The organism is Rhodococcus sp. BH5 (assembly GCF_027583855.1).
Taxonomy (GTDB): Bacteria; Actinomycetota; Actinomycetes; order Mycobacteriales; family Mycobacteriaceae; genus Rhodococcus_F; species Rhodococcus_F qingshengii.
The window spans coordinates 168,761-226,431 of the sequence record NZ_JAJHVW010000010.1 but is presented as its reverse complement, the minus strand read 5'-3'; the positions used below and the strand labels follow the sequence as shown (position 1 = coordinate 226,431).

Sequence of the window (57,671 nt, the reverse complement as noted above, 5' to 3'; positions counted from 1 at the left end):
TGACCGAAGCTCTGCGACTGACGACGGAATACCTGAAGCAGCGCAAGCAGTTCGGTGTTCCGCTCGCGAAGTTCCAGACGCTGACTCATCGTGCGGCCGACATGTACGTGGCGCTCGAACTGGCGAGCAGCATGAGTCTGTACGCCACCATGGCCATCGCCGACGGAGTGATCGATCCGACCATCGCGTCGCGAGCGAAGCTGTCTGTCGGTCGCGCCGCGCATCAGATCGGTCAGGAAGCAATTCAGATGCACGGTGGTATCGGTATGACAGCCGAGTATCCGGTCGGGCACTACGTCTCGCGGCTGGTGGCCATCGAACACACTTTGGGCGCATCTGACGATCACCTCAGGGTGCTGGCCGCCGGCGTCTCGAACTATTCGATGGTGAACGTCACCGAGTAGATCGGTGGTGAAGATAACGGGAGGTCACGCGCAGGTCGCGTGGCCTCCCTTGTCTGTGCGGGGGCCGACCCGCGGTATTCGCGGTCAAGTAAAATTCCTGTGATCAGTCCGAGAAGAGAAAGGGATCGAAGTGACCGCGCATACCGAGCAGCTCGAGTTCCAAGCAGAAACACGTCAGCTGCTGGATCTGATGGTTCATTCAATCTATACGAACAAGGACAGCTTCCTTCGTGAGTTGATCTCCAACGCTTCGGACGCGCTGGACAAGCTCCGCCTCGAGTCGTACCAGGACAAAGATCTCAACGTCGACGTCTCCGATCTGCACATCGAGATCGACATCGACAAAGCGGCGCGCACCCTCACGATCCGCGACAACGGCATCGGCATGTCGCGTGACGAGGTCGTCGACCTGATCGGCACGCTCGCCAAGTCCGGCACCGCCGAGGTACGTCGTAAGCTCAAGGAAGCCAAGGATGCAGCGGCATCGGAAGAACTGATCGGTCAGTTCGGCATCGGTTTCTACTCCACGTTCATGGTCGCGGACAAGGTCACGCTGCTGACCCGCCGTGCCGGTGAAGATCACGCGACGCGCTGGGAATCGACCGGCGAAGGCACGTACACGCTCGAGCATGTGAACGAGGCACCGCAGGGTAGCTCCGTGACCCTGCACCTGATGCCCGAGGATTCCGAGAACGGCCTGCACGACTACACGTCGGAATGGAAGATCAAGGAACTGGTCAAGAAGTACTCCGACTTCATCGCGTGGCCCATCCGTATGGATGTCGCTCGTACGTCGACGCCGGCCGAGGGCGAGGAGCCCGAGGTCACCATCGAGACCGAGACGATCAACTCGATGAAGGCGCTGTGGACTCGCGCCAAGGACGAGGTGTCCGAGGACGAGTACAAGGAGTTCTACAAGCACGTCAGCCACGCCTGGGACGAGCCTCTCGAGGTCATCCCGATGAAGGCCGAAGGTACTTTCGAATACCAAGCGCTGCTGTTCATTCCGTCGACGGCGCCGTTCGATCTGTTCATGCGTGAGCGCAAGGCCGGGATCCACCTCTATGTCAAGCGCGTCTTCATCATGGACGACTGCGAAGAGTTGGTGCCCGATTACCTGCGCTTCGTCAAGGGCGTGGTCGACGCACAAGACCTCTCGCTCAACGTCTCTCGTGAAATTCTGCAGCAGGACCGGCAGATCGCTGCCATCCGTCGTCGTCTGACCAAGAAGGTCCTCTCGACCATCAAGGACATGAAGGCGAACGAGCCGGAGAAGTACTCGACCTTCTGGACCGAGTTCGGACGCGCGCTCAAGGAAGGCCTGATGGCCGATGCCGACAACCGCAAGACGCTGCTCGACATCTCGTCCTTCGCCTCGACCAACAGCGAAGAGGGCGTGACCACTCTCGCCGAGTACGTGGAGCGCATGAAGGACGGTCAGGAACAGATCTACTTCATGACCGGCGAATCTCGTCACCTCATCGAAAGCTCGCCGCACATGGAGGCTTTCAAGGCCAAGGGCCTCGAGGTTCTGGTACTTACCGATCCCGTGGACGAGATGTGGGTCGACGCAGTCTCGGACTTCGACGGCAAGACCTTCCAGTCGATCGCCAAGGGCGAGGTCGACCTCGACACCGAGGACGAGAAGAAGGCGGCCGAGGCCGAGCGCGAAGAGAAGGAAAAGGAATTCGGCGCGCTACTGACGTGGCTGACCGAAACCCTGTCCGACGACATCAAGGAAACGCGTCTCTCGACGCGCCTGACCACGTCGGCTGCCTGCATCGTCGGCGACGCGTTCAGCATGTCTCCGACGCTCGAGAAGATGTACAAGGCTTCGGGTCAGCCTGTTCCACACAGCAAGCGCATTCTCGAGCTCAACCCGGAGCATCCGCTTGTCTCGGGTCTGCGGGAGGCGCAGGCCGCCAATGACAATGCAGAGAACCTGACGGAGACGGCTCAGTTGCTCTACGGCATGGCGTTGCTTGCCGAGGGCGGCGAGCTGAGCGATCCGGCGCACTTCACGCGCCTGCTGGCCGATCGTTTGGCCCGCACAGTCTGATCTCGTCTAGCTCGCTCGAACTCCCGGCACTCACCTTCATCGGTGGGTGCCGGGAGTTTTTTCTTGATCGTTTTCTAATGAGGACCGTTTCTGTCCGCAATAACTTCTAACGTAGTTCTCACAGGGCACGAACCCACGAGCGAAGGAAAACATCATGAACGCACCGATCACCACCGTCACCGGCGAGCGCGCGGATCTCCTCCAGAGCCTGCGTCGGCATCGTGAATTCCTTCTCTTCACCGTCAAGGACCTCACCGACGAGCAGGCCGCTTCGAGGCCGACCGTGAGTGAACTGTGCCTCGGCGGATTGATCAAGCATGTGGGTCAGGCGGAAAAGGGATGGGTCGACTTCATTCTGGAAGGGCCGGCCGGACTTGGTGGGGACTTCGACCCGACCCAGTGGTCGGAAGAGATGCAACAGGAACGGGCGAACGAATTCGCGATGGTCGAGGATGAAACCTTGGCAGGCATCGTTTCCGAGTACGAGGGGATCGCGGCCAGGACCGACGAGTTGGTGGCCTCGCTGGACAGCCTCGACATCTCGCATCCACTGCCGTCGGCGCCGTGGTTCGAAGCGGGAGCTCGCTGGTCAGCGCGGCGCGCATTGCTGCACATCATCGCCGAGACGGCCCAGCATGCGGGCCACGCGGACATGCTTCGCGAAGCCATCGACGGTTCCAAGACGATGGGTTGATGGATGGATTGATCCACCGGGATGTTTACACATCACACAAATATGTAACACTAGTGTCTATGAGCACCGAAAAGTCTGCCTTGCAACCGCCGATGCAGTGGGACGCCTGGGGCGATCCGGCCAAGAAGCGTGAACTGTCGGACGCAGTCACATCATTGTTGACCGGATTTCTCGGTGTCTCCGCACCGACTCGATCGCGTCTCGCCATCGAAGACGTCCAGGTGGCTCCGTCCGCTATGGCCCAGTCGCATGTCGAAGCGCTGTCCGGGCTGGTCGGGGCCGAGTACGTCAGTACCAAGGATTCCGATCGAATCCTTCGGGCCGGTGGCAAGAGCACCCCGGATCTGCTTCGCCGTCGTAGCGTCGAGCCGCAGGACGCACCGGACGCAGTCGTCACTCCAGGGACAGACGCAGAGGTCGAGCAGGTTCTCCGATACTGCTCTGCCAACCGGATCGCAGTGGTCCCGTTCGGTGGTGGCACCAGCGTCGTCGGCGGGCTCGATCCCATTCGTGACGGGTTCGACGCAGTTCTTTCTCTCGATCTGCGCAGGTTCGATCAGCTTGTCGGGTTGGACGAGGAATCGGGCATTGCGACGTTCGGCGGCGGAACTACCGGCCCACGGGCCGAGGAGCTTCTGCGTGAGCACGGTTTCTCGGTCGGGCACTTCCCGCAGAGCTTCCTGTTCGCCACTCTGGGCGGGTTTGCCGCAACCCGGTCTTCGGGGCAGGCGTCGGCTGGATACGGGCGCTTCGAGGACATGGTCCAGGGCCTCACTGTTGTCACTCCGAGTGGTGTGATCGAGACCGGGCGTGCGCCGGCATCTGCCGCAGGCCCCGATCTGGGTGAGCTCTTTGTCGGCTCCGAGGGCACCTTCGGCGTCATCACGCACGTGCGTGTGCGGGTTCACCGTCTGCCCGAGACCACCGTGCGCGAAGGGTGGAGCTTCCCCGACTTCGCCACCGGCGCAGCCGCATTGCGTGAGCTGGTCCAGGAAGGATCGGCTCCGACAGTATTGCGGTTGTCCGACGAGGCCGAGAGTGGCGTGAATCTGGCGACCACCGACAAGATCGGCGAGAACGCCTTCACCGGTGGTTGCCTCGGCATCACTACCTACGAGGGCACCGCTTCGCACACCGCTGAACGGATGGCGGAGGCCCGCGCAATTCTCACCGCTCACGGCGGCACGTCGCTCGGTGAGGAGCCCGGAAACAGCTGGGAACACGGGCGATTCGATGCGCCGTATCTGCGTGACGCTCTGCTCGACGTCGGCGCACTGTGCGAAACCCTCGAGACGGCAACCACCTGGGGTAACCTCGCGAACCTGCGCTCCTCGGTCACCGAGGCGCTGACCAAGGCTCTCGTCGAGCAGGGGACTCAGCCGCTCGTGATGTGCCACATTTCGCACACCTACAAGACCGGTGCTTCGCTGTACTTCACCGTGGTCAGCGCGCAGACCGAGGATCCGATCGCTCAGTGGCACAAGGCGAAAACTGCCGCTGGCGATGCGATCATCGCCGCCGGTGGCACGATCACCCATCACCACGCTGTCGGCGCCGATCACCGCCCATGGATGAAGGACGAGATCGGTGAACTGGGCGCGAACATCCTTCGCGCAGTGAAGAATGCAGTGGACCCTGCCGGCATCCTCAATCCTGGAAAGCTGATTCCGTGACCGAAACCCGCAGTCAGATCGAGAAGGTTACCGTCCTGATCAATCCGATGGCGGGACATGGTCACGCGCCTGCGGCAGGACGCAAAGGTGTTGCGCGACTGCGCGCTCGGGGAGTTGCCGTCACCGAGATCATCGGAACCGACGCCGACGACGCCAAGAAATTGGCCCGTCGTGCGATCGAAGACGGTACCGACGCGCTGGTGGTGGTCGGCGGTGACGGTGCCATCAGCATCGGACTGCAGGCTGCCGCGTTGACCGAGACGCCCATCGGGCTCATTCCGGCAGGCACCGGCAACGATCACGCCCGTGAGTTCGGCATTCCCACAGGCGATCCCGAAGCAGCCGCCGATGTGATCGCCGACGGCGTCGTGCAGCAGTCCGACCTGGCGAAGATCACGCTGGCCGACGGTTCCGTCGTCTGGTCGGGAACGATCATCGCGAGCGGATTCGATTCGCTGGTCAGTGAACGGGCCAATCGGATGTCGTGGCCCAAGGGACCGATGCGCTACAACTTGGCGATGCTCGCCGAGTTGGCGAAGATGAAGCCGCTGCCGTACCGGATCGAACTCGACGACGAGGTCATCACGGTGGACGCGACGCTCGTGGCTGTCGGCAACGGCCGCTCGTACGGTGGCGGCATGCTCATCACTCCGGGCGCGTCGAAGTCTGATGGGTTGCTGGATCTGACCGTCGTCGGGCACGGTTCGAGGTTGCGTCTGGTGCGCCTGTTTCCGCGGGTGTACAAGGGAACTCACGTCTCCTTGGATGCGGTGCAGACGTATCGGTCGAAGAAGGTGCGGTTGGTCTCCGAGGGCATCATCGCCTACGCGGACGGCGATCGGGTGGGGCCGTTGCCCATCACGATCGAGGCAGTTCCCACGGCGCTCAACATCTTGACGCACACTCGGATCTGAGTCGGTTCTGCCGGGCACTAGGTAGCGGTGGTGTCAGACTTCTCGGATGAACGAATCGACGAAGTCGGCGCACCGCCGCGCTGCGTGGACGTTGGAGAAATGGCAGCTAGCCATCGACATCCCGTTGACCGCTGCGGCCTGCCTGTTCTTGGTGGCGTACGCGTACCAAGTGCTGGCGCAACCGACGGGCCTTCCACATCGTCTGACCGAATGGACGATGTGGGCTGCGTGGGTCGTTTTTGCCGTCGACTACGCAGTTCGCCTGTGGTTGGCACCTGCCCGCGGTCGCTGGTTCGTCAGGCATCTCTTGGACTTGGCGATGGTGGTGTTGCCCATGCTGCGTCCGCTGCGCCTACTTCGGTTGGTCACACTGCTTGCGATAGTTCACCGCTCGAGCGGGCAAAGCTTGCGTGGACGGGTGGTTATTTACGCCACTGGTGCCACGGCCTTGCTGATCGGTGTCGCGGCGCTGGCCATGCTCGATGCCGAGCGTCACGCGCAGGGCGCTGCCATCACGTCGTACGGAACGGCATTGTGGTGGGCGATGGAGACGGTCACGACCGTCGGTTACGGAGACATGGCGCCCGTTACCACGACCGGGCGCATGATCGCCGGAGCATTGATGATCGGCGGAATTGCGTTGCTGGGCATCGTGACTGCCACACTCGCTTCCTGGTTGGTCGATCGCGTGGCGGAACAGGACGAGGCATCCCAGGCCGCGACGCGTAAGCAGGTGGCGGACCTGTCCGAGGAAGTCCGAGCCTTGGCCACCCGCACGCACCGAGTCGATCTCGCGTCCGTCGATATCGATTCGCTGCGTCGCGAACTGGCGTCGAGGGGAGTCGTGGCGCAGCATGCACCTTCGGACAATTGACCCGCAGTACAGCAAACAATAGAACGATGGTCTGATAATCTTGCGTGATGGTGGCGACCCACGGATTTCAGCGCGCGCGCAGGCCTGAGCAGATCGAAGCGCGTCGGTGCGCGATTCTCGATGCGGCCCGCGCGATGCTCGGGTCCAGGCCCGTCGCCGACATCAGCCTGCGTGAGCTCAGTGAGAGCGTCGGACTGGCGAAGTCGAACGTGCTTCGCTACTTCGACAGTCGCGAAGCCATCTTTCTCGAAGTGCTCGACGAGAACTGGGTTGCGTGGTTGGACGGGTTGTCCGAGTCGTTGACCCCGACCGGTGACGACTCGCCGTTCGCCACTGAAATCCATGTGGCATCGACGGTTGCGGAATCGCTTGTCGCACAGCGTTTACTGTGTGAGTTGATGAGCGTCATGGCAGGTGTCCTCGAAAGAAACATCTCCGTCGACTTCGCCCGTGACTTCAAGAAGCGGGCAACGGTCAACTCGGGAAGGTTTGCGTCGCTGATTCATTCGCAATTGCCTCACCTCTCGGAGGGCGACGCGGCTCAATTCGCCAAGGTAACCCTGGTGATTGTTGCAGGCTTGTGGCCGACTGCCGAGCCTGCCGAATCCATGGTCGTCGTACTGAACGAGATGCAGGCGCCCCCTGCTGCCGACATGTTCGCAACCGGCCTACGTGAAGGTCTGATCAATCAGCTCGTCGGGCTGTCGGCGCGAGCGGCAACCCGAACGAGCTGAGCCCGTTCAGGCGCTGTGCAGCGTCAGGACGGTGATCTCGCTCGGTGCGAACACGCGGAATGGGGGACCCCAGAACCCGGTTCCGCGGCTTGTGTACAACTGCGTGCGGTCGCCGTGACGGGTGAGCCCGTGCACCGACGGTTGATCGAGTTTGACCAGAAGGTTGAACGGCCAGATCTGTCCGCCGTGGGTATGACCGGCGAGCTGCAGATCCACTCCCGCGGAAGCGGACTGAGTTACCTGCTTCGGTTGATGGGCGAGCATCAGGATCGGCAAATCGGGGTCGGTGCCGGCAAGGGCCATATCGAAGTTCGCGCCGTGACCGTCGAGCTTCGATCCCAGAGCGGTGGCGTCGTCGACTCCGGCGATGACCAGGTTGTCGCCGCCCTTGGTGACGACGAGGTGCCGGTTGTGCAGGGCATCCCAGCCGATCGAGGTCATGTAGTCGAGCCACTCCTGAGCCTCGTGGAAGTACTCGTGATTCCCGGTGACGTAGACACGAGCGAGTCTGGCTTCCACCGACGCGAGTGGGGTGGCTTGGCCGAGGCGCTGCTCCACTGTTCCGTCGGCAATGTCGCCGACGTGGGCCACGATGTCGGCGTCGAGTTCGTTGACTGCCGCGATCACGCGCTCGGACCACTTCTCGCGATTGATCGGGCCGAAATGGGTGTCGGTAATTGCGACTACCCGAAGCTTGTCCATTCCCGCTCCGAGGCGAGGGATGGTGACGTCGACGTGCTTGATCCGTGGCAGTCTCATGGCTTCCCGATAGCCCCAGATCAGCAGAACGGCCGAGGTGATCAGTGCCGCAACGGCGACGATTCTCGATCGAAGCGGGTCATCCACGCCGCCGACGAGCAATCCGAGCCTCAGGACTTCACCGAGCAGGGTCCACACGAACACGACCCAGATGATTCCGAGGAGGGCGTCGCCGACCAGGCGAACTGGATCGCGGTCAGTGTGTCCGTGGCTGAGCATCATGGTGGCAGGCAGGGTGATCAGGAGGGCGGCAAATAGAACGGTGCCGAAAACTGCCACCGCTGTCGGCCAGTCCGGCCGGACGAACAAGCTCCACCACGGGTACACGAACAACAGAGCCAAGATCGACGCGACAATCGCGGATATGGCAACGATCCGCAACGGTCTGCGGCGCGGAACTCGAGCGACGTCGGTCGCCTGGGGTGTAGTCACCCCGTCCAGAGTAAAGGTCCACTGGTCTATTAACAAGGGGACGGTGGTCCGCTATCGGAATGTCGGTGTTCTCGGATAGGTTTCCGAACGTTGAAACTCGGCCAGTGATCAGGTGGGTGGCGCATGGAGAAGTACGACGTCAAGAAGGCATACAAGGATCTCTATTCCCCCGGGCGCCGCGATTTTGCCCTCGTGACCGTCCCGCGCTTCGGCTACTTCGCCGTCGACGGTCACGGTGATCCCAACACTGCCACCGAGTACTCCGAGGCGCTCGAAGCGCTGTATTCGGTGTCCTACGCGACCAAATTCGCGAGCAAGAAGGAACTGGATCGCGACTTCGTCGTGGGCCCGCTGGAAGGGTTGTGGCGGGCAGATGACCCCGAGGTGTTCGTGACGCGGGACAAGTCGTCGTGGGATTGGACGATGATGATCTCGCAACCGGAGTGGATCACGGAGACGGAACTGTCTGCGTCGATTGACGCAGTCCGGGCCAAGGCAGTGCGGGCCAAGAAGGAGATTGCCGCTCTCGACAAGGTCAGGTTTCTCGAGTTGGAGGAAGGTCTGTCCGTCCAGATTCTTCACGTCGGCTCGTACGACGACGAAGCCCCCACCCTGGACCGGCTGCACAACACGTTCATCCCGTCGAACGGCCTGAGCTTCAACGGCGATCATCATGAGATCTATCTCAGCGACGCTCGCCGTACACCGCCCGAGAAACTGAAGACGGTTCTGCGTCAGCCTGTTTCGAGGTAGCAATCAGGGCTCGAGGCCGCGCAGCTTCTCGAGGTCGCGTCGCTCGCGTTTGGTCGGTCTGCCGGCGCCACGATCACGTCGCGGAATGGACGCGATCAGTTCGGGCGGTGGAGGGGGCGGCGAATTGTCCTGCAGGCAATCGGCGGCCAGCACGGCGCTGACTCGCTTCGCGATCGGCTTGACCACGACGACGATGCGCTCGATGCCGGATACACGCACCCGCACCTCGTCGCCGGCTTTCACCTGCTGAGCCGCCTTTGCCGACGTTCCGTTGACCCGAACGTGTCCCGATCGGCAGGCGGTCGCCGCCTGCGAGCGTGTCTTGAACAGCCGAACCGCCCACGTCCAGCTGTCCACACGAACACTGATCGCGTCGGAAGGGAGATGAGCTGGCACGCACTCCAGCCTACCGACGAGTGCTCACAGACCCTGCGCGCGGATGCCCGAGTAGGCGCGCGGTGCATACCGCAGTCGTAACGGCAGCAGATGCCAGAACCGATCCGTCAATGTCAGGAAGCGGGCGAACCAGAAGTACATCCGTTCGTCGCGTGGCGTCCATTCCCATTCAAGGGTCTTGCGCGCCTTCTCCGGCATCAGTGCCTTGCCGATCCAGTTCGCCACGGCCATCGTGGGGCGAGAGCTAAGACGCCACAGCCACGTCGGAACCTTCGGAGCCGGTGCGATGTCGTGCTCGGCGATGCGCGTCGACCATTTTGTGGTGTGGGTGTTGATCAGGTGGTTGTCGAGCATGTCTTCCCAGTACGTGCGGAAGCTGGCGTAGTCGTCGAAAGCCGGTCGGTCGGTGAGTCCGTAACAGCGCCACCAGGTTACGGCCTCACGGACAAGCTGGTCCTTCTGCTCCGCCGTGAACTTCTTATACGCGAATCGCTCGTTGAAATCGAGTATCACCTCGAAGAACGTGACGTGTGTCCACCAGAAAGTGTCAGGAGCGAGGGCGTGGTAACGCCCGCCGGTTTCGTCGATTCCTTTGAGATCGGTGTGGAAGTTGCGAACGAGCGTGCCTGTGCCCTCTTCGGTCCGGTCGTACACGACGCCGTAGATGGGCGGCAGTGAGCGGAACAGGCGGTCGAGCGGGTTGTCGAAAAAATTCGAATGATCCTGCAGCGCTCCACTTACCGCGGGATGCATGTTCTGCAGCGTGCCTGCGCGTCCGAGATACAGCAGACCGCGAACGTCGCCGAAGTGTGTCCACGTCAGGGAACCGGGGCCGATCGGATCTGCTCGCAGGGCCCGGGGCGCTGCCAGTTCCCGGGGCTTCGGCCGACGAGTACCTGTGTCCGCATCGCTGCTCATCTGGTTGACCCTCCGCCTGCGTTCATGTGACAACGGTTGTTGTCAAATGATGACTTTTGCTGCGCCGCGCGAATTTGTCAATGGATTCGGCTAGATCTGCCCGAAAACAACTCCGGCCCCTCACCTGCAACAGGTGAGGGGCCGGAAGAGTGAAGCGGTCAGACTCAGGCGTATTCGTAGAAGCCGCGACCGGTCTTCTTGCCGAGGCGACCGGCGTCGACCATGCGGCGAAGCAGCGCCGGCGGAGCGTAGTGCGGTTCTGCGAATTCCGCGTACAGGGACTCTGCCGCTGCGAGGGCAATGTCGAGACCGACGGTGTCGAGCAGCGTCAGCGGGCCCATCGGGTAGCCGCAGCCGCCCTTCATGGCCTCGTCGATGTCTTCTGCTGTGGCGTAGCCGGATTCGAGCATCCGGACAGCCTGGCACAGGTACGGGATGAGCAGAGCGTTGACGATGAAGCCCGAACGGTCGCCCGCGCGAACCGTCTTCTTGCGCAAGGTGTTCTTGGCGTAGTCGGTGACGGCGAGAACGGTCTCTTCGGACGTCGTCAGGCTGACCACGATCTCCACGAGCGGCATGACCGGCACGGGGTTGAAGAAGTGAACGCCGACAACCTGGCCGGGGCGCGAGGTGGCCTTGGCGATCTTGATGACGGGGATCGACGAGGTGTTGGTCGCCAGAATGCCTGCAGGCTTGACGATCTTGTCGAGCTTGCCGAAGATCTCGTACTTGAGAGCTTCGATCTCGGGAGCAGCTTCGATCACCAGATCGCGATCGGCGAACTCTTCCATGTCCAAGGTGACGCGGACGCGTGCGATCGCGGCGTCGGCTTCTTCCTGGGTGATCTTGCCCTTGGCGACGCCGCGGTTGATCGACTTGGCGATCCGTTCGCGAGCAGCGGCGGCAAATTCTTCTTTGGTTTCGAGCACCAGTACCGAGCTACCGGCTTTTGCACAAACTTCGGCAATGCCGGCACCCATGGTGCCGCCGCCGATTACGCCTACGAGTTCCACAATTCTCCTCAAAATTAGGGGCAAGCCCCTGTGCGCCGTTCCGGTAGTCAGAACTACCAGAAAGGCGCACAGGGGCGCGAAGTGCCTTACTTCAACAGCGCACGCGACATCACGACGCGCTGAATCTGGTTGGTGCCTTCGTAGATCTGCGTGATCTTGGCGTCGCGCATCATGCGCTCGACCGGGAAGTCGGTGGTGTAGCCGGCGCCACCGAACAGCTGCACGGCGTCGGTGGTGACCTCCATGGCAACGTCCGAAGCGAAGCACTTCGCCGCAGCGGAGATGAAGCCGAGGTTCTTCTCGCCGCGCTCGGCGCGTGCTGCGGAGGTGTAAACCATCAGACGTGCGGCTTCGACCTTCATCGCCATGTCCGCGAGCATGAACTGAACAGCCTGGAAGTCGCTGATGGACTTGCCGAACTGCTTGCGATCCTTGGTGTATGCCAGAGCCGCGTCGAGTGCGCCCTGGGCCAGGCCGACAGCCTGAGCACCGATGGTGGGACGCGTGTGGTCGAGGGTCTCGAGTGCCGTCTTGAAGCCGGTGCCCGGTTCGCCGATGATGCGGTCGCCGGGGATGCGGCAGTTCTCGAAGTACAGCTCAGCGGTGGGGGAGCCCTTGATGCCGAGCTTCTTTTCCTTCGGTCCGACGACAAAGCCCTCGTCGTCCTTGTGGACCATGAAGGAGGAGATGCCGTTTGCGCCCTTGTCGGGATCGGTGACAGCCATGACGGTGTACCAGGTGGACTTGCCGCCGTTGGTGATCCAGCACTTGGAGCCGTTGAGGATCCAGTCGTCGCCGTCAGCCTTTGCGCGGGTACGCATCGAAGCGGCGTCGGATCCGGCTTCACGCTCGGACAGTGCGTACGACGCCATTCCGCCGTTGACGAGGTCCGGGAGCACCTTGGACTTGAGCTCTTCGGAACCCTTGAGGATCAGGCCCATGGTGCCGAGCTTGTTCACAGCGGGGATCAGCGAGGAGGATCCACAGACGCGGGCGACTTCCTCGATGACGATGCAGGTGGCGACGGAATCGGCGCCCTGGCCGTCGTAAGCCTCGGGAACGTGGATGGCGTTGAAGCCGGACGCGTTGAGAGCGGTGAGCGCTTCCTCGGGGAAACGTGCGTTCTCGTCGACGTCCTTGGCGTACGGCGCGATTTCCTTCTCGGAGAGTCCGCGGATAGCAGCCCGCAGTTCGTCGTGCTCTTCGTTCAGTGCGAAGAGATTGAAATCCGGGTTTCCTGCCATGGGAACGCTCCTTGGTGAAGGTGGCTTGAAGGCGGTCGGTGCGGCTCCGGCGTTACCAGCGAGATTCGCGGACAGACCGGTGCCCATGACCCCAGTCAAACACGGCACTGAGTGCCAGGTCAAGGGATGGGTGTGTGAAGTTTCGGTGCACGAGCAGTGTCAGCCGAGTTGTTCGTGGATTTTTCTGCTGATCTCATCAGCGGACGTGCCCGGGGGAAAGGCTACTACCAGCACGGACTTCGATTCTGGCGTGCTGGTCTTGGACCCGGGTGCCACGCCGTACGTCCGCCGAACGTCGAGCAATGCCTGACTTAGTGCGTCAGCTGTGGCGTCCTCGTCGCCTTTGATCATGCTTCGCAAGAGGTAGTTGTGGCACGCGGTGACAGCTGCGGCAAAACCGACAACCTCGAGGACAGGTTCGCGGGGCACAGCGCTGCGCAGGTAGTCGACGAAGAGGCGCTCGTAGCGGAATCCGGTGACGAGTTCGCGGTCGCGAAGAGCCGGAACATGCTGTACGACGCGGTATCGCCGCATCGACAGGTCTCGGTTCCTGCGGAAGAAATCGAAGACCAGTCCCGCGGCCTCGCACACGGACGCCCAGGGGTCGGCGGAATCGGACGCGAGGAACTCTGCGACGTGTTCGAGGAGGGACTCGTGATCGGCGAAGATCACGTCTTCCTTGGAGCGGAACTGCCGGAAGAACGTCCGACGCGACACACCGGCGGCAGCGGCGATCTGCTCGACGGTGGTGGCTTCGTACCCGTTCTCCGAGAACAACCGGATCGCTTGAGACGCGACGTGTACCCGAAACTGTGCGGGGTCAGTTCCGGGTACATCGGAGCGCTCGGTCATGGATGCAAGTATCCAGGTTTCGTCGGCGTCAGTTGTCGGCGCGTAGCTGGAACTTGAGAACCTTGCCGGTGGGGGTGCGAGGAAGGTCGAGCGGGAAGACGATGTCGCGGGGAACCTTGTACCCGGCCAGCAAAGTGCGGGTGTGCTCGACGATGTCTTCGGCGGATGCCTGTAATCCCTTGCCCAGCACCACGAATGCCTTCGGGCGCTCGCCCCACTTCTCGTCCGGAACGCCGACGACTGCCACGTCGATCACCGCGGGGTGACTCATGATCGCCTGCTCCACCTCGACGGTGGAGATGTTCTCGCCGCCGGAGATGATGATGTCCTTCGCGCGGTCCTTGAGCTGGATGTATCCGTCGGGATGCATGACGCCGAGGTCGCCGGAATGGAACCAACCACCGGCAAATGCTTCGGCTGTCGCGGCCTCGTCGCGGTAGTATCCGAGCATCACGTTGTTGCCGCGGAGCACGATCTCACCCATGGTCTGGCCGTCGGCGGGGACGTCGTTCATCTCGGCATCGACAACGCGAGCATTTTCGGCCTGCACCATGCCGACTCCCTGACGCGAGAGAAGTGCGGCGCGCTCGGACTGCGGCTTGTCGTCCCAGGCTTCCTGGTATTCGCAGATCGTGTAGGGGCCGTATACCTCGGTGAGGCCGTAGACGTGAACGACGGTGACACCGATGTCTTCGAGTTTTCCGATGATCGTCGGTGACGGGGGAGCGCCGGCGGTGGTGATGCGCAAGGCGTCGACCTTGTGGGCCTGGTCTGCGTCGGCGATGGTGGAGCAGACGGTAGGAGCGCCGCACAGATGTGTCACGCCCAGATTGTCGATGGCGTCCCAGATCGCATCGGCGCGGACCGCGCGCAGGCAGATATGTGTGCCCGCGGCCTGAGTGACGGCCCACGGCGTGCACCACCCGTTGCAGTGGAACATCGGCAGTGTCCACAGATACTTCGTCGCTCCGTCGAAGCCGTTGTGGAATGTCTCGCCGAGCGAGTTCAGGTACGCCCCGCGGTGGGAGTACATGACGCCCTTGGGTTTTCCGGTGGTACCCGAGGTGTAGTTGATGGCGATGCACTGCTGCTCGTCGTCGACGCCCCAGTGCAGTGGCTGATCGGAGAGAGCTTCGCCTTCGGCAATCAGATCGGCGTACTGCCCGGTGACGATTCCGGTGGGAACGTCCGGATAGGGGACGGTGGAGTCCGGGATCTCGACGATCTCACGCAGGCTCCCCACGTTTGCCTTGGACGAGGTGACCGAACCGACGAATTCGGAGTCCACGAACAGGATCGTGGTTCCCGAGTGATCGAGAATGTATTCGAGTTCGGGACCGGCGAGGCGTGAGTTCAGGGCGATCAGGACCCCGCCGGCGAGGGGGACGGCAAAATGCGCGAACAGCATCTCGGGTACGTTCGGCGCCAGGTATGCAACGCGGTCACCGGGCTGAATGCGTTCACGCAGGACGCGGGCCAGAGCCGCGACCTCGTCACCGAACTCTCGGTACGAGTAGGTCCGGTCGCCGTGAACGACGGCGGTGCGCTCGGGGAACACCGCGGCGCTGCGCTCGAGAAAGCGCAGCGGACTGAGCGGGGTGTTGTTGGCTGCAACAGCTGTCGGGACAGACACGGTTCCTCCGAAGGCGACGTGGCACGGTTGGTGTCACGATAAGTGTGATCGGCACTACAAACGGCCTGGATGCACGCTATTGCCCAGCCAAAGGTGCCGCTACCCTCTGAATTGGGTACGTGGAGGTGAGAGTGAGCAGGGTACTGAGACCGAGCGACGACGACGCGTTGCGCGCCGAACTGCGTCGGCTGCACCCCAAAACCGAGTTGCCGGTTCTGTTCGGCGGCTGCGTCAGCGACCGGTCGCTGACCATCACCGGTCACGTCGGCACGCGCAGCAACATCCTGCGAAACCTGCGGATCGACGCCGAATGCGGACTCGGCGGTCGGGCGATCGCAGAACAACGACCGGGCGCGGTCCAGGACTACGCGAACTCGTCGCACATCACTCACGACTACGACTATGAAGTGGGTACCGAAGCGATTGAATCCTTGATGGCAGTCCCGATCGTCGTACGCGGGGTTACTCGCGGAGCGATCTACGGAGGACTGCGTGCCAACCTGCCGATCGGCGACGTGATCGCAGAGACGATGATGCGATCGTCGTACGCGTTGGCCCGCGAATTCGAGATTCGCGACGAAGTGGATCGTCGGGTGGCGATGCTCGATACCGCTGCGGTGGAACATGGTTCGAACCGCGATGCCCAGATATCCGAAGGGCTGACCGAGAGCGTCCTGGCGCTCGGTGAGATCGCGGCGAACCTCGAGGACATGGCTCTCAGCGCGCAGGTCCTCGCGGTCGAGGCAAAGTTGCGGGCGTTGGCGTCGCCGAAACCTTCCGCGAACACTCCAGTCGCGAACACCGTTGTCCTGTCGCCACGCGAGCGGGAGGTGATGGGGTACGTCGCTCTCGGACTGCGCAATGCCGAGATCGCCGAGAGGTTGTCCCTGAGCGTCGAAACGATCAAGACGTACATGAGGAATCTGATGGGAAAACTCGACGTCCGCAGTCGTCACGAAGCGGTCGTGGAAGCGCGGCGGCAAGGTTTGATTCTGTGAGGGCTTGATTCTCTGAGCGGTCCCGCCAAGCGGAATTTCGGAACTGCGTCGCCACTCCGGTTGATATGACGGACCTCACTATCGGCAGAGTTCGACACGAGTGATGAGGGCATCGATGCAGGATTTGTTCGACAACAACGACATGACCGGCCTGGCCGAAGCGATCAAGAGCGGCGACGTCTCCGCCAAGGAAGTCCTCGAGTTCAGTCTGGACAGGCTCGACGAGCGCAACCCGGCAGTCAACGCGGTGATCAGTGAGCGCCGAGAGGAAGCGCGCAACGAGGTATCAGGCGGCCTGCCGGATGGTCCACTGCAGGGCGTCCCGTTCGTGATCAAAGACCTCGGCATGGACGTCGCAGGATTGCCGAGCACCAATGGATCTCGATTGTTCGCCGACGCTGTGGCAGAAAAAGATTCGACGCTCGTCGAGCGCTACCGCCAGGCTGGTCTGGTTGTCATCGGCAAGACGAACACCCCGGAGTTCGGCAAGAACGCGAGTACCGAACCTGCGCTGTTCGGACCCACCCGTAACCCTTACGCCCTTGATCGTTCGCCCGGCGGATCTTCGGGTGGCACGGCTGTAGCTGTTGCCGTCGGGATCGTGCCAGGCGGGCATGCCAGCGACGGTGGTGGATCGATCCGTATTCCCGCATCGGCCTGCGGCCTGGTAGGCCTCAAGCCGAGCCGAGGACGTACTCCGACGGCACCGGCGCGCACGCTCTTCTCGTCGCCGATGAGTGTTCATCACGCGCTCACCCGAAGTGTCCGCGACACTGCGCTGCTTCTCGATCTGTCCGCCGGGCCGACAGTGGGCGATCCTTACGTGATCCTGGCGCCGAAGCGGCCGTACATCGAGGAAGTGGGTGCCGATCCCGGACGGTTGCGGATCGGTCTGAGTAACGCTCTTCCTGACGGCACACCGGTGGACCCGGAGTGCTCGGCCGTCGCGACCGGTGTTGCCGGCCTGCTCGAAGAACTCGGTCACGATGTCACCGAGAGTGCCCCGAACTTTCCGCTCGATGCGCTCACTGCCGGGCTGTCGGTGTTGATGGGCATTCCGATGACGATCGAGGTCGACGAACGACTCGACGCCCTGAACCGCGCGATCCGCGACGACGACCTCGAGCCGATGGCGCGGATGATCTACGACCGCGCGAAGTCCGAAAGTGCGACGAACGTCGTCAAGGCGTTGCAGGAACTCGAGCGGGCCGCCCAGGTGATCGGTGCGTTCTTTGTCGATCACGACCTGTTGCTGGCTCCGACGATGGCTCGGCCGGCAGCTCCGCTCGGTCTGCTCGATACGGCGAATCCTATGTCGATCTGGGAGCATTCGGCCGGGTACAGCGGCTTGACCAGTCCGTTCAACAGTTCAGGTCAGCCGGCGATTTCCTTGCCGATGGGTCATGACTCGGCCGGCGTTCCGATCGGCGTGCAGTTGGTCGGCGCGTTCGGCCGTGAAGATCTGCTGATTCAGGTTGCGTCGCAGCTCGAAACAGCCCGTCCGTGGTCCATTGCGCCGGTGTGGCCGCCGGTCCCGGCGTAGCGCGCGGTCGTCCGAGCCGGGGAGGACGTCAGGCGATGATGCGAATCGGCCACTGGCCGTTCACATCTGCCACGTCCCTCCCTTGGCTGAGAAGGTACTCGGCGAAATCGCGTTGCCGCTCGGCGTGCCAATCGGCTTGATCGACCATGAGATCGAGCCCCAGGATGTCGGGGAACCGCACGGCCAACTCGCGGGCCAACGCTGCCGCAGCTTTGGCATCGGCCTCGGCTTCGTGCGCCGACTCCAATGAAATTCCGTAGTGCTCGCACACGGCCGCAAGCGTTCGCTTGCCCTTGCGGAACGTATCCATCGCCCGATCGATCACGTACGGATCGATCACCAACCCCGGAACGAATGCAGGCTTGCCGATGCGCAGACCCTCGGCATGCATGACCGTCAGATCATAGGAGGCATTGAACGCCACCACGGCGTGATCGCGCGCCCAGGAATTGTGCAGAGCCTCGCGAATCTCTTCGTAGCCCTCGGAATAATCCTGGCCGTGTTGCGCCGCGAACTCGGTGCTGATGCCGTGAACAGCCGAGGCGCCGGCGGGGATGTCGACGCCGGGATCGAGTAGCCACGTGCGTGTTTCGACACTCGAACCGTCGATCACCGCGACGCAGGCACTGACGATACGAGCGGTCGACGGATCCCGCCCCGTGGTCTCGAGGTCGAACGCGCAGATCGGGCGATCGGACCAGCTACTCATCGGGGGCCTTTCGGTGCAGAACGTCATGTCCGAATCACTATGCACCCCCCTACCGACACAAACGACGAACAGCCACCTCCGGGGTGAAGGTGGAGGTGGCTGCTGCGTAACTGTGTGACGGACCTACAGAATCTCGGTTCCGACCGTGAAGCGATCCATGACGTCTTCGCGCGGAGTCACACCGAAGCCCGGTCCCTGCGGCACGGCGATGTGGCCGTCCTCGATGACAAAAGGTTCGGTGATGTCTTCCTTGTAGAAGCGATCGGACGCCGAGATGTCGCCGGGCAGCGTGAATCCGTCCAGCGCCGCGAGGGCTGCGTTGGCGGCGCGGCCGATTCCGGTCTCGAGCATTCCGCCGCACCACACCGCAATACCGTGTGCCGAGGCGAGATCGTGGATGCGCTTGGCTTCCAGATATCCACCGACACGGCTCGGCTTGATGTTGATGACCGAAGCGGCACCGAGCGTGATGGCATCCGCCGCATCCTTGGCCGACTCGACCGACTCGTCGAGGCAGATCGGAGTCGAAAGGGACTGGGCGAGCTTGGCGTGCTGCACCAAATCGTCCTCGGCCAGCGGCTGTTCGATGAGGAGCAGTGCGAATTCGTCCAGGCGACGGAGCAACTGCGCGTCGACGAGGGTGTACGCGGCGTTCGCGTCGACCTGCAGAGGAACGTCGTAGCCGAACTCCTTGCGCACCGCAGCCACGGGAGCGATGTCCCAGCCCGGCTTGATCTTCAGCTTGATTCGCACGTAACCCTGCGACAGATAGTTGCCGACGGTCTCGAGCAGTTGAGGGATGCTGTCCTGGATGCCGACGGACACTCCCGAGGGAACTCGCGTGCGAGTGGCACCGAGGTGCCGAGCGAAAGACTGTCCGCGAGCGCGCAATTCAGCATCGAGAATTGCCATTTCGATAGCCGACTTCGACATCTGGTGACCCACGATGTGGTGAAGTACGCTGCCGACCGTCTCGGCGGTGAGCGGTTGATCCGACTGCGACTTACGTAGCGTCGGAACAAGATACTCGCGAAGCATCGCCCGCGCACCAGCGGTGTATTCGGAGTTGTAGTACGGATCGCTGAGCGAGCCGCACTCGCCCCAGCCGACGGTCTCCACCGGACCGTTGGGGCCGTCGGTGGTGCCGCTCACTTTCAGGACGAGGGTGTTGCGCTCGAGCTGGGTGCTGAATGACGTGGTGAAGGGGGAGACGAGAGGGATGCGCAGTTCGCGCAATTCGACGGACTCAATGTGCATGGACTTGCTCTTCTCCGGTTGTCTCGCAGATTTTCGTGAACATGTAATAGCCGCTGGGGTCGAAGCCGGTCGATTGCCATTCCTTCGAGGCGATCAGTGGTTCGAGGTACTCGCGAAGCGCGTGTCGCCAGGCAAAGGCAGAGGCGCGGTCGACTGTTCTCAGATGCTCGATGTCTCTGGGTATTCCGACTGCGATATCGACGCAGTCGGGTGGGATCGGGAGCATTCGAGGCGTACCGTCTTCGGTGGGTTGAAGCACCTTGAATGTATCATTCACGGCCACAGTAGAACTCGGAGATCCACCGACGTCGAGGTCCCAACTGACGAGCATACGATCGCTGGCGTCGCCTGCATTGATTCCGTCTGCCATCGACCCGTAGAAATCCGGGTTGTATTCGGCCGGTTCGGCTCCGAGACGCTGAATGTTGAAATAGGCATTTCGTGCGACCAGTGGATCGAAGGTCCACCGGATCGTCTTGACGCCGCGCTCGATGCACCAGTCTCGCTGATGATGCTTGAGGGCGCGGCCGATTCCCTTGCCTGCGTGTCCCGGTAGTACTCCGGCGATGTGTGAGTGCAGAACCTCGCCGAGAGGCTCGACGAAGAATCCGACGCAACCACCGATCATTTCGCCTTCGGAAAAGGCTCCCACCACGTAGTGACCACCGTGGTGAAGCGCAACCAACATCGCAGTGCCGAAATGAGCCGGTCCGGGACTGGTAGCCCAGATCTCGTCGAAAACGGCGGATAGATCGGCTATTTCGCGGGTATCGACCAGTTCTCGAAACTCAACCGCTTTGCTTTTCGACACGAGGGCCCCCTTCAGACGTGATCGAACGAATAAGGCCCGCAACCAACGCCGTCCTCGGAGCGATTGCGGACACGAGCGCATGCTCGGTCTCGGCGTGTGCACCGCCGCCGACGCCACCGAGGCCGTCGAGGGTGGGGATACCGATACCGGCAGTGAAGTTTCCGTCCGAGGCTCCGCCTACGGCGAGGCCGACGGGCGGAGTCAGATCATGCTCGAGCGCAACGCGTTCCGCCAACGCCAGCAACGGTGCGGACATCGTCCCTTCGAGAGGTGGACGGTTGACACCACCCGAGACCGTGACTACGGCTTCGGGGTGGATTGCCTGCAGGGCTCGGATATTCGCATCGACGCGCTCCTGCTCGGCGGCGCTGGTTGCGCGCACGTCCACGTCGACGAAGGCTTCTGCCGGAACGGTGTTGGTTGTGGTTCCGGCTGAAATGACAGTCGGGGTGACGGTGGTTGCCTGTGCCGGCGAGGACAAGTCGTTGATCGCGATCACGAGACGAGCCAGTTCTACTGCAGCGTTGATGCCTTTTTCCGGCTCCAGCCCGGCGTGGGCGGCGCGACCGGCAACATGGATCCGATACAGCGACACTCCCTTGCGGACAGTCTTCAGTTCGCCACCGTCACCGCCGGCCTCGAGAACCAGTACCGCGCCTGCCGCAAGTTCCTCGATGAGGGACCGCGACGTGGGTGAACCGATTTCTTCGTCACCGGTCACGAGGAGTGTGATTCCGTCGAGTGCATCGTCGCCGTGCAGCTCCCGGACGATAGCGAGGGCGTGGATTGCCTGAACGACACCAAGTTTCATGTCGAGTCCGCCCGGACCTCGGAGCGCTCCGTCGGTGACGGCTGCGGGCAGGCGTGTCAGGGTGCCGATCGGCCACACGGTGTCATGATGACCGAGCAGCATCAGCCGCGTCGGTGAGCTGCCGAAACGGGTCACCAGATGGGTACGGCCTTCCGTCACTATCGACTCCGGTGTCACGCCGAGTCGTTCGTGGACAAGGTCTGACGTCCACTTCGCGCTGCGGGCAACAGCTTCGAGATCGTGTGACGGCGACTCGACTTCGATGAGCGCGATGGCGTCCTCGAGGATCTGAGGAAGTTGGCGCTCGGCCAGATCGCGGAGAATGGTCATCGGTTGTTCACTCGCGGATACGCGCGGCTTCCGACGTGTAGCAATTGTGTACTCCCGTTGTCGGAGAAAGTGATCCGGATCCAACCCGCTGATTGAGGTAGTTGGGTCGCGAATACTCCAGGGTGAACTTCGATCAGGCTGATAGAGACGGACTCTGCGCTTTCGGCGGTGACCGAAGGGTCGATGTGATCGGTGCGGCGGGCGGTCAGGGAACCGCCGGTCCTTTCCAAGACGAAATCGGCTGCGGCATCGCGGTACAGGCCGCACAGCGCATCGAGTTCTTCAGGTGAGGACGTGACGCGGGTGTGGGGGTCACCAGGCGAGAATGCCGGTGTCACACTGACGCCGCCTATGGAACCGATTACTTCAGCCAGAAGATCGCCGGAGAGAGCGTCCATTGCTCCACCGTTGGCCATCAGGACCACGGCTAGACCGCACGACGGCACCACTCGCAAGAACGACTGCTGGCCGAGAGTTCCGCCATTGTGGCCATGAGCCAGTACCCCGCCCCAATTATGCAGCAGCCACGTGGTTCCCATGATGTCCGCTGACGACACGTCACCGATCTGGCGGCGCTCCTCGAGCATCGCCAGATGGGTGGACCGCTGAAGCAGAATCGGATCCTCGCGCATCGAATCCTGCGCGAACAGAAGAAGGTCCTCGGCGGTGCTGTTGATGAGACCGGCGGGGCCCATCGAGCGAGGGATGAGGAATTGTGGTGTCTGCTCGAGGTCGTCGGCAGCGCCGACGTGCCCGACTGCAGCGCGGTGCAGTGCCGTCTCCTCAGGCAGGGTCGTGGTTTTGGTCAGGCCGAGCGGTTCGATGATCCGCTCGCGCAGAACCGCGTCCCAACTCTTACCTCGGAGAACCTCGATGATTCGTCCGGCGATCACGAAGCCGGTGTTGCAGTACGACCAATCGGTGCCGGGGGCGAAGAGCTGCACCGTTGATTTCAGTGATGCGACGTATCGCTCGACGCAGTCGTCGCCGCGCCCGCCGTCGATGAAAACGTCACCGTCGATGCCACTGGTGTGAGTCAACAGGTGGCGAGTCGTGACCGTTTCGGTGGCTACCGCGTCGGCAACTGCGAAGTCCGGCAGGATGTTCCGGACAGGTGAGTCGAGATCCAGCAATCCTTCTTCGACGAGCTGCATGATCAGGGTGGCCGTCCAGACCTTGCTGATCGAACCCATCTGGAACAGCGTGTCGGGCGTAGCCGCGACGCCGGTGCGGGTACTGACGACACCAGACGTGACCACGGTGCGGGAGAATCCGCTGCGGGTTGTGGTCAGAATTCCCAGTGAGGCGCCGGGCACCCCGTACTTCGCACTCAGGGTGTCGAGTCGGTACTGCCAGTAGTCGGGATCGACCGTGGTCAGTGCGGGCTTGGAGGAGAGGTGCCGTTCGATCCAGTCGACGAGACGAGTGCTGTACTCCAGTCGGTGGGACGGCCGACCCGTCAACACGAAGGCATGTGACGCGTCCGGGAAAACCACCAACTCGGTCGGGGTGCCGGCCAAACGCAGTCCACCGAACCACTGTTCGGCCTGGTTGACCGGGCAACGGACGTCGCTGCCGCCGTGAAGGATCAGCGTCGGTGTCGTCACCTGGGAGACTCGCCCCAGCGGCGAAAGTTCCTGTACCCGAGATGACTGCGGGTCGAATTCGACCGTCTGCAGCAAGATGCCCTCGTCTGAGGGGCCGGCCGTGTTCGCGATGTCGCAAACGAGACCACCGGCGACTGCGACGGCAAACCGATCGGTGACGGACGTCAGGGCGCACGTCATGAATCCGCCGTAGCTGTAGCCCGTGAGTACCAGTTGCTTCGGATCGGCCATCCCCTCGGCGACAAGGGTTTCGACCGGTTCGAGCAGGTCGGCACGATCCGCCTCACCCCAGCCGTCCCGCACACCGTCGAAGAAGTCGTTTCCGTAGCCGTCACTTCCGCGCGGATTGATCATCAAGACCGTGAATCCCAGCGCGACCAGTTCCGCGTGGTATGCGTGCATCACGGTCGGCGTTCCGGTCCAGGCATTGTGTGGTCCGCCGTGGACGTCCAGAACCAGCGGACCGGCGCCCGTGACGTTCGGGTCGCGCAGGATCCAACCCTGAACACGGGTGCCGTCGCTGATGTCGAACCAACGCTCGGAGGCGACTGGAAACGCGACGGAAGTTGTCAGTTCCGTGTTCAGTTCGGTGACCGTTTCGACTGCACGAGTCTCGAGGTCGATGACGGCGACCTCGCCGAAGGATGTCGCCGTTGCCAGCGCGACGACGGCTCGCCCGGACGTCAGGGCAAGGCCTGAGACCACTGTCCGCTCGCCGGTGAGAAGTGGTGAGACGGAGCCTGATCCGAAATCGACCTTGTGCAGTTCGGTGGAGCCGTGGTTGCGGATGCAGAAGACGATGTCGCCGTCGGCGGTGAAACTCGGTGCGCCACCGGGATAACCGGTTCCGCCCGGCATGACGTTTCGGTCGAGTCCGGACGTCAGGCTGCGGTCTTCCACTCGCTGGTCGCGGTGCAGGACAAGAAGTTCGTTGTTGTGAATGATCGGTGTGTGCCAACCGACGGCTACGACCGCGTCGCCGGCAGGTGTCCATGCAAGTGGTCCTGCGATGCCGCGTGCGTGCCCCAACATCCGCGGAGCGGAGGCGAGATCAGTCAGCGATACGGTCCAGGCGGAACTCGCCCGCGTCAGATCGGCGTCGCCGTCCATCGCCGCGGTGAAAGCCAGTTCGGTGCCGTCGGGACTGTACGCGGGATGCGAAGCGTCCCAATCGCCGTCCGTCAGCTGCCGAAGCGAGCCGGCGGCCAGATCGAACTCGAACAAGTGCGCCCGAACGCTGCCCCGGACACCGGATCCGTCGACCTTGTAGTTGAGGCGCTTCGCCACCAAGAGGCATGACGATCCGGCGGCAGTGCGGTCGACGGGGGCGCTGAAGGCGATCCGAGCGCCGTCAGGAGAGAACACCGGTGCCCCCGCGCCGAGCGGGAGCTGCGCCGTGGTGGTCAGCTGTGTTGCCGGACCCCCGGTGGCGTCGACCTTCCACAGTTGTGGTGTGCCCGAGGAATCCGGCCGAACGAAGACCAACAGCGTCGAAACGGGATGCCAAGCCGGCGAGGTGTCGGCAGGTCCCGCGGTGAGCTGTAGTTGCGGGGAAGCCAACCAGATCGAGTGCTCGTTGGTATCCGCAGCCGGATTCGATTCGGTACGTACGTATGCAATGCGTCCCGACGCCGATACGGCGATGCTGGTCGGTGTAACCACGGACGCGTAATCCTGGATTCTCGCCGAACGACGTTCTTCGGCACGGGCTACGGCAGCGGGGGAGTCGAGAGTGGTCGGCGTTGTCATTGGAACATCGGCTCCCCGAATGTCGGGATCGCGGACAACAGCTTTGCCGTGTACGGCTCCTTGGGCGAATCGATCACGTCGAGAACCGGCCCGTGCTCGACGATCTCGCCGCCGAGCATGACTGCGACGTGGTCACAGACGTAGCGGATCACCGCCAGGTTGTGACTGACGAACAGAACCGTCAGACCAAGCTGCTTCTGCAGATCCACCAACAGATTCAGAACCGCGCCCTGCACGGACACGTCCAGAGCGGAGGTGATTTCGTCGGCAAGCAGAACTGCCGGTGCGGCTGCCAAAGCCCGCGCGAGGGCAACGCGTTGGCGCTGACCACCCGACAACGACGATGGGTATTCGTGCGCCTTCTCCACCGGCAGTTGGACGGTGGTGAGGAGTCGAGCGACCTCGGCGGCGCGGTCGCCGCGGCTGCGCCGAGCTTTGTCACGACGCTCGGTGGACCGCAGCGCCTCGGCGAGTGACTGGCCGATGGTCATTCGCGGGTCGAGGCACGAGTACGGATCTTGGAAGACCATCTGGATCCGGTGGCGCAGACGAGCCGTCGCGCCGCGGGCGTGAGCGACGTCCACACCGTCGAGAAGGATCTGGCCGGAACTGGGCTCGGCCAGGCCGACAGTTGCTCGCGCCAGTGTCGACTTTCCGGAACCCGATTCACCGACGAGACCGACCACCGATCCGGAGGGGATGTCGAGATTGATGTTCTTGACGGCGTGGAATTTTTTCGAACCGCTACCGAGGTGGACGTTGACGTCACGGAATTCGAGTCTGCTCATCGGATCTCCTCTGCAACAGCCAACAGTTCTTCCAACTCGATGTCGGCGGTGCTCTCCTCGGCGTCGAGGCTCTCCACCTGCCAGGCTTCGTCGACGGTGGCAAGCGGCTTGTCGCGATCGGTGCTCATGGTGGGGACCGCGGCGATCAGCGCGCGGGTGTACGGATGCTTTGCACGGCCGGCAATCAGATCGTCGACTGCGATGTCTTCGACGATTTCGCCGGCAAACATGACGAGGACACGGGTGCACATGCCGGTGATGACGGCCATGTCGTGCGAGATGAGAAGGATTGCGGCGCCGGTTTCTTCGCGAACCTCGTGGAGCAGCCCGAGGACCTCACGCTGAACGGTCACGTCGAGCGCAGTGGTGGGTTCGTCCGCGATGATCAGAGCGGGCTTACCCATCAGACCCATGGCGATCATCGCGCGCTGACGCATACCGCCGGAGAACTCGTGGGGGTACTGCTTCGCACGCCTGGGCGCGTCGGGGATCTTGACGGCGTTCAGTCGCTCGACTGCCGCCTTCTTCGCGTCGGCCTTGCTCATACCTTCGTGGAGCCAACCGATCTCGGCGACCTGGTATCCGACCTTGAGAGACGGATTCATGGACGACATCGGATCCTGGAACACCATCGCCATACGTGTGCCGAGTTGGCGGGCAACCTTGCGCGAAGCCGCGTCGTCCGGCCGCTTGCCGTCCTTCATCAGCACGGTGCCGTCGAACTCGATGAGCCCGGCGTCGACCACGGTGGGGTGGTCGGTCAGCTGCGCGATTGCCATGCAACTCAGTGACTTTCCGGACCCGGATTCACCGACGATGCCCACGGTTTCGCCGCGGTGAACTGTAAAACTGATGTTGTCGACGGGGCGACGCCAGTCGTCACCCGCGGGGACTGCGACGGACATGTTGCGGACGGTCAGTACCGCGTCTTCGTCGGTGGGCGCCGAATCGGCCTGGGCAGTTTTCCGGTTGATCGGCTTCCACTTCGGCAGGCGACTGCTGATCGGGCTGCGAACTCCCGCGCCGCGAGCAATGGCCTCGCCGAGCAGCGTGAAGGTCAAGCCGGCGAGCACGACGGCGATGCCGGGGGCGAGTGCGGTGGCCGGGTTGACGAAGATCTTCGACAGACCTTCGTTGAGCATCCGGCCCCAGTCGAATGCAGGCGGCTGAATGCCCAAGCCGAGGAACGAGAGTCCGGCGAAGACCACGAGGCCGCTGCCGACAGCGATGCTGGCATTGACGATGAGTGGTTCACGGATATTGGGGAGAATGTGGCGGAACAGCAGCCCCGGCTTGGTAACCCCGAGGATGCGTGCTGCGTCGATGAAGTCGCGTCCGTTGACCGACGAAGCCAGTGCGTACGTCAACCTCGCGAACGGCGAGGCCAGGGCGAGACCGATGGCGATCACCGCGCTGCCAGCACCCTGTCCGAGAACGACCAACAGGAAGATCGCGAGGAGCAGTCCGGGGAATGCGATGGCGAAGTTGAGGAATGCCACGACCATTCGTCCGACCCAGCGGGGAGCGAGCGTCGGGAGCGTACCGAGTATCAGGCCAATTGTGACACCGAGTGCGACGGCTCCGAGAGCCATGAGCACCGACAGTCTCGCGGCGGTCATCGTGCGGGCGAAGACGTCACGCCCGCCGGCGTCGGTGCCGAAGATGTGCTCGGAACTCGGTCCCTGAGAGAGTGCCTTCGGGTTGGCTGCGACAGCGGCGTCACCCCAGATCATCGGTCCGAAGATGACGAGGGCGATCAGAGCGGTCAGGAAGGTGAGGGCCAGGATTCCCAATGGGGTGCGGAACGTTCCGACGATCCAGTGTCGTCGCGGGGGCGTCTTGGGGGCCGCAGTGGGGGCCGTAGGTGAGGTGCTCAACTCAGTTCTCCCGAATTGTGGATCGTGGGTCGATGAGAGCGAGCACCACGTCGACGATGAAATTGATGAGAAGGACGATGGCGCCGTAGATCACGACCAGTGTCTGGGCGAGCGGGTAGTCCTTCTCGGTGATGGACTTGACCAGCGCCATGCCCATGCCGGGCCAGGCGAAGATGCTCTCGATGAGCACGGTGCCGGCAATCAGACCACCCAGGAGGAGTCCGGCGAGCGTCAGCGTCGACGTCATGAGGTTGGGCATTGCATGACGGAAGTAGATTCGTGCCACGGGCATTCGCTTGGCGCGCGCCGTACGGATGTAGTCCATGTCCAACACGCCGAGCGCCTCTGCACGGACGATGCGCGACATCGAGGCGATGGCACCGATCGACATGGCCGCGACCGGGAGGATGTAGCTTTCCGGTCCACCTCGGCCGGCGACGGGCAGAACAGGGAACGTGACGGCAAAGAGGTAGACCAGCGCCGTACCGAACATGAACTCGGGGATCACGGCGATGGTGCCCGACGTTGCGGTGTAACCGATCTCGACTCCGCGTCGTCGACCGTTGCGGGTCAGTGCAGCGAAGATGAGGCCGATCGGAATGCCCACTAGCAGCACCGTGACGACTGTGAGTACAGCCAGTTCGAGTGTTGCCGGTAGGCGGGACGCGATCACCTCGAAGACCGGAGTCCTCAAGGTGATCGAGTCACCGGGATTCCCGCTCAGCAACCCGCCGACGAATCGGAAGTACTGCTGCCACAAGGGAAGGTCGTAACCGAGCTGAGACCTCGTTGTCTCGACCAGTTCGACCGGTGCGTTCATTCCCAGTGCCAACCGAACCGGGTCTCCCGGAATCAGTTGGAGCATCAGGAACGCCGCAGTCACCAGCGCCCAGAGTGAAATCACGAAGGTGCCGAAACGACGCAGAAGATATGCGGGCCAGCTGTCGGACTCGAGCCACTTTGCTCGAGCCTGAGGCGCCGCTTCTGGTTTCGCGGCTTCAATAGTTTGACTCATGGGCTGTCTTTCCGGAGGGCGGGATGCTGGGGCGGGAAGATATTTCAGAGTGGGCGGACGGCCTACTGGTAGAGACGCAGCGCAGAACCGTTGAGCGACTTGCCGAATGAGAGTCCGGCCTTGTTGAAGTACACGTTCATGACGGAGTCTGCGAAGGGCACGGCCGCGATCGTCTTGGTGAGCTCCGACTCGGCGTCGGCCCAGGCGTCACAAGCGTCGCTACCGGTCAGACCGGAAGCCTTGGTGGCTGCTGCTTCGTAGGCGGGGTTGCTGACCGATCCGAAGTTCTTGCCTGCTGCGGGAACCGGCCCGGCAAAGTACGCAGTGAAGGTGCTGGGCAGCGAGGAGTTGACCTGGACCCAGGCGATGTCCCAGGCAGAGTTGTCCTTGCCGCTCAGAATGACGTCGATGATCTTGTTCGAGTCGCCCCCGGTCACCTCGACGTTTGCGCCGAGTTCGGACCACGCCGACTGAGCAAGTTCGGCCGCCGCGTTGCGCGGATCGTCGGTGCCGTCGTACACGAGACGGAGATTGAGCGGCTTGCCATCCTTGCTTCGCTTGCCGTCAGCGCCGGCGGTCCAACCAGCGCCGTCCAGTGTTGCCTTGGCGGCAGTGAGGTCGAAGTCCGGAATGTTGCCTGCGACAGAGTCGTAAACGCAGGCGCGCGGTTCGACGGCGACGAGGCTGGTTGCCCGGACCCCGTGTCCGGCGGTGATGACCTGAGTGAGGTCGTCGAGATCGACCGCTTGGATCAGGGCCTTGCGCACTGCGGGATCGCTGGTGGGATTACTCGCGATCTGGTTGAAGTACATCTGGCCTGCCGGCAGTGGCCGACCGACGGAGTCCAGATTGGCTGCCGCGACGCGGTCCTTGTCCGGACCGGCGATCGGAGCTGCGTTGAGTTCACCCGAGAGCAGCTGATTTGCGGCGGTGCTCACGTTCGGCGACATGGCGGCGACGACCGTCTTGGGGACGCCCGGGGTGTCGGAGGTCGTGCCGTCGGGGCCCCAGTTGTAGCCCTCGCGACGCTGGAACGTGTAGTGGTCGTTGGCGGCAACTTCGGTGACTTCGAACATGCCGGTGCCGAGCGACTTCTTGTTCGACGCTGTCGGATCTTTCAATCCGGCCTCGCACAGGATCGGCAGGCGACCGACGTTGAGAAGAAGGAACGGGCTCGGCGCCGGAGTGGTCACCGTGACAGTGCGCGTTGCAGGATCGGCAGTCGCAGTGGCGCCGGTCGGCACGGAGGACCCGCGCAACTGTGAACCGTTGTCCGGGTTGGCCACGAAGTTGATGTTGTCCGCGACGGTCTGCGGTGTCAGCGTCGATCCGTCGGTACAGGTCACCCCGTCACGGATGGTGAAGGACGCCGAGGTCGGGGTCTCCTCCCACTTCTCCGCCAACCACGGTCCGACTTCACTGGTATCGGGATCCTGGTAGATCAGGTAGTCGTACGCCAAACGCGACAACTCGGCGGTCGCCGAGGCGGCCGACATGATCGGGTTGAGAGCACCCGGATCGGCCTGCAGGGCGAAACGGAAGGTCCCGTCGGTGGCCGGTTCACCGCCACTGGCGCCCGAGGACGTGCCTCCCGAGCCACAAGCAGACAACACAAGCGTGAGCCCTGCGGCTGCCGCAAGTGTTGGATAGAAGCGGTGTTTCATGGTGCCTCCGTGATGGAGCAGGGGCCCGAGCGAAAAACGTGAGGGCGCGGTTGAGTGTTGACTGCTAAATCTTGGCGCATGACGTGACGCGCATCTCTGTCGATCCTCACGAAAATCGGGTCGATTTTCGTCCGCTCCCACGAAAACCGTCAGGATCAGTGAATACCTGTCCGTATACCGACAGCGACCGGCGAAACACGACGATTTCCCCGGTCGCTACCGGCGGTCTACTGGTACAGGCGCAGGGCCGAACCGATGAAATTGCGGCCGAATGCAAGACCCGCATTGTTGAAGTAGAGAGTCGTGATCTTGTCGGCAAAAGGTACCGCCGAGTTTGCTTTGATGATCTCGGACTCAGCGTCTGCCCAAGCGGCACAAGCGTCCTCGCCCGTCAGCCCGGAAGCCTTGGTGACGGCTGCGTCGTAGGCCGGGTTGGAGATCGACGCAAAGTTCATTCCCGCAGCGGGCACCGGACCGGAGAGGAAGGGGACCAGCATGCTGGGCAGCGCGACGTTGATCGGCTCCCACGCGACATCCCACGCCGTGTTGTCCTTGCCGCTGAGTGCGACATCGAGAATCTTGTTCGAGTCTCCACTGGTGAGTTCAACGGTGGCGCCCAGGTCGTTCCACGCGTTGACTGCGACGTCGGCGGCAGCATCGGTCGCGTCGCCGAACGTCTCGTAGACCATCCGAATTCGGAGCGGTGTGCCGTCCTTGCTGCGTTTACCGTCCGCGCCGACCTTCCAGCCCGCAGACTCGAGAGTTGCTGCGGCCGCACTGGTATCGAAGTCCGGTAGGTTTCCGGCGACAGAGTCGTAGATGCAGGCCCGCGGTTCGATGGACACCATCGTGGTCGATCGGGTTCCGCGGCCGGCGGTGAAGATCTCGGCGAGGTCGTCGAGATTGAGAGCCTGGACCAGCGCCTTGCGTACGGCAGGATCGCTCGTCGGATTGCCGGGACTGTGGTTGAAGAACATCTCGCCCGCTGGAGCAGGCTGCTTGACGGTATCCAAGTTCGCGGCGTTCATGCGGTCCTGATCGGGGCCGGAGACGGCAGCGGCATTCAGATCACCGGACAACACCTGGTTGGCCGCTGTGCTGTTGTTCGTGATGATGGATGCGACGACATTCTTGGGTACACCGGCAGTGTCGGAGGTAGTGCCGTCCGGTCCCCAGTTGTATCCGTCGCGCCGAACGTAGGAGTAATGATCGTTGGCGACTGCCTCGGTCATCTGGAACATGCCCGACCCGAAGGTCGTCTTGTTTGCCGCCGTCGGATCCTTCAACCCGGCCTCGCACATGATCGGTATTCGCGCCAGGTTGAGAAGCAGGAACGGAGAGGGTTCCGGAGTTGTGACCGTTACGGTCCGGGTCGCCGGGTCGGCGGTGGCAGTTGCAGTTGCCGGTGCGTACACCCCGCGGAGAGCGGATTTGTTTGCTGCGTTGGTGATGAAATTGACGTTGTCGGCGACGGTCTGGGCAGTCAGAGCGGATCCGTCGTTACAGGTGACGCCGTCGCGAATGGTGAAGGACGCGGAAGTGGTTGTCTCTTCCCATTTCTCGGCGAGCCACGGCTTGGTTACGCCGGTATCGGGATCCGGATGGAGCAGATAGTCGTAGCTCAGACGCGCCAGTTGGTGCGCCGGCGAAGCGGCGGTCATCAGCGGATTCAGAGCGCCGGGGTCGGCCACGAGAGCCAATTTGAAGGTGCCGTCCGTGACGGGTTCACCCCCACCCGAACCCGATGAGCCACCCGTTGAGCACGCGGTCAGGGCAAGAACGGTGCCAGTTGCCGCAGCCAGTAGTGCGTAGGACCGTTGTTTCATGGTGCCTCCGGAAGGTGTGGTCCCGCCCGAGTGACGCGAGGTCTGTCGGGTCAGGAGCAAAAGACGATTGCTTGAATCTTCACCCAACAAAAGAACGAGAACATCGTCCGGATTTACGAATGTTTCGTGAGACTTGGTAGATCGCTACAACATTGTCGGATGGAAGAGACGAAGCTGGAGCATCAGGCTGAATCGAGTTTCCGGATCATCGAGATCGATGCCGGCAATCCCGGCAAGCTTCTTGAGGCGGTACCGGAACGTGTTGACGTGGATGTGAACCAAGGACGCAGCAGCCGGAATGTCGCCGAACGTGTCGAGCCAGGCGCGGAGCGTGTCGACAAGGTTGATGTCGTGACTGCGGTCGTACTCACGCAGTACCGCGAGCGGACCCGATGCGGTCTCGTTCTCGTCCGCCAGGGCGTCGGAGAGGCGCAGAAGTAGGGAATTGATCTGCACGTCGTCGGCGCGCGCGACGGTCCGGCCCGAAGAATTCCACGTCGACCTCAGAACGCGAAGCGCTCGGTCGGCTTCGTCGCGTGACTTCTCCAGCGTCATCACGTCGGCCACTGTCGCACCGATTCCGATGACCACCGACTTTTCCGAACGGGAACGGTCTGCAAACTCCGACGCGATCCGACGCACGTAGTCGTCGTCGGTCTGGTGCCGGGTGTGTGGGATTACGGCGTAGACGGTGCCGCCGATCGCTGCCGCCACCGACAGCGGAAATACTTGGTCGAGATAGGTATTGAGTGTCAGGGCCAGTTGATCGACGTCGGCTTCGGCCTCCAACGATGCACCGGCGCCGCTACGGAAGCCGGCCGCAAGCACGTTTGCTTTCGAACGGCCGTAGCCCAGTCGCTCGGCCGCTTCCTTCGCTGAAGTGCCGCCACTCAGTAACGTGATCACCTCGCCCAACCTCAGTCGTCGTGCCGAATCCGCGGCCAGTTTGGCGCGAAGCAAACTCATGGCGGCCACGCCCGCTGCCTCGACGAGCGTTTTGACCTGTAATTCGTTCGGCTCCTCGTCCAAGATCACCCAGATCGAACCGAGGATCTGCGATGCCGCATGTATTCGCATGCCGACGCGGGGCCTGATGCCCGGCCCGATACCCGGTAGAAATACCGGCAGGGTAGAGCCGTAGATCTTGTTGAAATACCCCATTGACCTGAGCCGATCGGAATAGTGCTGCGGCACTTGATGTCCGAGGACACTCTGCTTACGTGCCTCGTCGCCGAAGGCTTGATCCGCCGAGAACGCGAGGATCCGGCTCGACTGATTCTCGATGGTGACCGGGCCGTTCAATACCTGAGCGATCGAGTTGGCAAGATCGAACAGGTCGGCGTCGGCGGCCGACGTGCGGTCCCCGTTGTTGCCGGATTCGAGGATCTCGTTGATCAACGACGCGCTTTGCAGCCAGCTTGCATCCTTGACCATTCCGAGGAGTGCGACGTCGGTGTCGGCCACCGCTTTCTCGACGAGGCCGTCGAAGTCCAGGGGCTCTTTGACGATCAGCGCTACCGCACCTGCCGAGCCGTATTCTCTTACCGCCGTTGCGATATCGGCCGAACCTGCGAGACCTGCGCCGAGTACGACGGCGCCCGCACTGTCCTGGGTAGCTTCGGACCCTTCGTGCAGGGTCACGCGGCTGACAGTGCGGGCGCCGTCGACGGTGTCGCCACCGCTGAGGAACGTCATTCCCAGTCTGTCGACGATGTCGACGATCGATACTCCCGTAGGTGTGGTCACCACCACACCTTAGGGGGAGCGGGGTCGATCAGTTGTCTGGTTGCCCTGCTCAGTTGCTGGGCTGCTCCGCCACGGCCTTCTCGACGAACCGGCGGGTCTGATCGAACGCCGCGGGCACCTGGACGGAATCGGTCATGTCACTGATCTCGGACCACCGTTCGGCGACGACCTCGGGCGAGAGTGCGCCTTCGGGGATGTAGACGCCCTGCGACTCCTCCATGCGAGCGATCGCGAAGACGCCGGCGCCGGCGCTGAGGATGGTCTTCGTCGGTGCGTCATCGGAGACCATGAACAGTGCGCCGGGTGAAATCGATTCGGGTGCAAGCAGAGCGAGAGTCTTCTCGTCGAGGAGGTCTTCGGTCATGCGGGTCGCGGCGGTCGGGGCCAGCGAGTTGACGCGGATGCCCTTGCGTTCGCCCTCGATGGCGAGAACGTTCATCAGGCCGACGACGCCGGACTTCGCGGCGCCGTAGTTCGCCTGGCCGAAGTTGCCGTAAATTCCCGATGCCGACGTAGTCATGAGGATGCGTCCGTAGTTCTGTTCGACCATGTGCGGCCAGACTGCCTTGGAACAGATGACGGAACCCATCAGATGCACGTCGATGACTTTGCGGAAGTCGTCGAGCTCGGCCTTGATGAACGACTTGTCGCGCAGGATTCCGGCGTTGTTGATCAGGATGTCCACGCGGCCCCACTTGTCCACGGCCGTCGCGACCATGGCGGCAACGGCGTCGACGTCGGTGATGTCGCAGTGGTCCGCGATGGCCTCGCCGCCCAGCTCGACGATTTCCGCCACTACTTTGGCTGCTGCGGTATCAGCGCCGCCACTGCCGTTGACCGAGCCACCCATGTCGTTGACGACGACGCGTGCGCCGCGTGCGGCGAGGGCCAATGCGTGTGAACGGCCGAGTCCGCCGCCTGCGCCCGTGATGATCGCTACCTTGCCGGAAAAATCCAACGACATTGGAAAACCTCTCTGATCTGGGATACTACTCAGTATTACTATGCGATGGCGTGGAAACAGTCAAGGGCCGGCAGGCAGTGTGAATGGGAGTGGAAGTCGAATGAGTAGTGATCTTCCGGACGTGCGATCCGCGATCATCACCAGCGCCGCCGACGCCTTTGCCGAAGACGGTTACGCGGCCACGACTGTAGATTTACTGGCCGATCGAATCGGCGCCACCAAAGGTCTTGTCTACTACCACTTTCGTTCGAAGTTCGACATCTACCTGGCAATCTACGAGCGCGGGATGAGCCTGCTCCGCGCTGAGGTCGAGTCTCGGATGGGCGGGGCAGAAAGCGGCCTCGCGCGTCTCGAAGCGATGTCGCACGCCCACCTGGTCAATCTCATGACACATCTCGGGTACCACCACACGATCCACCAAGGCGTCCGGGGCCAGATGAACTCCGCGCTCAAACCGAGACAACAGCAAGTCCTCGTGGAACTGAATTCGCTGCGACTCGATTACGAGAATCTGTTCGTCGACGTGATGACCGAAGGTGTCGCGGATGGTTCCATTCGTGCGGGCTCACCTCGAATGGCGGCAAAAGTCCTCCTCAGCAGTCTCAACGGCATCGACCTCTGGTACCGAAGGCGTGAAGGGCAGACTTTGGCGGAGACGGAGTCGTTGGCGGACCAGATCGTCGAACTGTTGATCGGCGGATTGCGCGCTGCGAACTGACTGAAAGCTGCATTCGTCGAGCGGGTTCCTCCGACCGGTTCGTGCTGTCCTGCGGCTTGTCGTTCGGTTTGTCCCGCTCTGACAGTCGGGGTAGCATGTTGGCGTCGTGCGCGGACTTGCGTAGGAATTCAGGGAAGAGGAGGTGTGGCTGTAATGCGTGGCCAACCTCCGAGTACCAACTGAAGCTGTAGCCGCCCGGGTTGATCCGGTATTTTGCTGCAGCTTCATCGTGTGTTCATCGGCTTCGGCTTTGCTGTGAAGCAAGCGTCGTCGTTCACTCTTCCCTCGAAAGCTGTTCAGCATGCGCGAATTTCGTCGTTCACGTTCGGTACTGCCGCGTCGTTCCGCGGGGCTCGGTGACTCACATCCCGGACACTCGCGTGCCGCACGCACCGTCGTCAAGGCTGCCCCGCCCGAGGCGGTGGCGCCCGTCGAATCGACCGTCGTCAACAGCGGCGTGTACCGCGACGGCGAGCGGATAGCGTCACCGTCCACGCTGGCGGAAGCACTGTCATGCCTTCCGGATTCGCAGTCGATGGCGTGGATCGGCATGTACCGGCCCGACGACGCCCAGTTGTATGCCGCTGCACAACATTTCGACCTCCACGAACTGGCGGTCGAGGATGCGATCGTCGCGCACCAGCGCCCCAAGCTCGAGCGCTACGGCAAGACACTGTTCGTGGTGCTGCGTGCTGCGCGGTACCGCGACGAGACCGAGCGGGTCGAATTCGGCGAGTTGCACATCTTCTGTGGTCCGAACTTCATTCTGACCGTCCGTCACAGTGAATCGCCGGATCTGTCGGCGGTGCGGACTCGCATGGAGAACGATCCTGACCTGTTGCGGTTGGGTACCGAGGCCGTTCTCTATGCCATTCTCGACGCAGTCGTCGACGGGTACGCCCCGGTGGTGGCCGGCCTGCAGAACGACATCGACGAGATCGAAACCGAAGTATTCAGTGGCGATCCCGGAGTTTCGCGTCGCATCTACGAACTGACCCGTGAGGTGATCGAATTCCAGCGGGCGACGCGTCCGCTGCTGGGAATGCTGCGTGGGTTGTCGGCAGGGTTCGACAAGTACCACACGGACGAGGAACTCCAGCGATACCTGCGCGACGTCACCGACCATGCGACGACTGTGGTGGAGCGGGCCGACGGCTTTCGTCAGTTGCTCGGAAACATCCTCACGGTGAACGCAACTCTGGTGTCGCAGAACCAGAACGAGGAGATGCGCAATCTGACGCAGGCAAGCTACGCGCAGAACGAGGAGATCAAGAAGGTCTCGGCGTGGGCGGCAATTCTCTTCGCGCCGACGCTCATCGGAACCGTGTACGGGATGAACTTCGACGACATGCCGGAACTGCACTGGCACTTGGGCTATCCGTTTGCGCTCTCGATGATGTTCCTGACCTGTGGAAGTCTCTACACGATCTTCAAGCGTCGGGGCTGGCTGTAGAAAGCGCCGGCTGTAGAAAGCGCTGTGCGCCTTGCCAACCGAGATCGGTTGGCAAGGCGCACAGGTGTTTTTCGGGAGGGCGCTCGAATCAGAGCGTTGCGACGCAGACCGTGAACTTACGTTCCGGGTGCTCGAATCCCGAGTCTGCCCCCGAACCGCATTCGTCGATCGACGTGGAGTTCTGCAGGATTTCGACGACCTCGACGACGTTGGTGCCGCTGGTATCCGAGCATTCGATGCGGGCGGGCTCATCCATTCCGCTGCCGAGGTCCATGCATCCGCCGACTACCCAGTCGACGTCGAGACAGACAGCGCCCTGCTCGTCACCCGCGAGGGTCTCGTAGTAGTACGAGTCGACGTCGGAGGCACACAGATCAGAGGTGGGAACCTTGGCGACCACCTTGTAGTTGGAATCCTTGCTACCGCAGTCCGCGTTGTCGATTTCTGCGGCCGTCGTGGTGCCTCCGAGCTTGACGCAATCACCGATCGACACGTCGATGTCGACGTCGCCGCCGTCGTCCGAGCCCTCCTGGCCGGTGATCTTCGAGGTGGTCGGGGCCGCGGAGGTAGTGGTCGAATCGGCAACCGAGGAAGATGATTCCGCAATGGCTTTCGGCTCGATGTCGGAACCGCAACCGACGGTGAAGGCGGCGATTGCAGAAGTTGCGATCACCGCAGTGCAAAGTCGCCGGACGATTCCGGACATAAGGACCCCTTTGTTGATTCTTGGATAATTCTGTTGGTTCGTGGATTGTTCGGGACCTATTCCAATACATCGGTAGTCGAATTGCCAACCGGACTGTCAGTATGGGTAGGTGGAGCTACCCCTGATGCCGCCGCTTGCCCCGATGCTCGCGAAGGCTGCGGCCACTGTGCCGCCTCAGCCCGAGTCCGGTGACCCGACGTGGTCGTACGAGCCGAAATGGGACGGATTTCGAGCAATCATCTTTCGTGACGGTGACGAAGTGGTGCTCGGATCGCGAGGAGGAAAGGACTTGGCGCGGTACTTTCCCGAGGCGGTGGAAGCCGTCAAGTCTGAATTGCCCGAAAAATGTGTGGTGGACGGAGAACTGGTGGTTCCCCGTGAGATCGACGGTGTGACGCGCCTGAGTTGGGAAGCGCTCTCCGAGCGGATTCACCCCGCCGCGAGCCGCGTCGCATTGTTGTCGGAACAGACGCCCGCGCAATTTGTCGGGTTCGATTTACTGGCGCTCGGGGATCGCGACGTCTCGATCGAGGACTTCGGGGTTCGACGTGCGTTGCTCCTCGATTGCGTCGGTGGCGGGCCGAGTTGCCACGTCACGGCAGCGACGGCCGACAGCGCCGAAGCAATGGCCTGGTTCGAAACCTTCGAAGGCGCGGGTCTCGACGGGGTTGTCGCCAAGAAGCTGGCGGGACCGTACCTGCCGAACAAGCGCGAGATGATCAAGGTGAAACACGCCAGGACCGCGGATGTCGTACTGCTGGGCTACCGTCCCCACAAGAGTCAGCCAGGTATCGGGTCGATGCTTCTTGGTCTGTACGACGGTTCCGAATTGAAGATGGTCGGTGGCGCTTCTGCTTTCACCGCGGCGCGGCGGATCGAGTTGTTGGCCGAACTCGAACCTTTGCGCCTCGGGGACGACGTTGTAGCCGAGGGAGAGGCCAGCCGGTGGAGATCGGCCGCAGACCGCTCCTGGATTCCGCTTCGTCCTGAGAGGGTGCTCGAAGTGGCGTACGACCAGATGGAAGGGGAACGCTTTCGGCACGCTGCACGATTCCTGCGCTGGCGTCCGGACAGGGTGCCCGACGAATGCACATTCGATCAGTTGGAGGTTCCGGTGCGATACGACTTCGCGGATGTTCTTGCAGGCGGTAAGTGATGGCGAGCCCGGCAGAGGAACTGGACGTCGACGGGATCGCGGTCCGATTGTCGAGCCCGGACAAGATCTACTATCCGCAGTTGGGTGAGGACGGCGGAACCAAACGGCATCTTGTCGAGTACTACCGAACGGTGGCGCTGCAGGGTGCAGCGTTGCGGGCGCTCCAAGATCGGCCCACGCATCTTCAGCGATTCCCCGACGGCATCGAGGGCGAAGAGGTTTACCAGAAGCGGCTGCCGGCAAAGCGGCCCGAGCACGTCGAATCCTGCGAGGTCACGTTCCCGTCGGGTCGCAAGGCCGACGTCCTTCGAGTGCGAAGTGCTGCGAACATCGTGTGGGCCGCCAATCTCGGGACTGTCACGTTTCATCCCTGGGCCGTGCGGTGCCCGGACACCGACCACCCGGACGAACTGCGCATCGATCTCGATCCGCAACCGGGGACCGGGTTCGACGAGGCCGTTGCCATCGCGGACGAGGTCCTTCGCCCTCTGCTCGCCGAGTTGGGATTGGAAGGATTTCCCAAGACGTCCGGTGGCCGAGGCCTTCACGTCTACATCCCGCTCGAGGCGCGCTGGGATTTTGTCGAGGTCCGCCACGCGGGTATCGCCCTCGCCCGTGAAGTCGAGCGTCGTAGTGCCGATCGCGCCACAACCGCGTGGTGGAAGGAAGAGCGGGGTGAACGGATCTTCATCGACTTCAATCAGAATGCCCGTGACCGGACGATCGCGGCGGCGTATTCCGCTCGTAAGACGCCGATCGCAACTGTGTCGACGCCGGTGACCTGGGACGAACTGCGCGACGTGCATCCAGACGACTGCACCATCGCCACGGTTCCCGGCTTGCTCGCCGATCGTGGTGATCCGATGGAAGCCATGCACGACAAGGCCTTTGCCCTCGATGTTCTGTTGGAGATGTGGGAGAAGGATCTGGCGGCGGGACTGGGCGATCTGCCGTACCCGCCGAACTATCCCAAAATGCCCGGTGAACCCAAACGTGTTCAACCGAGCAAGGACCGCGATCGGAAGAACAAAGACGGGTAGCGTCAGAGGCGGACATATCGGGTAATTCGATCAGACGTCGAATGTACGGTCACGTCGAATGCACTGTGGGGGTTGGATATGGATCGCCGGAAAATGCGAGCAGCAAGCTTAGCGGCGGGCGGTGTGATTCTTGCCGCCTTCGGATTGTCACTCGGTAGCGGAACAGCGTCTGCCGCGACGTTGGATTGTTCGGCGCGCGGGCAAGATCAGACGATCGTCGACGGGTCATCCGCATGCCGAGCGGTGGCAGATCCCTCCAGTTACGCGATTTCACACGTCGAGGGCGACGGCGTCGGCGTCGCGGATTCTCGAGACGGCGGCAGGTCGGCAGGCCTCGGCCTCTTCGGCGGCGTTGCTGCGGCGGAGTCGCGCGGTGGGTTACTTGCCGCGGTCGCGTACGGCCCGGGTTCGCTCGCACTCGGTCGCACCGACTCCTCACCCTTTGCCGTGGTGCTCAGCGGACCTGGCGGCAGAGCGGCAGTGGGTGACGCGGACGTCGGGGCGATCTGCTCAGGTGGTCCCACCCTTGTTTTCAATATCGCCACAGGTCAGGGATGTTTCAGCGACGGCACTTCGACGTGGGTCACCCCGTGAGGGCACCCCGGCCCTGAGCCTCTTGCGTGACAGTGGTCACAATGGTGTCAAGCTCCTGCCACCGATCGGGTGACCGGACAACTTGATCAGCGGGGATCGGAGGACGCGATGACTCCCAGTGCACGACGGGGTTCGCTCGCCCGGGTGGAGGTGCCTTCGCGCACCGAGCTGTACGTGGACCGGCGATTCCTTCCCTTGGCCGACCGCTTTTTCGCGATGTATCGCCAACCGCAACAAGGCGGCGGCGCGCTGGTCGTGTACCTGGGAGGCGAGAAAGTTCTCGACATCTGGGCCGGCAATGCCGATCGTGATCGGCGCTGGGACCACGACACGGTGTCGCTGTCGTTCTCGACCGGCAAAGGCGTCGCCAGCACCGTCGTTCACCGACTCGCCGAACGTGGGTTGATCGACTACGACGCCCCGGTTGCTCGGTACTGGCCTGAATTCGCGGCGGCCGGCAAGGACAAGATCACCGTCCGTGAACTGATGTCACATCGCGCGGGCCTTCACCGAGTTCGCGGCTTGATGCCGCATCCCCTCGACCTGATGGACTACGACGCGGTCGTTGCCGCCCTGGCTGCCGAGAAACCGGATCCGCGTCGGCTTCGAGGCCCCGGCTATCACGCTGTGACCTACGGCTGGTTGGTAGCCGAACTTGTGGCCAGGGTGTCCGGTCAGCCGTTCATCGACGTCGTACAAGCGGAGATAGCGAAGCCCCTCGGAGTCGACGAATTCTGGTACCGCGTACCCGAAACCGAGCGTCCACGGATCGCGAAGCTGTTCCCACATATCAACCCTGCCGGCTTGAACTGGGCCTTCGCGTCGACCGTGCTCTCACACGTCGGTCCGACTCGCGGACTCGCGGAGGCCGCGATGCCGGACGGTTTCGACGTCATGGTGCGCAACCCGGCTGTCCACGACGCCGTCATGCCGGGCTGGAACGGAGTGTTCAGCGCGCGTGCTCTCGCGAAGATGTACGGCGCCATCGCGAACGGCGGCGTGATCGACGGGAAGCGGTTCCTGAAGGAATCGACCATCGACCAGATGTCGACCATCCAGACTCGCGATCGGGATTACGTGCTGGCGGTGCGGCCCAACTGGACTCTCGGTTACCACCCGCCGATCATTGCCGCGCGGCGGCAGCCGCGGAATGCGATAGGCCACTACGGAGTCGGCGGTTCAGGCGCGTATGCGGACCTGTCCAGCGGACTCTCGCTCGGTTTCACCACCAACAGGTTGGGTAGTGCTGTGACAGCTCTCGGTGATCTTCGCCTTGCGAGGCTCGGTGCCGAGGCGCAGGAGTTGGTTCGTCGAATCTGACACGAAGGGAATGCCATGAGCAGCAACGTGTACCGGGTGACCGAGATCGTCGGCTCGTCCACCGAGAGCAGTGACGCGGCAATTCGCACCGCCATCGCCCGGGCGAACGAGACGGTGCGCAACCTCGAATGGTTCGAGGTGGTGGAAACTCGCGGTCACATCGAGAACGGCGCCGTGGCGCATTTCCAGGTCACGTTGAAGGTCGGCTTCCGGCTCGACGGCGACGAATCTTGAGTCGTCGTTCATGAGTGTTGATCTCAGGGCGGCCGTCGGGTTCATGGCGGGACATGCCAGAACTCTCGATCGGCATCGACTGAATTTGATTCTCGGACAGGGTGACCGGACCGCGGCATTGGCGGCTGTGGACAGTTATCGCAACCCGGACGGTGGGTACGGCTGGGGACTCGAACCGGATCTTCGCTCGGCATCGAGCCAACCTGGCGGCGCGCTGCACGCCTTCGAAGCCTTTGCCGACATCGGAACGCCGACGCCCAGAGCCGTCGAGCTGTGCGGTTGGTTGCAGACCAATTCGCTGGCAGGCGGCGGTTTGCCCTTTGCCTTTCCGATTGCCGACCCGGCCGGTTGTGCGCCCTTCTGGGTGAGCGCGGATCCGTTGGCGCCGTCGTTGCAGATCACCAGCATCGTGTGTGCTGCAGCGGCTCGCGTCGCCGAATTCGACGAGGCCGTCGCCGAACATCCGTGGTTCGCCTCTGCCGTTCGATATTGCCTCGACGCGATCGACAGGGCGGATTCTCTGCATGCCCTCGAGCTGGCCTTTGCCTTGCAGTTTCTCGACGCGGTTCACCGGAACAGTCCCGAAGCGTCGTCGTTGGTGAGCACTCTTGGTTCGCGTATCCCGGCTGACGGCTTGGTTCACGTGGACGGGGGAGCCGAGGGCGAATTCATGCGGCCCCTCGATTTCTCACCGCTTCCCGGCGGCCCGACCCGCGCGTTGTTCGACGCATCAGTGATCGAGTCCGAACTGTCTGCGCTCGCTGCGCGACAACATGGCGACGGCGGTTGGGCGGTGGATTTCGACAGCTATTCGCCCGTCGCGGCGTTGGAATGGCGAGGTCACGCCACCGTGCAGGCGGTGTGGCTGCTGAAGCGCAATGGGGTGATCTGAAAACGATTCTCGCGCCAAATTGGAACACGTTATAGTCTGGGAACCAGTTCGAGCTTCGTGTTTCAGGGATAGGGGAATGTCATGGCGTATGTGATCACGCAGCCGTGCTGCAACGACGCCTCGTGTGTTGACGTGTGTCCGGTCAATTGCATTCACCCGACACCGGACGAAGCCCCGTTCGCGACCACCGAAATGCTCTACATCGATCCCGACACCTGCATCGATTGTGGTGCGTGTGTGGACGAATGCCCGGTCGAGGCGATCTTCCCGGACAACGAACTCGACGAGGACGACGCGCCGTACCTGCAGATGAACGCGTCGTACTTCGAGAAGCATCCGATGGGCCCGGATTGGCCCGAGCCGATCACGATGGCCAAGATCGATCCCGAACTGGGAACGCTGAAAGTAGCGATCGTCGGCTCCGGCCCGGCCGCCTGCTACGCGGCGATGGAACTGACCGGCAAGCCTCGCGTCGAGGTCGACATGTTCGATCGACTTCCCACTCCATACGGTTTGGTGCGCGCCGGCGTGGCGCCGGATCATCCCGGAACCAAAGGCGTCACCGATCAGTTCCGCGCCGTGGTCGCGAAGAAGACTGTGCGCTGCCACTTCAACGTCGAGGTGGGCACCCACATCTCGCATTCGGAACTCTTGGACCATCACCACGCAGTGATCTACGCGGTGGGCGCTGCCGGGGATCGCAAGCTCGAGATCCCGGGCGAGGATCTGCCGGGAAGTCACGCCGCCACCGAGTTCGTCGCCTGGTACAACGGCCACCCGGGATATGCCGATCGGACTTTCGATCTGTCCGGCGAGCGAGCGGTGATCGTCGGAAACGGCAACGTCGCACTCGACGTCGCACGCATCCTGGTGACCGACCCTGACCAGCTTGCGAAGACGGACCTCGCCGAGCATGCATTGGAAGCGCTGCGGAACAGCAAGATTCGTGAGGTGGTCATTCTCGGGCGTCGTGGGCCGGCGCAGGCCGCGTACACCAATCCCGAACTGTTGGCGCTCGGACAGATGGCGAACGTGGACGTAGTCGTCGACCCGATCGAAGCCGAACTCGACGAGGCCAGTCAGGCGTTCGTGGACAGCGATGCCGCCGAGCCGTCCGTCCTGCTCAAGGTCAAGCAGGCGCAGGAATTTGCTTCGCGTACCGCAGATCCTTCTCGCAAGCGGATCGTTCTCCGGTTCCTCACCTCTCCCGTCGAGGTCCTCGGCGACGGTGCAGTCTCACAGGTGCGGATCGTGAAAAACGAATTGGTGGCAACGCCGACCGGTCAGCTCTCCGCCCGGCCTACCGAAACCGAGGAGACGATCGACACTTCACTGGTGCTTCGGTCGGTCGGATACCGCGGCACACCGATGGCCGACTTGCCCTTCGACGACGCTCGCGGCGTGATCCCCAACGAGAACGGCAGAGTAATCGACACCGAGACCGGCACGCCGATCCCGGGTGTCTACGTCGCGGGTTGGATCAAGCGCGGACCGACTGGCGTGATCGGCACCAACAAGTACTGCTCCGCCGAGACCGTGTCGATGATCTTCGACGACTTCGCTGGTGGGCGCCTCGCCACCCCGACCGAGGATGCCGACAAGTTGCAGGTTTTGTTGGCAGACCGGTCGCCGGATCAGGTGGACTATCAAGGTTGGCAGCGGATCGACAAGGCAGAACGCGCATCCGGTGCCGCAACCGGACGGCCGCGAACCAAACTCATCTCCATCGAATCCATGTTGGCGGCTGCCCGCAGCGAGGGATAGCAACGTTTGGGCGAACATCCGAATTGCTCGATTGCCGCATTTGTGTGTTAATGACTATGGAAATGCGCGGTTTGCTCTCTTCGGCGTGCTCGGGTGTGTAGGTGTGCTCCGAGCGGGTGTGTCCGAATGGTGCATCGGCATCGGTACCAGGCGGGTATCGATGCCGGCCGCGCAAACTCCACGTGAGTACGTGGTCATTCGAGCGAAGGTAGTGACATGGGCAGCAAACAGGGTCGTCGGACGTCACGGGTTGCCGTGGCAATCGTCGGAGCGGTGGCTGCCGGCCTGGCTCTCGCCGGACCTTCCGCGGCCGTTCCTCTCTTCCCCGGTGGACCGGACATTCCGTTGCCCGTCATTCCCGGCGTTCCGTACCTCGATCCGGCGATTCCGGTTCCGGGCATCCCGGGTACGCCGATCCAGGCGCCCATCGGCGCTCCCAACTTCTCCGCGCCGTCGCTCAATCCGTCCGCGGGCGAGACCGTCGGTATCGCGCAACCGATCATCATTCGATTCAACGAGGCCGTCGGCGACCGTGCTACGGCCGAACGCGCGATTCGCGTGACCACCGATCCGCCGGTCGAGGGCAGCTTCTACTGGATCAACGACAGCCAGGTCCGTTGGAAGCCGACACAGTTCTGGCCGGCGAACATCTCCGTGACCGTCGACGCCGGTGATTCGCACTCCACGTTCAACATCGGTGACGCACTCGTCACCGTCGCGGACGACAACACCAAGCAGGTCACCGTCACCCGCAACGGTGAGGTCGTGCGCACCATGCCGACGTCGTTCGGCAAGCCGGGTCACGAAACACCGAACGGCACGTACATCGTCGGCGAGCAGTTGCGCGACATGTACATGGATTCGTCCACGTACGGCGTCCCGATCGATTCTCCCGAGGGTTACCGCACCTACGTCGAGTACGCGACACGAATTTCCTACAGTGGCATCTTCGTCCATGCCGCTCCGTGGTCGGTTGCGCAACAAGGTTTCACCAACGTCAGCCACGGCTGCCTCAATGTCAGCACCGAGGACGCCAAGTGGTTCTTCGAGAACGCAGGCAAGGGTGACCCGGTGATCGTGCAGAACACCGCAGGTGGAGTCCTCAGCGGCGCCGACGGATTGGGCGACTGGAACCGCTAGACATCGACGAGGAAGGCCCTGCGCGAGAAGTATTCGCGCAGGGCCTTTTTCGTGTCGCGTTCAGCTCGAGTGTCTTGTACGTTCACCATTCATTCGTTGCGGGCGGTCAGACTGCCTCAGTGAGATCGAGTCCGGAAAGAACGCTGCCCACTTCAGGCAAGCCAGGTCTGTGGGGCAGACCATGGCGTGATTACGCGCTCTTCGCGCTCTTGGTCGGCCCCAATCTCGCGTTGCTGATCTTGTTCACCTATCGCCCGCTGGTGGACAACATCCGACTTTCGTTCTTCGACTGGAACATTGCGGACCCGAAGGCGACGTTCATCGGGCTGAGCAACTACCGCGAGTGGTTCGGACGAAGCGACACCTGGGAGATCGTCACCAACACAGTGATATTCACGTTGGTTACAGTGGTGGGTTCGATGGTCATCGGTTTGGCGTTGGCCATGCTGCTCGATCGCAAGCTCGTCGGGCGAAACCTGGTTCGGTCGGCCATCTTCGCGCCGTTCGTGATCTCCGGTGCAGCGATCGGTGTCGCGTTTCAGTTCGTCTTCGACCCCAACTTCGGCCTGATCCAGGATCTCCTGCACCGTGTCGGACTCCAATCGCCCGACTTCTATCAGGATCCCCACTGGGCGCTGTTCATGGTGACGGTGACATACATGTGGAAGAACCTCGGGTACACGTTTGTCATCTATCTCGCTGCACTGCAAGGAGTTCGGCAGGAGCTGAACGAAGCTGCCGAAATCGACGGCGCCAAGCCGTGGACCAAGTTCCGCCGGGTGCTCCTACCTCAGTTGCGCCCGACGACGTTCTTCCTCTCCATCACCGTCATGCTCAACTCGCTCCAGGTCTTCGACATCATCAACGTCATGACCCGTGGTGGCCCGCTGGGTACGGGGACGACGACGATGGTCTACCAGGTGTACAACGAGACGTTCCGAAACTTCCGGGCGGGCTACGGTGCGACGGTTGCCACCATCATGTTCCTGATCCTGCTGATCATCACCGTCTACCAGGTTCGTGCCATGGATCGGGGAGAAGAGAAATGACAGCGGTAGAGGAAAAGAAAAGCGCTGCTCCGACTTCCGTCGTTAGGCCGGGGCCGGACCGCAAGAACGTGGACCGGCGTGAGGTCGGTGTGAAGATCCTCGGCTATGCGGCAATGGTGATCGCGTTGGTCATCATCGTCCTGCCGCTCTACTGGATCGTGATGACCTCGTTCAAGGAGCGCCCGGAGATCTACACGCAGCCGGCAACGTGGTGGCCGTCGTCGCTGCATCCCGAAAACTATTCGGAAGCAACCACATCGGTCCCGTTCTGGATGTTCTTGCGGAACTCGATAGTGATCACGACGATTCTGTCGGCGGCGAAGTTCGTTCTCGGGACTCTCAGCGCCTATGGGCTTGTTTTCCTGCGCTTTCCGGGGAAGAACTTCGTCTTTCTCGGAATCATCGCCGCATTGATGGTTCCGAACCAGATCACCGTGATCTCGAATTACGCGCTCGTGGCAGAGTGGGGCTGGCGTAACACGTTCCAGGGCATCATAGTTCCGCTCGCGGGTGTAGCCTTCGGTACGTTCCTCATGCGCAACCACTTCCTCTCGATCCCTTCGGAGATCGTCGAGGCGGCGCGGATGGACGGAGCCGGCCACTGGCGGTTGCTCTGGCGCGTGGTGCTCCCCGTTTCCGGACCCACGATGGTGGCGTTCGGCATCATCACGGTGGTCAACGAATGGAACGAGTACCTGTGGCCGTTCCTCATGTCCGACGATTCCTCGGTAGCGCCGCTGCCGATCGGATTGACCCAACTGCAGAACAACGACGGACTTACCAACTGGGGTCCGGTCATGGCAGGAACGGTGCTGACGATGCTACCGATCCTGGTGATTTTCCTTCTGCTGCAACGACACATGATCAAGGGCCTCACCTCCGGTGCGGTCAAGGGCTGACAGCTTTCCCGTCACATTTCTTTCTCGAGGAGCAGTAATGGCAAACATGAACAGGCGCGGATTCTTGAGCCTCGGCGGTGCAATCGCCGCCGGCGCCGCACTGACCGCGTGCGCGGGATCCGGCGGGTCGAGCGCTGATGCTGCGGGAACATCCGGTGCGTCGGGTGATTCCAACACCATCACCTTCTGGTCGAACCATCCGGGTAAGTCCACCGACGTGGAGAAGGAACTGATCAACCGCTTCCAGACCAAGTACCCGGACCTGAAGGTCAACTTGGTGGACGGCGGCAAGAACTACGAAGAGGTGGCACAGAAGTTCAACGCTGCCCTCTCCGGTGGAGATGTGCCCGATGTGGTTGTGCTGTCGGATGTCTGGTGGTTCAACTATGCACTGGCCGGGGCAATCGAGCCGCTCGACGGACTCTTCTCCGAGGTGGGGGTCGACTCGGCCGACTACGTCGATTCACTGCTCGCCGACTACCTGTTCCAGGGCAAGCACTATGCGCTTCCCTACGCGCGGTCGACGCCGTTGTTCTACTACAACAAGGCGGTCTGGTCGCAGGCAGGTCTTCCCGACCGTGGGCCGGCGACATGGCAGGAGTTCGACGAGTGGGGACCCGAGCTGCAGAAGGTCGTGGGCAACGGCAAGTTGGCACACGGGTGGGGCAACGCGAAGGATTACCTCGGCTGGACCTACGAAGGCCCAATCTGGACGTTCGGCGGCTCGTACTCCGACCAGTGGAATCTGCAGCTCGACAACGAGAAGACCATTGCCGCAGGGCAGTTCCTCTCCAGCATGATTCACGACAAGAAGTACGCCGCGGTCTCCACTGACATCGCAAACGAATTCGGTACCGGCATTCTGGCGTCGACCATCGCGTCGACGGGCGATCTGTCCGGCATCAAGAAGACTGCCAACTTCGACTTCGGCACCGCTTTCCTCCCGGCAGTGGACGGAACTCCCGGTTGCCCCACCGGCGGTGCCGGGCTTGCCATCCCGTCCAAGATCTCCGATCAGCGTAAGAAGAACGCGCTCAAGTTCATCGACTTCATCACCAATGGTGAGAACACGGCGTACTTCTCGCAGAACGTCGGCTACATGCCGGTCCGCAAGTCGGCAACCTCGGAGCCGAGCATGAAGGCGTTCCTCGACGCGAACCCCAACTCCCGTACCGCTGTGGATCAGCTCTCGCGTACGCGCTCGCAGGACTACGCACGCGTGTTCGTCCCGGGTGGGGATCAGATCATCGGCACCGGACTCGAGCAGATCGCTCTCCAGAAGGCCGACGTCGCATCGACATTCGCCGGCGTTGCCACGCAGTTGCAGCAGATCATCGACCGGCAGATCACCCCCAAGCTGCCGAAGTAGTAGGAGAGAACACTCATGGCCAACGTGCAATTCGCGGGAGTCACGCACCGCTACGAAGGAACTGATCGACCGGCAGTCGACCGTCTCGACCTCGACATCGCCGACGGTGAGTTCCTGGTACTCGTAGGACCTTCCGGTTGCGGTAAGTCCACCAGCCTCCGAATGCTCGCCGGTCTCGAGTCCGCGTCGGACGGTCGGATCGAGATCGGCGGCACGGACGTCACGCACCTCGCTCCGCGAGCACGTGACGTCGCCATGGTGTTTCAGAGTTACGCGCTGTACCCGAACATGACCGTCGAGCAGAACATGGGCTTCGCGCTCCAGAATGCCGGAGTGGGAAAGACGGAGCGCCGGGAGCGGGTACTCGAGGCCGCGCGGATGCTCGAACTCGAACCCTTGCTCGGACGGAAACCGGCAAAGCTGTCGGGCGGGCAACGTCAGCGAGTTGCCATGGGTAGAGCCATCGTTCGCCATCCCAAGGTGTTCTGCATGGACGAACCACTCAGTAATCTGGACGCCAAACTGCGCGTCAGCACACGGTCGCAGATCGCCGCCCTACAGCGTCGACTCGGCACCACGACGGTCTACGTCACCCACGATCAGGTCGAGGCGATGACGATGGGGGACCGAGTGGCGGTGATGCTGGACGGTCGCTTGCAGCAGGTGGCGAAGCCGCGCGAACTCTACGACAACCCCGTCAACACCTTTGTGGCCGCCTTCATCGGATCGCCCGGCATGAACCTGATCGAAGCGCCGGTCGAGGGAACCGTCGCAGTGCTCGGTGATCTGCGGATTCCGCTGCCCACCGGGGCGTCCGAGCGGGAGCGGGTCGTCGTGGGAGTGCGCCCGGAATCGTGGGATCTGGTGGGAGCGTGGCGAAAGGGCTCGCTGGCCGTGGATGCCGATCTGCTCGAAGAGTTGGGAGCCGAATCGTTCGTCTATGCAAAGGGTGCCCCGGATTCGCAGTGGCAGAGCCGATCCGGTCGAATCGTCATTCGCGTCGACCGGAAGATGTCGGTGGCACCGGGGGAGTCGCTTCATCTGCTGCCCAAGGCCGGCGAGGTGTACTTCTTTTCCGCGGAGACCGGAGTACGTCTGTAGCGATACTGTGTGCGGCATGACCGTCGCACGTTCGCTGTTGCTGTTCGTACTCGCCGCGCTGCTCGAAATCGGGGGCGCGTGGTTGGTGTGGCAGGGAATTCGCGAGCACAAGGGATGGATCTGGGTGGGGCTCGGCGTCATCTCGCTCGGCCTCTACGGTCTGGTCGCCACCATGCAACCCGATGCGAACTTCGGGCGCATCCTCGCCGCGTACGGCGGGATCTTCGTCGCAGGTTCACTGCTGTGGGCGGTGGTGATGGACGGATTCCGCCCGGATCGTTTCGACATCGCCGGTGCGCTGATCTGTCTGGTCGGCGTCGGGGTGATCATGTACGCCCGGTAGGCCTTCGGCCCCGTGCGCGCTCAGGGAGTCCAGGGGTCCCTAAGCGCACACAGGGGCTTGCCCCTGCTACCAGATCTTCACACGCTTCTCCGGCTCCAAATACAGTGCGTCACCGGGCTTGACGTCGAACTCCTCGTGGAACGTGTCGAGGTTTCGGACGACGCCGTTGCACCGGAACTCCGGCGGCGAGTGCGGGTCGACGGCCAGACGGCGAAGCGCTTCGGCCTCACGGGCCTTCGTGCGCCATACCTGCGCCCACCCGAAGAACACGCGCTGCAAGCCGGTGAGTCCGTCGATGACCGGAGGTTCGGTACCTTCGGTCGCGATCTTGTACGCCGCGATCGCGATCGACAGCCCGCCGAGGTCGCCGATGTTCTCGCCGATCGTGAACTCGCCGTTGACGTGGTGGCCCGGCAGTTCCTTGGGCTCGAACTCGTTGTACTGCTCGATGAGAGCCTTTGTGCGCTTGCCGAATTCGCTGCGGTCCTCGTCGGTCCACCAGTCGACCATGTTGCCGTCGCCGTCGTACTTGGCGCCCTGATCGTCGAATCCGTGACCGATCTCGTGGCCGATGACGGCGCCGATGCCGCCGTAGTTGGCAGCGTCGTCGGCTGCCGCGTCGAAGAACGGCGGCTGGAGAATGGCTGCGGGGAAGACGATTTCGTTCATGCCCGGGTTGTAGTAGGCGTTGACGGTCTGCGGCGTCATGAACCACTCGTCACGGTCGACGGGGCCGCCCAGCTTGGCCAGGTCACGGTCGTACTCGGCGGCGTATCCGCGACGGTAGTTGCCCACCAGGTCGGTTGCCGAGATCTCGAGTCCGGCGTAGTCGCGCCACTTGTCGGGGTAACCGATCTTCGGGGTGAACTTCTCGAGCTTGGCCAATGCAGCCTCACGAGTCTGCGGGCTCATCCACTCGAGGTCGGAGATGTTGCGGCGGTACGCCTCCTGCAGGTTTGCGACCAGTTCCAGCATGCGGGTCTTCGCCTCTGCGGGGAAGTGTCGATCGACGTAGAGCTTGCCGACGGCCTCGCCGAGCAGATCCTGGACCAGGCTTACCCCGCGCTTCCAGCGCTCACGGTTCTCTTCGGTCCCGGACAGTGTGGTGCCGTAGAAAGCGAAAGTCTCGTCGACCAGGGCCGAATGCAGATAAGGGGAGCGGGCATGAAGCACCTTCCACGCCGCCCATGCCTTCCAGTCGTCCAGTGACTCCGACGCCCAGAGTGCGGTGAAGGTGTGCAGGAAATCGGGCTGGCGGACCACGATCTCGGCGAACTTCTCCGAATCGGCGCCGAGACCCGACAGCCACGCAGCCCAGTCCAAACCGGGGTTCTGCTCGGTCAGTTCCTCGAAGCCCACCAGGTTGTAACTCAAATCTGCGTCACGACGCTTGACGACGTCCCAGTGCCCGGCCGCGATCTTCTTCTCGAGTTCGAACACACGCTGGGCGTCGTACCCGACGCCGGCCAGGGTGAACATCTTGTCGATGTGCGCGACGTACTTCTCGCGGATCTCCGCGTAGTTGTCCTCGCGGTAGTACGACTCGTCGGGGAGGCTGATTCCCGACTGGCTGAAGTGGATCAGGTACCGCTCGGAGTTCTTGGCATCGGTGTCGACGTAATGCGAGATGGCACCGCCGACGCCGACGCGCTGGTGGCGTCCGATCACGGTGGCCAGCGACGACCGGTCCGGCGCATCGGCGACGGCGTCGAGCTCGTCGTCGATGGGGCCGAGGCCTGCGGCCTCCACGGCGTCGGCGTCCATGAAGCTCGAGTACAGGTCGCCGATGCGCTGTGCATCGGTACCGGCGGCCGAGTTGGACTCCGCGGCTTCGGTGATGATGGTCTGTACGTCTTCTTCGGCCTTGTCGTAGAGCGTCCGGAAGGCCCCGTCGACTGCGCGGTCTGCCGGAATCTCGTATTCGGCGAGCCATTTTCCGTTGACGTGGACGAACAGATCGTCCTGCGCCCGTGTGTCGCCGTCGAGGTGGGTGAGGTCGATGCCTGAGCGATGAGCCGTGGTCATTTCTCCATCCTTACACGATCATGACGAACTGCTCGGTGTGTGCGCGATCGCTCCACGCCGAGTTCATCTCTTGTGCTGGGCAACGTCGGTATGGCATGGCACGATCGAATACGTGACCAGCAGACCTGCCGCAGATCCGCACCTGCAGGACCTCGCGCGACTACGACGTGTGCGAGACCGTATCGACCGGGAGTACGCGCGGCCTCTGGACGTGGAGGCGCTCGCGCGGGGAGTGAACATGTCTGCGGGGCATCTCAGTCGCCAATTCCGTCAGGCATACGGAGAACCGCCGTACGCCTACCTGATGACCAGGCGAATCGAGCGAGCGATGGCGTTACTGCGGCGCGGAGACCTCAGTGTCACGGACGTCTGCTTCGAGGTCGGTTGCAGCTCTCTCGGCACTTTCAGCAGCAAGTTCACCGAATTGGTGGGGGTTCCGCCCAGTGTCTATCGGCGCGAGGCCGAGCAGTCGACGGCAGGAATGCCGTCCTGCGTGTCCAAACAAGTCACCAGACCGATCAGGAATCGAGAAGCGCAGACCGCGCAGCCGCAATTAACGTGATCGCCATGGACATCACCATTCACTCGAGTTTCCTTCCGCAGGACGACCCTGAAGCCGCCCTGAACTTCTATCGCGACACGCTCGGCTTCGAGGTTCGCAACGACGTCGGCTACGACGGGATGCGTTGGATCACGGTGGGGCCGCCCGGCCAGCCCGGCACCTCCATCGTGCTGCATCCGCCGGCCGTCGATCCCGGAATCACCGACGAGGAGCGCCGCACCATCATCGAGATGATGGCCAAGGGCACCTACGGCGGACTTCTCCTGGCCACCAAAGATCTGGACGACACGTTCGAGCGGCTTCAGGCCGGCGACATCGACGTCGTCCAGGAACCGACCGAGCAGCCGTACGGCGTTCGCGATTGCGCCGTCCGGGACCCAGCGGGAAACCTGATCCGTATTCAAGAACTGCGCTGAGCCCGTCAACTGCGCTGAGACCGTCGGCGATCGACTGACAGATGGAGACACGATGACTGCCTTGCACACCGCAGACAGCCACGATTTGATCCGCGTGCAAGGCGCGCGGGTGAACAACCTCGAAGACATCAGTGTCGAGATCCCGAAGCGGAGGCTGACGGTATTCACCGGCGTCTCCGGTTCGGGGAAGAGTTCGCTGGTGTTCAGTACGATCGCCGCGGAATCGCAGCGGATGATCAACGAGACCTACAGCGCTTTCGTTCAAGGATTCATGCCGACGCTCGCGCGGCCGGACGTCGATGTTCTCGACGGCCTGACCACCGCGATCATCGTCGATCAGCAGCGGATGGGAGTCGACCCGCGCTCGACCGTCGGAACCGCCACCGACGCCAACGCGATGCTCCGCATCCTGTTCAGCCGTCTCGGAAAGCCTCACATCGGTTCGCCCCAGGCGTTTTCGTTCAACGTGGCCTCGATCTCCGGAGCAGGCGCGGTCACGATGGAACGCGGCGGACGTCAGACGAAAGAGCGTCGCAGCTTCAAGATCACCGGCGGCATGTGTCCGCGGTGTGAGGGACGAGGGGCGGTCAACGATTTCGATCTGACCGCGTTGTACGACGACACCAAGTCGCTCAACGAGAGTGCGATCACGGTGCCCGGTTACAGCATGGAGGGTTGGTACGGCCGGATCTATCGCGGCTGCGGCTTCTTCGATCCCGACAAGCCGATCAAGAAGTACACCAAGAAGGAACTGAACGATCTGCTCTACAAAGAGCCGACCAAGATCAAGGTCGAAGGCATCAACCTGACGTACACGGGTCTGATTCCGCAGATTCAGAAGTCGTTCCTGGCCAAGGACGTCGACGCGATGCAGCCCCACATCCGGGCTTTCGTCGAGCGGGCGATCACGTTCACCACCTGCCCCGAATGCGACGGGACGCGACTGAGCGAGGGGGCGCGGTCGTCGAAGATCAAGGGCGTCAACATCGCCGACGCCTGCTCGATGCAGATCAGCGATCTCGCGGAATGGGTCAGCGGACTGAAGGAACCGTCGGTCGCGCCGTTGCTCACGACGCTCGGTGAAACGCTCGACTCGTTCGTGGAGATCGGACTCGGCTACCTCAGTCTCGATCGGCCGTCGGGAACCCTCTCCGGCGGTGAAGCTCAGCGCACCAAGATGATTCGTCACCTGGGTTCTTCGCTCACCGACATCACGTATGTTTTCGACGAGCCCACCACCGGCCTGCATCCGCACGACATCGCGAGGATGAACGACCTACTGCTGCGCCTGCGGGACAAGGGCAACACCGTGCTCGTGGTCGAGCACAAGCCGGAGACGATCGTGATCGCCGATCACATCGTCGACCTCGGTCCGGGTGCGGGTAGCGCCGGCGGAAACGTCTGCTTCGAGGGCACCGTCGACGGTTTGCGTGCCAGCGACACCGTAACCGGCCGTCACTTCGACGACCGGGCCGCAATCAAAGAGACCGTGCGGGAGTCCACCGGAGCAATCGAGATTCGTGGAGCGAACTCACACAACCTGCAGGACGTCGACGTCGACGTACCGCTCGGCGTCCTGGTCGTGGTCACCGGTGTCGCCGGGTCGGGCAAGAGTTCGCTGATCCACGGCTCGCTCGCGAAACGCGAAGACGTGGTGTCGGTCGATCAGAGCGCGATCCGCGGCTCGCGTCGGAGCAACCCGGCGACGTACACGGGGCTGCTCGACCCGATTCGCAAGGCATTCGCCAAGGCCAACGGCGTGAAGCCGGCGCTCTTCAGTGCCAACTCCGAGGGCGCCTGCCCGACGTGCAACGGCAACGGCGTCATCTACAGCGACCTGGCGATGATGGCCGGCGTTGCCACTCTCTGCGAGGAGTGCGAGGGCAAGCGCTTCCAAGCCGAGGTACTCGAATACAAATTCGGTGGCAAGGACATCAACGAGGTTCTCACGATGTCGGTGGCCGAGGCCGAGGAGTTCTTCGGCGACGGTGAGGCCAAGACCCTCGCTGCGCACAAGATCCTCGTCCGACTGGTCGACGTGGGGCTCGGATACCTCACGATCGGCCAGCCGTTGACGACGCTGTCGGGCGGTGAGCGTCAGCGCATCAAGCTGGCAACCCACCTGGGTGAGAAGGGCGGCGTGTACGTCCTCGACGAGCCGACCACCGGACTGCACCTGGCCGACGTCGAGCAGTTGCTCGGCCTGCTCGATCGACTGGTCGATTCCGGCAAGTCAGTCATCGTGATCGAGCACCACCAAGCGGTGATGGCACACGCAGACTGGATCATCGACCTCGGCCCTGGTGCGGGTCACGACGGCGGTCGGATCGTCTTCGAGGGCACTCCCGAGGAGCTCGTCGCCGACGGCTCCACCCTCACCGGAAAGCACCTCGCGGCATACGTCGGCAGCTGACCGGGCTCCTACCTCAGGCGTCGATACCCAGGTTGATGACGGCGAGGTAGGACCCGTCCGACTGCTTTTCGACGGTCATGAGGCCGGTGTCGTCGTAGATGCCGTCACTGGCGTTGTTCGTGTTGTTCTCACGACCGGTGTGCTCGCTGTACGGGGACTGCGAGTACACCTCGTCGAGAAGGGTCTCGTCGAAGAAGGTCTGCGACGTGAGGACCGTCTTCTTGTCGATGTGAACCTTGACGTGGATGTGGGTGGTGCGGCCCATGTACCAGCCGGGGAAGATCGTGGTGAACTGTGCGATGCCGTTTGCATCGGTGGTCTGCGCCCCGCGCAGATAGGTACCGTCGTCGGTGGTGGTGGCTTCGGTGTCGCCGACGCTGTACGAACCGTCGGAGGTCTCACCGGACCCTCCCATGCCGCCGCCCATTCCGCCGGGGGCGCCTGACGGTGGTTCGCCCATTCCGCCTCCGGGTGCACCTGACGGAGGTTCACCCATCCCGCCGGCCGGGGGAGTTCCGCCACCGCCGCCGCCGTTGGCGCTCAGCGAACCGGATTCGAAGCCGGAGTACACGCCGCCGGCGTCGCAGTGCCAGATCTCGACGACGGCGTTACTGACCGCGCCGATGCTGCCGTCGACGTTGCACTGGCTGTTGTCCTGCACGCGCATCGCAACCTGCAGCGTGGTGCCCGGACGGTCCTCGCGGATGTCGCCGCGAATGGAGTCGACGTCGAACCAGTAGGGACCCTGCGTCTCTTCCTTGCTCATGACACACTGCGGTGCTTTGGCCAGAAGTGCGGTGACAGCGTCGCCGGACGTGGCCGCGGCGGAAGTGCCGGAAGTGTTTGTCGTCGACGCAGCCGCAGCCGAAGTCGTCGTGGCGGTGCCACTGTTGCCGGAGCACGCTGCGATGAGCCCGCCGAGACTGATGGTTCCGCCGAGGGCGAGAGCCCGCCGACGGCTCACGCGCAGCCTGCTCGCTTCGATGTCTTTGTTCACGCCGCTGTACCTCCATTGTGTGGGCTGTTGTCTCAATGGTGGACGGGCGACCTGGTGCGGAACTGGTTATCCGCTGTGAACTTGCTGGGAGAGCATCTGGATGCTCGAGGTGGCCCGTACGTAGACCTGTCCGCCGGCGTCGACGATGCGCGTTTCGATCAGCGCGAGCCTGCGCCCGGCACGAATCACGGAGGCCTCGGCGCGCAAGACCGGCCCGCCGATGTCGGGTGAGCGCAGGAAGTCGATCTTGTGGTCGAGGACGCGATAGTCCTGGTCGACGCTGGTCAGGGTCTGGGCAGACAGGCCAGTGATGGCGTCGACTGCCGAGATGAGGACACCGCCCTGAACGGCGCCCAACGGGTTGGCCATCCAGGCCACGGGTGCGAACTCACCGACGACGGAACCCGGGGTCACGTCGACGACAGCAAGATCG

51 protein-coding genes (2 of these 51 running past the window's edge) are annotated in these 57,671 nt (G+C 62.7%); 28 read left to right on the top strand and 23 right to left on the bottom strand.

The window, feature by feature from the left end:
* From RhoBH5_RS24330 to RhoBH5_RS24300, 7 genes are all read left to right on the top strand, one after another.
* Positions 1–404: the 3' portion of an acyl-CoA dehydrogenase family protein gene (locus RhoBH5_RS24330; RefSeq protein ID WP_073512532.1), read on the top strand. 730 nt of this gene lie to the left of the window's left edge; 404 of the gene's 1,134 nt are visible here — the last part of the coding sequence; the start codon falls outside the window, past its left edge; the stop codon is at positions 402–404.
* A 130-nt stretch (positions 405–534) separates the two neighbouring features.
* Entirely contained in the window at positions 535–2,463 is a 1,929-nt protein-coding gene (htpG, locus tag RhoBH5_RS24325) for a molecular chaperone HtpG (protein ID WP_003940518.1), read from the top strand.
* A gap of 154 nt (positions 2,464–2,617) precedes the next feature.
* Positions 2,618–3,157: a DinB family protein gene (locus RhoBH5_RS24320; RefSeq protein WP_003940638.1), complete on the top strand. Its 540-nt coding sequence runs from the start codon at positions 2,618–2,620 to the stop codon at positions 3,155–3,157.
* Between the two features lie 92 nt (positions 3,158–3,249).
* Complete coding sequence (locus RhoBH5_RS24315; RefSeq protein WP_042452763.1) at positions 3,250–4,830, top strand: FAD-binding oxidoreductase; 1,581 nt, start codon at positions 3,250–3,252, stop codon at positions 4,828–4,830.
* Complete coding sequence (locus RhoBH5_RS24310; RefSeq protein ID WP_149357924.1) at positions 4,827–5,744, top strand: diacylglycerol kinase; 918 nt, start codon at positions 4,827–4,829, stop codon at positions 5,742–5,744. Before RhoBH5_RS24315 ends, RhoBH5_RS24310 begins: the two co-directional genes overlap by 4 nt.
* Before the next feature lie 46 nt (positions 5,745–5,790).
* Positions 5,791–6,618 (top strand): potassium channel family protein, encoded by an 828-nt coding sequence (locus RhoBH5_RS24305; protein WP_228401308.1) that lies wholly within the window; start codon positions 5,791–5,793, stop codon positions 6,616–6,618.
* Positions 6,619–6,665: 47 nt separating this feature from the next.
* Positions 6,666–7,352, top strand: a complete 687-nt coding sequence (locus RhoBH5_RS24300; RefSeq protein WP_007731351.1) for a TetR/AcrR family transcriptional regulator — start codon at positions 6,666–6,668, stop codon at positions 7,350–7,352.
* A 6-nt stretch (positions 7,353–7,358) separates the two neighbouring features.
* On the opposite strand, the gene RhoBH5_RS24295 is transcribed toward RhoBH5_RS24300, so the two are convergent.
* The gene (locus RhoBH5_RS24295; protein WP_030535164.1) at positions 7,359–8,543 is read right to left on the bottom strand and encodes a metallophosphoesterase; all 1,185 of its coding nucleotides are present in this window, start codon (positions 8,541–8,543) and stop codon (positions 7,359–7,361) included.
* A 123-nt stretch (positions 8,544–8,666) separates the two neighbouring features.
* On the opposite strand from RhoBH5_RS24295, the gene RhoBH5_RS24290 reads away from it, so the two are divergent.
* Complete coding sequence (locus RhoBH5_RS24290) at positions 8,667–9,296, top strand: GyrI-like domain-containing protein (RefSeq protein ID WP_007731353.1); 630 nt, start codon at positions 8,667–8,669, stop codon at positions 9,294–9,296.
* A gap of 3 nt (positions 9,297–9,299) precedes the next feature.
* On the opposite strand, the gene RhoBH5_RS24285 is transcribed toward RhoBH5_RS24290, so the two are convergent.
* From RhoBH5_RS24285 to RhoBH5_RS24260, 6 genes are all read right to left on the bottom strand, one after another.
* Positions 9,300–9,692, bottom strand: a complete 393-nt coding sequence (locus tag RhoBH5_RS24285; RefSeq protein ID WP_228401307.1) for an RNA-binding S4 domain-containing protein — start codon at positions 9,690–9,692, stop codon at positions 9,300–9,302.
* Between the two features lie 24 nt (positions 9,693–9,716).
* Entirely contained in the window at positions 9,717–10,610 is an 894-nt protein-coding gene (locus RhoBH5_RS24280) for an oxygenase MpaB family protein (RefSeq protein WP_270008881.1), read from the bottom strand.
* A 164-nt stretch (positions 10,611–10,774) separates the two neighbouring features.
* Entirely contained in the window at positions 10,775–11,623 is an 849-nt protein-coding gene (locus tag RhoBH5_RS24275; RefSeq protein WP_003940434.1) for a 3-hydroxybutyryl-CoA dehydrogenase, read from the bottom strand.
* A gap of 86 nt (positions 11,624–11,709) precedes the next feature.
* A complete protein-coding gene (locus RhoBH5_RS24270) occupies positions 11,710–12,867 on the bottom strand; it encodes an acyl-CoA dehydrogenase (RefSeq protein ID WP_003939784.1) in 1,158 nt (385 codons plus the stop codon).
* Positions 12,868–13,026: 159 nt separating this feature from the next.
* Positions 13,027–13,719 carry a TetR family transcriptional regulator gene (locus RhoBH5_RS24265; protein ID WP_003939674.1) on the bottom strand — a complete coding sequence of 231 codons (693 nt, stop codon included), beginning with the start codon at positions 13,717–13,719 and terminating at the stop codon, positions 13,027–13,029.
* A gap of 28 nt (positions 13,720–13,747) precedes the next feature.
* The gene (locus RhoBH5_RS24260; RefSeq protein ID WP_030535166.1) at positions 13,748–15,352 is read right to left on the bottom strand and encodes an acyl--CoA ligase family protein; all 1,605 of its coding nucleotides are present in this window, start codon (positions 15,350–15,352) and stop codon (positions 13,748–13,750) included.
* Between the two features lie 131 nt (positions 15,353–15,483).
* Here RhoBH5_RS24260 and RhoBH5_RS24255 point away from each other — a divergent pair, with 131 nt between their 5' ends.
* Positions 15,484–16,350, top strand: coding sequence for a helix-turn-helix transcriptional regulator (locus RhoBH5_RS24255; RefSeq protein WP_030535167.1), 867 nt, complete (start codon positions 15,484–15,486; stop codon positions 16,348–16,350).
* 115 nt (positions 16,351–16,465) lie between these two features.
* Positions 16,466–17,893, top strand: a complete 1,428-nt coding sequence (locus tag RhoBH5_RS24250) for an amidase (protein WP_151098208.1) — start codon at positions 16,466–16,468, stop codon at positions 17,891–17,893.
* A gap of 28 nt (positions 17,894–17,921) precedes the next feature.
* Here the strand turns inward: RhoBH5_RS24250 and RhoBH5_RS24245 are convergent, their stop codons facing one another.
* The 12 genes from RhoBH5_RS24245 to RhoBH5_RS24190 all read right to left on the bottom strand — a co-directional run bounded on the left by RhoBH5_RS24245 (position 17,922) and on the right by RhoBH5_RS24190 (position 35,047).
* The gene (locus tag RhoBH5_RS24245) at positions 17,922–18,602 is read right to left on the bottom strand and encodes a 3'-5' exonuclease (protein WP_003940028.1); all 681 of its coding nucleotides are present in this window, start codon (positions 18,600–18,602) and stop codon (positions 17,922–17,924) included.
* A 123-nt stretch (positions 18,603–18,725) separates the two neighbouring features.
* Positions 18,726–19,859 (bottom strand): o-succinylbenzoate synthase, encoded by a 1,134-nt coding sequence (menC, locus tag RhoBH5_RS24240; RefSeq protein WP_270008880.1) that lies wholly within the window; start codon positions 19,857–19,859, stop codon positions 18,726–18,728.
* Entirely contained in the window at positions 19,849–20,670 is an 822-nt protein-coding gene (locus tag RhoBH5_RS24235; protein ID WP_030535170.1) for a GNAT family N-acetyltransferase, read from the bottom strand. Before RhoBH5_RS24235 ends, menC begins: the two co-directional genes overlap by 11 nt.
* Positions 20,648–21,811, bottom strand: a complete 1,164-nt coding sequence (locus tag RhoBH5_RS24230; protein ID WP_003939777.1) for a M20/M25/M40 family metallo-hydrolase — start codon at positions 21,809–21,811, stop codon at positions 20,648–20,650. The genes RhoBH5_RS24235 and RhoBH5_RS24230 overlap by 23 nt, the downstream gene beginning before the upstream one ends.
* Positions 21,808–25,167, bottom strand: coding sequence for an alpha/beta fold hydrolase (locus RhoBH5_RS24225; protein WP_270008879.1), 3,360 nt, complete (start codon positions 25,165–25,167; stop codon positions 21,808–21,810). The genes RhoBH5_RS24230 and RhoBH5_RS24225 overlap by 4 nt, the downstream gene beginning before the upstream one ends.
* A complete protein-coding gene (locus RhoBH5_RS24220) occupies positions 25,164–25,955 on the bottom strand; it encodes an ABC transporter ATP-binding protein (protein WP_003940215.1) in 792 nt (263 codons plus the stop codon). The genes RhoBH5_RS24225 and RhoBH5_RS24220 overlap by 4 nt, the downstream gene beginning before the upstream one ends.
* Positions 25,952–27,832, bottom strand: a complete 1,881-nt coding sequence (locus RhoBH5_RS24215; RefSeq protein ID WP_225320135.1) for a dipeptide/oligopeptide/nickel ABC transporter permease/ATP-binding protein — start codon at positions 27,830–27,832, stop codon at positions 25,952–25,954. The genes RhoBH5_RS24220 and RhoBH5_RS24215 overlap by 4 nt, the downstream gene beginning before the upstream one ends.
* A 1-nt stretch (position 27,833) precedes the next feature.
* Positions 27,834–28,847 (bottom strand): ABC transporter permease, encoded by a 1,014-nt coding sequence (locus RhoBH5_RS24210; RefSeq protein WP_003940249.1) that lies wholly within the window; start codon positions 28,845–28,847, stop codon positions 27,834–27,836.
* Between the two features lie 62 nt (positions 28,848–28,909).
* Positions 28,910–30,511: an ABC transporter substrate-binding protein gene (locus tag RhoBH5_RS24205; protein ID WP_030535172.1), complete on the bottom strand. Its 1,602-nt coding sequence runs from the start codon at positions 30,509–30,511 to the stop codon at positions 28,910–28,912.
* A gap of 227 nt (positions 30,512–30,738) precedes the next feature.
* On the bottom strand, positions 30,739–32,337 hold the full coding sequence (locus RhoBH5_RS24200; protein WP_007731371.1) for an ABC transporter substrate-binding protein: 1,599 nt from the start codon (positions 32,335–32,337) through the stop codon (positions 30,739–30,741).
* Between the two features lie 144 nt (positions 32,338–32,481).
* The gene (locus RhoBH5_RS24195) at positions 32,482–34,083 is read right to left on the bottom strand and encodes a PucR family transcriptional regulator (protein WP_007731373.1); all 1,602 of its coding nucleotides are present in this window, start codon (positions 34,081–34,083) and stop codon (positions 32,482–32,484) included.
* A gap of 49 nt (positions 34,084–34,132) precedes the next feature.
* On the bottom strand, positions 34,133–35,047 hold the full coding sequence (locus RhoBH5_RS24190; protein ID WP_007731375.1) for an SDR family NAD(P)-dependent oxidoreductase: 915 nt from the start codon (positions 35,045–35,047) through the stop codon (positions 34,133–34,135).
* 100 nt (positions 35,048–35,147) lie between these two features.
* On the opposite strand from RhoBH5_RS24190, the gene RhoBH5_RS24185 reads away from it, so the two are divergent.
* Positions 35,148–35,765, top strand: a complete 618-nt coding sequence (locus RhoBH5_RS24185; protein ID WP_007731377.1) for a TetR/AcrR family transcriptional regulator — start codon at positions 35,148–35,150, stop codon at positions 35,763–35,765.
* Positions 35,766–36,066: 301 nt separating this feature from the next.
* Entirely contained in the window at positions 36,067–37,218 is a 1,152-nt protein-coding gene (locus tag RhoBH5_RS24180; protein WP_007731382.1) for a magnesium and cobalt transport protein CorA, read from the top strand.
* Positions 37,219–37,306: 88 nt separating this feature from the next.
* Here the strand turns inward: RhoBH5_RS24180 and lppU are convergent, their stop codons facing one another.
* On the bottom strand, positions 37,307–37,924 hold the full coding sequence (gene lppU, locus RhoBH5_RS24175) for an LppU family putative lipoprotein (protein WP_007731384.1): 618 nt from the start codon (positions 37,922–37,924) through the stop codon (positions 37,307–37,309).
* A gap of 109 nt (positions 37,925–38,033) precedes the next feature.
* Between lppU and RhoBH5_RS24170 the strand changes: the two genes are divergently transcribed.
* The 13 genes from RhoBH5_RS24170 to RhoBH5_RS24110 all read left to right on the top strand — a co-directional run bounded on the left by RhoBH5_RS24170 (position 38,034) and on the right by RhoBH5_RS24110 (position 50,825).
* The gene (locus tag RhoBH5_RS24170) at positions 38,034–39,080 is read left to right on the top strand and encodes an ATP-dependent DNA ligase (protein ID WP_039973226.1); all 1,047 of its coding nucleotides are present in this window, start codon (positions 38,034–38,036) and stop codon (positions 39,078–39,080) included.
* Positions 39,080–40,120: a non-homologous end-joining DNA ligase gene (gene ligD / locus RhoBH5_RS24165; RefSeq protein WP_003940248.1), complete on the top strand. Its 1,041-nt coding sequence runs from the start codon at positions 39,080–39,082 to the stop codon at positions 40,118–40,120. Before RhoBH5_RS24170 ends, ligD begins: the two co-directional genes overlap by 1 nt.
* Positions 40,121–40,198: 78 nt before the next feature.
* Positions 40,199–40,714, top strand: coding sequence for a DUF6764 family protein (locus RhoBH5_RS24160; RefSeq protein ID WP_039973227.1), 516 nt, complete (start codon positions 40,199–40,201; stop codon positions 40,712–40,714).
* A 108-nt stretch (positions 40,715–40,822) separates the two neighbouring features.
* On the top strand, positions 40,823–42,034 hold the full coding sequence (locus RhoBH5_RS24155) for a serine hydrolase domain-containing protein (RefSeq protein WP_003940004.1): 1,212 nt from the start codon (positions 40,823–40,825) through the stop codon (positions 42,032–42,034).
* Positions 42,035–42,049: 15 nt separating this feature from the next.
* The gene (locus tag RhoBH5_RS24150) at positions 42,050–42,268 is read left to right on the top strand and encodes a dodecin (protein ID WP_003939815.1); all 219 of its coding nucleotides are present in this window, start codon (positions 42,050–42,052) and stop codon (positions 42,266–42,268) included.
* 10 nt (positions 42,269–42,278) lie between these two features.
* Positions 42,279–43,160, top strand: coding sequence for a hypothetical protein (locus tag RhoBH5_RS24145; RefSeq protein WP_270008878.1), 882 nt, complete (start codon positions 42,279–42,281; stop codon positions 43,158–43,160).
* A gap of 81 nt (positions 43,161–43,241) precedes the next feature.
* The gene (locus RhoBH5_RS24140; RefSeq protein WP_007731395.1) at positions 43,242–44,924 is read left to right on the top strand and encodes an FAD-dependent oxidoreductase; all 1,683 of its coding nucleotides are present in this window, start codon (positions 43,242–43,244) and stop codon (positions 44,922–44,924) included.
* A 216-nt stretch (positions 44,925–45,140) separates the two neighbouring features.
* The gene (locus tag RhoBH5_RS24135; protein ID WP_064113418.1) at positions 45,141–46,064 is read left to right on the top strand and encodes a L,D-transpeptidase; all 924 of its coding nucleotides are present in this window, start codon (positions 45,141–45,143) and stop codon (positions 46,062–46,064) included.
* Between the two features lie 74 nt (positions 46,065–46,138).
* On the top strand, positions 46,139–47,113 hold the full coding sequence (locus RhoBH5_RS24130) for a carbohydrate ABC transporter permease (protein WP_193594955.1): 975 nt from the start codon (positions 46,139–46,141) through the stop codon (positions 47,111–47,113).
* Positions 47,110–48,012 (top strand): carbohydrate ABC transporter permease, encoded by a 903-nt coding sequence (locus tag RhoBH5_RS24125; protein WP_003939837.1) that lies wholly within the window; start codon positions 47,110–47,112, stop codon positions 48,010–48,012. Before RhoBH5_RS24130 ends, RhoBH5_RS24125 begins: the two co-directional genes overlap by 4 nt.
* Before the next feature lie 37 nt (positions 48,013–48,049).
* Positions 48,050–49,381 carry an ABC transporter substrate-binding protein gene (locus RhoBH5_RS24120; RefSeq protein WP_003940485.1) on the top strand — a complete coding sequence of 444 codons (1,332 nt, stop codon included), beginning with the start codon at positions 48,050–48,052 and terminating at the stop codon, positions 49,379–49,381.
* A 15-nt stretch (positions 49,382–49,396) separates the two neighbouring features.
* Positions 49,397–50,482 (top strand): ABC transporter ATP-binding protein, encoded by a 1,086-nt coding sequence (locus tag RhoBH5_RS24115; RefSeq protein ID WP_007731405.1) that lies wholly within the window; start codon positions 49,397–49,399, stop codon positions 50,480–50,482.
* A gap of 16 nt (positions 50,483–50,498) precedes the next feature.
* The gene (locus tag RhoBH5_RS24110) at positions 50,499–50,825 is read left to right on the top strand and encodes a YnfA family protein (RefSeq protein WP_003940244.1); all 327 of its coding nucleotides are present in this window, start codon (positions 50,499–50,501) and stop codon (positions 50,823–50,825) included.
* 66 nt (positions 50,826–50,891) lie between these two features.
* Here RhoBH5_RS24110 and RhoBH5_RS24105 read toward each other — a convergent pair whose 3' ends face one another.
* Entirely contained in the window at positions 50,892–52,850 is a 1,959-nt protein-coding gene (locus RhoBH5_RS24105; protein WP_058037706.1) for a M13 family metallopeptidase, read from the bottom strand.
* A gap of 112 nt (positions 52,851–52,962) precedes the next feature.
* Here RhoBH5_RS24105 and RhoBH5_RS24100 point away from each other — a divergent pair, with 112 nt between their 5' ends.
* From RhoBH5_RS24100 to RhoBH5_RS24090, 3 genes are read left to right on the top strand one after another with little or no spacing between them, the layout of a single operon-like run.
* Positions 52,963–53,412 carry a helix-turn-helix transcriptional regulator gene (locus RhoBH5_RS24100; protein ID WP_030535180.1) on the top strand — a complete coding sequence of 150 codons (450 nt, stop codon included), beginning with the start codon at positions 52,963–52,965 and terminating at the stop codon, positions 53,410–53,412.
* A 5-nt stretch (positions 53,413–53,417) separates the two neighbouring features.
* Positions 53,418–53,828 carry a VOC family protein gene (locus tag RhoBH5_RS24095; protein WP_003940539.1) on the top strand — a complete coding sequence of 137 codons (411 nt, stop codon included), beginning with the start codon at positions 53,418–53,420 and terminating at the stop codon, positions 53,826–53,828.
* Positions 53,829–53,880: 52 nt separating this feature from the next.
* Positions 53,881–56,241 carry an ATP-binding cassette domain-containing protein gene (locus tag RhoBH5_RS24090; protein WP_007731409.1) on the top strand — a complete coding sequence of 787 codons (2,361 nt, stop codon included), beginning with the start codon at positions 53,881–53,883 and terminating at the stop codon, positions 56,239–56,241.
* A 13-nt stretch (positions 56,242–56,254) separates the two neighbouring features.
* Here RhoBH5_RS24090 and RhoBH5_RS24085 read toward each other — a convergent pair whose 3' ends face one another.
* Positions 56,255–57,238 carry a protocatechuate dioxygenase gene (locus tag RhoBH5_RS24085; RefSeq protein WP_228401303.1) on the bottom strand — a complete coding sequence of 328 codons (984 nt, stop codon included), beginning with the start codon at positions 57,236–57,238 and terminating at the stop codon, positions 56,255–56,257.
* Between the two features lie 66 nt (positions 57,239–57,304).
* Positions 57,305–57,671, bottom strand: the 3' portion of a protein-coding gene (locus RhoBH5_RS24080) for a PaaI family thioesterase (RefSeq protein ID WP_003940082.1). Its footprint extends 560 nt past the window's final position; only the last 367 of its 927 coding nucleotides appear in the window; its start codon lies off the right edge, out of view; its stop codon occupies positions 57,305–57,307.

Excerpts from the sequence above, each read along its gene's own strand:
- RhoBH5_RS24320 (WP_003940638.1), top strand. The coding sequence starts at position 2,618 with ATGAACGCACCGATCACCACCGTCACCGGCGAGCGCGCGGATCTCCTC.
- lppU (WP_007731384.1), bottom strand. The coding sequence starts at position 37,924 with ATGTCCGGAATCGTCCGGCGACTTTGCACTGCGGTGATCGCAACTTCT.
- RhoBH5_RS24145 (WP_270008878.1), top strand. The coding sequence starts at position 42,279 with ATGAGTGTTGATCTCAGGGCGGCCGTCGGGTTCATGGCGGGACATGCC.
- RhoBH5_RS24155 (WP_003940004.1), top strand. The coding sequence starts at position 40,823 with ATGACTCCCAGTGCACGACGGGGTTCGCTCGCCCGGGTGGAGGTGCCT.
- RhoBH5_RS24210 (WP_003940249.1), bottom strand. The coding sequence starts at position 28,847 with ATGAGTCAAACTATTGAAGCCGCGAAACCAGAAGCGGCGCCTCAGGCT.
- menC (WP_270008880.1), bottom strand. The coding sequence starts at position 19,859 with ATGCACATTGAGTCCGTCGAATTGCGCGAACTGCGCATCCCTCTCGTC.
- RhoBH5_RS24290 (WP_007731353.1), top strand. The coding sequence starts at position 8,667 with ATGGAGAAGTACGACGTCAAGAAGGCATACAAGGATCTCTATTCCCCC.
- RhoBH5_RS24150 (WP_003939815.1), top strand. The coding sequence starts at position 42,050 with ATGAGCAGCAACGTGTACCGGGTGACCGAGATCGTCGGCTCGTCCACC.
- RhoBH5_RS24110 (WP_003940244.1), top strand. The coding sequence starts at position 50,499 with ATGACCGTCGCACGTTCGCTGTTGCTGTTCGTACTCGCCGCGCTGCTC.
- RhoBH5_RS24245 (WP_003940028.1), bottom strand. The coding sequence starts at position 18,602 with ATGAGTAGCTGGTCCGATCGCCCGATCTGCGCGTTCGACCTCGAGACC.
- RhoBH5_RS24135 (WP_064113418.1), top strand. The coding sequence starts at position 45,141 with ATGGGCAGCAAACAGGGTCGTCGGACGTCACGGGTTGCCGTGGCAATC.
- RhoBH5_RS24280 (WP_270008881.1), bottom strand. The coding sequence starts at position 10,610 with ATGAGCAGCGATGCGGACACAGGTACTCGTCGGCCGAAGCCCCGGGAA.
- RhoBH5_RS24225 (WP_270008879.1), bottom strand. The coding sequence starts at position 25,167 with ATGACAACGCCGACCACTCTCGACTCCCCCGCTGCCGTAGCCCGTGCC.
- RhoBH5_RS24115 (WP_007731405.1), top strand. The coding sequence starts at position 49,397 with ATGGCCAACGTGCAATTCGCGGGAGTCACGCACCGCTACGAAGGAACT.
- RhoBH5_RS24315 (WP_042452763.1), top strand. The coding sequence starts at position 3,250 with ATGCAGTGGGACGCCTGGGGCGATCCGGCCAAGAAGCGTGAACTGTCG.
- RhoBH5_RS24205 (WP_030535172.1), bottom strand. The coding sequence starts at position 30,511 with ATGAAACACCGCTTCTATCCAACACTTGCGGCAGCCGCAGGGCTCACG.
- RhoBH5_RS24095 (WP_003940539.1), top strand. The coding sequence starts at position 53,418 with ATGGACATCACCATTCACTCGAGTTTCCTTCCGCAGGACGACCCTGAA.
- RhoBH5_RS24300 (WP_007731351.1), top strand. The coding sequence starts at position 6,666 with ATGGTGGCGACCCACGGATTTCAGCGCGCGCGCAGGCCTGAGCAGATC.
- RhoBH5_RS24185 (WP_007731377.1), top strand. The coding sequence starts at position 35,148 with ATGAGTAGTGATCTTCCGGACGTGCGATCCGCGATCATCACCAGCGCC.
- RhoBH5_RS24120 (WP_003940485.1), top strand. The coding sequence starts at position 48,050 with ATGGCAAACATGAACAGGCGCGGATTCTTGAGCCTCGGCGGTGCAATC.
- RhoBH5_RS24105 (WP_058037706.1), bottom strand. The coding sequence starts at position 52,850 with ATGACCACGGCTCATCGCTCAGGCATCGACCTCACCCACCTCGACGGC.
- RhoBH5_RS24265 (WP_003939674.1), bottom strand. The coding sequence starts at position 13,719 with ATGACCGAGCGCTCCGATGTACCCGGAACTGACCCCGCACAGTTTCGG.
- RhoBH5_RS24220 (WP_003940215.1), bottom strand. The coding sequence starts at position 25,955 with ATGAGCAGACTCGAATTCCGTGACGTCAACGTCCACCTCGGTAGCGGT.
- RhoBH5_RS24270 (WP_003939784.1), bottom strand. The coding sequence starts at position 12,867 with ATGGCAGGAAACCCGGATTTCAATCTCTTCGCACTGAACGAAGAGCAC.
- RhoBH5_RS24250 (WP_151098208.1), top strand. The coding sequence starts at position 16,466 with ATGCAGGATTTGTTCGACAACAACGACATGACCGGCCTGGCCGAAGCG.
- ligD (WP_003940248.1), top strand. The coding sequence starts at position 39,080 with ATGGCGAGCCCGGCAGAGGAACTGGACGTCGACGGGATCGCGGTCCGA.
- RhoBH5_RS24125 (WP_003939837.1), top strand. The coding sequence starts at position 47,110 with ATGACAGCGGTAGAGGAAAAGAAAAGCGCTGCTCCGACTTCCGTCGTT.
- RhoBH5_RS24305 (WP_228401308.1), top strand. The coding sequence starts at position 5,791 with ATGAACGAATCGACGAAGTCGGCGCACCGCCGCGCTGCGTGGACGTTG.
- RhoBH5_RS24160 (WP_039973227.1), top strand. The coding sequence starts at position 40,199 with ATGGATCGCCGGAAAATGCGAGCAGCAAGCTTAGCGGCGGGCGGTGTG.
- RhoBH5_RS24200 (WP_007731371.1), bottom strand. The coding sequence starts at position 32,337 with ATGAAACAACGGTCCTACGCACTACTGGCTGCGGCAACTGGCACCGTT.
- RhoBH5_RS24140 (WP_007731395.1), top strand. The coding sequence starts at position 43,242 with ATGGCGTATGTGATCACGCAGCCGTGCTGCAACGACGCCTCGTGTGTT.
- RhoBH5_RS24230 (WP_003939777.1), bottom strand. The coding sequence starts at position 21,811 with ATGACCATTCTCCGCGATCTGGCCGAGCGCCAACTTCCTCAGATCCTC.
- RhoBH5_RS24090 (WP_007731409.1), top strand. The coding sequence starts at position 53,881 with ATGACTGCCTTGCACACCGCAGACAGCCACGATTTGATCCGCGTGCAA.
- RhoBH5_RS24190 (WP_007731375.1), bottom strand. The coding sequence starts at position 35,047 with ATGTCGTTGGATTTTTCCGGCAAGGTAGCGATCATCACGGGCGCAGGC.
- RhoBH5_RS24180 (WP_007731382.1), top strand. The coding sequence starts at position 36,067 with ATGCGCGAATTTCGTCGTTCACGTTCGGTACTGCCGCGTCGTTCCGCG.